This is a genomic window from Streptomyces sp. NPDC059452 (genome assembly GCF_042750035.1).
Lineage (GTDB): Bacteria > Actinomycetota > Actinomycetes > Streptomycetales > Streptomycetaceae > Streptomyces.
In genome coordinates, this window is sequence record NZ_JBHYVE010000003.1 from 222984 (window position 1) to 279479 (window position 56496).

Here is a 56496-nt window from a genome sequence, read left to right on the forward strand (position 1 = left end):
CGAGCGGCAGCACGGCCCGGGGGTGCGGCTTCACCAGCACCGGGTTCCCGGTGGCGAGCGAGGCGAACAGGCCCGGGTAGCCGTTCCACGTGGGGAAGGTGTTGCAGCCGATGAGCAGCGCGATCCCGCGCCCGGACGTGGTGAACGACTTGGTCAGCTTCAGCGGATCGCGCTTGCCCTGCGGCTTGGACCAGTCGGCGGTCTGCGGCGTGCGGGTCTGCTCCTGATAGGCGTACGCGACGGCTTCCACGCCACGGTCCTGCGCGTGCGGGCCGCCCGCCTGGAACGCCATCATGAAGGCCTGGCCGCTCGTGTGCATCACGGCGTGGGCCAGCTCGTGGGTGCGGGCGCTGATCCGCGACAGGATCTCCAGACAGACCAGGGCCCGGGTCTCGGGACCCGCCGCCCGCCAGGCGGCCGTGCCGGCCTTCATCGCCGGGAGCAGGACGTCGATGTCGGCGTGCGGATACTCGACGCCGAGCTCCGGCCCGTACGGCGAGACCTCGCCGCCCGTCCAGCCGTCGGTGCCCGGCTGTCCGAGGTCGAGCCGGGTGTTGAGCACCGCGTCGAACGCGGCCTTGCCCTCGGCCGCCCCGAGACTGCCCTCGGCGCCTCCTTCGCCGTACGCCTTCGGGTGCTCGGGGTGCGGCGACCAGTACGCGCGGGTACTGATCGCGTCGAGGGCCCGGTCGAGCGTGGGCCGGTGGGTCTCGGACAGCTGCTGGGGGGTGAGCGCGGCGGCCATGGCGGACCAACTCCTCATCGAGCCGGGCGGGGACGTACGGACGGAGTTAGAGTAACCGAACGATCGGTCGGGACAAGGGGGCCCGGCGAACCTGTGGATAACTTCGGTGGTCCCCGCCTGCACGGGGACGGTCCCTCATGGGGGAGGATCGCGGACATGACCACGGCCAAGCGGGACACGTACACCCCGGAGACTCTGCTCACCGTCGCTGTTCGTGTCTTCAACGAGCGCGGCTACGACGGCACCTCCATGGAGCATCTCTCCAGGGCGGCGGGCATTTCGAAGTCCTCCATCTACCACCATGTGGCGGGCAAGGAGGAGCTGCTGCGCCGGGCCGTGAGCCGGGCGCTCGACGGGCTCTTCGCCATCCTCGACGAGCCGGGGGCGGTGCGCGGGCGCGCGATCGAGCGGGTCGAGTACGTCACGCGCCGGACCGTCGAGGTGCTGATGGCGGAGGTCCCGTACGTCACGCTGCTGCTGCGGGTGCGCGGCAACACGAAGACCGAGCGGTGGGCGCTGGAGCGGCGGCGCGAGTTCGACCAGAGGGTGGCGGATCTGCTGAAGGCCGCCGTGGCCGAGGGCGATCTCCGGGCCGATGTGGACATACGGCTGGCCACCCGGCTGCTCTTCGGCATGGTCAACTCGCTGGTCGAGTGGTACCGGCCGCAGCCGGGCGGCTTCCCGGGCGAGGAGCAGCTCGCCGACACGGTCGTCCAGCTCGCCTTCGAGGGGATGCGGGCGACCGGTCACTGAATCTGTTCGGCGTGGTCAGGCCAGCTCCGCCGGGCGGTCCGGGCGCGGGCCGAGGTCCGTCTCCTCGAACACCAGCAGCGTGCGCGTCGACAGCACCTCGGGGATCGACTGGATCCGGGTGAGGACCAGCTCGCGCAGCGCCCGGTTGTCCGGTGTGTGCACCAGCAGCAGGACATCGAAGTCGCCGCTGACCAGCGCGATGTGCGTGGCGCCGGGGAGCGCCTGGAGCTGTTCGCGCACGGTGCGCCACGAGTTCTGCACGATCTTGAGCGTGATGTACGCCGACGCGCCCTGCCCGGCCCGCTCGTGGTCGACCCGCGCGCCGAAGCCACGAATCACGCCGTCCTCCACGAGCCGGTTGATCCGGGCGTAGGCGTTGGCCCGCGAGACATGGACCCGCTCGGCCACCGACCGTATCGAGGCGCGGCCGTCCGTCTGGAGGATGCGCAGGATGTCGCGGTCGATGGAGTCCAGGGGGCGCGCGGGCGGGGGCGCGGGGGAGGCCGGGCCCGGTGGCGGTGGCGACGCCGCGGGCGTGGCGGCGGGCGCCGAGGGGGCGGCGGAGGGAGTGGCGGCGGGTGCGGGCCGGTCGGGGTCCTCGCTCCTGTCGGCCATTTGTTCAGCTGCCATCTGCCCGCGCCTCCCTGTTGTGGACGACCTGCCTCTATCCCAGGCTGTGGAGAACCGTTTGTCCACAGGCTGAAGGCGCCTGTAGCCAAAATGCGCTCGCGACCGAACAATCGGTAGGTGAGGCACACCACACAGGTGCCTCGCCCGCTCCGCGACACCCTCGCGACATCTCTTGCCATCACCACCCATATCGACACCCTCGATCTCACGATCGCCACCCTGATCTCCATCGATGCCCGGAGGTGCTTTCCATGACGGTCCAAGAGCTGCCCGGCGCGGCCGCCTACCGGCCCACGCCGCCCCCGGCCTGGAAGCCGATCACCGACCCCGCCCCGCTGCTCCCGGACCCGGAGCCCTACCGGGTGCTCGGTACGGACGCGGTCGCCGATGTGGACCCCGAGCTGCTGCTCCGGCTCCACGCCGAGCTGGTGCGCGGCCGCCGGTACAACACGCAGGCCACCGCGCTCACCAAGCAGGGCCGGCTGGCGGTCTACCCGTCGAGCACCGGCCAGGAGGCGTGCGAGATCGCCGCCGCCCTGGTGCTGGAGGAGCGGGACTGGCTCTTCCCCAGCTACCGGGACACGCTGGCGGCCGTGGCGCGCGGCCTCGACCCGGTCGAGGCGCTGACCCTGCTGCGCGGCGACCGGCACACCGGCTACGACCCGCGTGAGCACCGCATCGCCCCGCTCTGCACCCCGCTCGCCACCCAGCTGCCGCACGCGGTGGGCCTGGCGCACGCGGCCCGGCTCAAGGGCGACGACGTGGTGGCGCTCGCCATGGTCGGCGACGGCGGCACCAGCGAGGGCGACTTCCACGAGGCGCTGAACTTCGCGGCCGTCTGGAAGGCCCCGGTGGTCTTCCTCGTGCAGAACAACGGCTTCGCCATCTCCGTACCGCTGGCCAAGCAGACGGCCGCCCCCTCCCTCGCGCACAAGGCCGTGGGGTACGGGATGCCCGGCCGCCTGGTCGACGGGAACGACGCGGCCGCCGTGCACCAGGTGCTGAGCGAGGCCGTGGCGCGGGCCCGGCGGGGCGGAGGGCCGACGCTGATCGAGGCCGTCACCTACCGCATGGAAGCCCACACCAACGCCGACGACGCCACCCGCTACCGGGTCGACAGCGAGGTCGAGGCCTGGCGGGCGCACGACCCGGTCCAGCTTCTGGAGCGCGAGCTGACCGGACGCGGGCTGCTCGACGACGAGGGCATCGAGCGGGCGAAGGAGGCCGCCGAACGCATGGCCGCCGCCCTGCGCGACCGCATGAACGCCGATCCGGAGCTGGCGCCGATGGACCTCTTCACCCATGTCTACGCCGAGCAGACCAGCCAGCTCCGGGAGCAGGCCGCCGCCCTGCGCGCCGAGCTGGACGCGGAGCAGGACCACGAGCACAGCGCGGAGGCAGGCCGATGACCACGGCGGTGACGAAAGCCGGCGGACGTACGGCGAAGGCGAAACCGGCCACCATGGCGCAGGCCCTCGGGCGCGCGCTGCGCGACTCGATGGCCGAGGACCCGACCGTGCACGTGCTCGGTGAGGACGTCGGCACCCTGGGCGGGGTCTTCCGGATCACCGACGGGCTGGCCAAGGAGTTCGGCGACGACCGGTGCACCGACACCCCGCTGGCCGAGGCAGGCATTCTCGGGGCGGCCGTCGGCATGGCGATGTACGGGCTGCGGCCCGTGGTGGAGATGCAGTTCGACGCGTTCGCCTACCCGGCGTTCGAGCAGCTGATGAGCCATGTCGCCAAGATGCGCAACCGCACCGGGGGAGCCATGCCGCTCCCCATCACCGTGCGCGTTCCGTACGGCGGTGGGATCGGCGGGGTCGAGCACCACAGCGACTCCTCCGAGGCCTACTACATGGCCACGCCCGGCCTGCACGTCGTCACACCCGCCACGGTCGACGACGCGTACGGCCTGCTGCGGGCCGCCATCGCCTCGGACGACCCGGTGGTCTTCCTGGAGCCCAAGCGGCTCTACTGGTCCAAGGCCGACTGGTCGCCCGAGGCCCCGGCCACGGTCGAGCCGATCGGCAAGTCCGTGGTCCGCCGGACCGGGCGCAGCGCCACGCTGATCACGTACGGCCCCTCCCTGCCGGTCTGTATGGAGGCCGCCGAGGCGGCCGTCGCGGAGGGCTGGGACCTCGAAGTCGTGGACCTGCGCTCGCTGGTGCCGTTCGACGACGAGACGGTCGCGGCCTCGGTGCGGCGCACCGGCCGTGCGGTCGTCGTCCACGAGTCCCCCGGTTTCGGGGGCCCCGGCGGCGAGATCGCGGCCCGGATCACCGAGCGGTGCTTCCACCACCTGGAGGCTCCGGTGCTGCGGGTGGCCGGGTTCGACATCCCGTATCCGCCGCCCATGCTGGAGCGGCACCATCTGCCGGGGGTCGACCGGGTGCTCGACGCGGTGGCGCGGTTGCAGTGGGAGGCGAACAGCTGATGGCCCAGGTGCTCGAATTCAAGCTGCCGGACCTCGGTGAGGGCCTGACCGAGGCGGAGATCGTGCGCTGGCTGGTGGAGGTCGGCGATGTGGTCGCCATCGACCAGCCCGTGGTGGAGGTCGAGACGGCCAAGGCGATGGTGGAGGTCCCCTGCCCCTACGGGGGTGTGGTGACCGCACGCTTCGGCGAGGAGGGGACGGAACTCCCGGTCGGGGCGCCGCTGCTGACGGTCGCGGTGGGGGCGACGGAGGCCCCCGCTTCTTCCCCGGCGAATGGCGGGCCCGCCGCCGATGAGCCTTCCGCCGGTTCCGGGAACGTGCTCGTGGGGTACGGGACCGGCGCGCCGGCCGCCCGGCGTCGGCGCATCCGGCCGGAGCGGGTCGGTGCCAACGCGGCTTCCGCACCTGCCGTTCCTGTGGCTGCCTCCGCCTCTGCCCCTGCGCCCGCATCCGCGCCCGCCGTAGCCCCTGCGTCCGTGCCCGTGTCCGGTCGTGCGCCGGTCGCGGTCGGTGGGGTGAATGGCCGGCAGGGGCCCGTGGCCGTGGTCTCCCCGCTCGTACGCCGGCTGGCCCGGGAGCACGAGATCGATCTGCGGGAGCTGACGGGCTCGGGGCCCGACGGGCTGATCCTGCGGGCCGACGTCGATTCCGCGATCCGGCGGGCGGGGGAGGCCATGGAGGCCGAGGCCCGTACGGTCGCCGAGCCCGTCGCGGTTCAGGCGTCCACGGCTCTCGCGGGCGCGGTGGCTCCGGCCGCCGAGCGGATTCCGCTGCGCGGGGTGCGCGGGGCGGTCGCCGACAAGCTGTCGCGCAGCCGGACCGAGATCCCGGACGCCACCTGCTGGGTCGACGCGGACGCCACCGAGCTGATGGCCGCCCGCGCCGCGATGAACGCGGCATCGGGCCCCTCCGGCGGGCCCAAGGTGTCGGTCCTGGCCCTGCTGGCGAGGATCTGCACGGCGGCGCTGGCCCGGTATCCGGAGCTCAACTCCACCGTGGACACGGCCGCGCGGGAGATCGTGCGGCTGCCCGGCGTGCACCTCGGGTTCGCGGCGCAGACGGAACGGGGCCTCGTCGTCCCGGTCGTCCGGGACGCGCACACCCGCAACGCCGAGTCGATCGGGGCGGAGATCGCCCGGCTGACCGAGCTGGCGCGGACCGGGAAGCTCAGCCCGGCCCAGCTCACCGGAGGCACGTTCACGCTGAACAACTACGGGGTGTTCGGGGTCGACGGTTCGACGCCGATCATCAACCACCCCGAAGCGGCCATGCTCGGCGTCGGCCGGATCATGCCCAAGCCCTGGGTGCACAACGGTGAGCTGGCCGTACGTCAGGTGGTCCAGCTCTCGCTCACCTTCGACCACCGGGTGTGCGACGGCGGAACGGCCGGGGGGTTCCTCCGGTACGTGGCCGACTGCGTGGAGCAGCCTGCGGTACTGCTGCGCACCCTGTAGGCAGTCGGCGGCGATGCGGTACGCCCCGTAGAGCCCGTCACCGCGCGGACGCCCCCTCCGGGCCCGGCCCTCCGGCCCACCCCGGAGGGGGCGTCCGCCAAGTGCGCCGCCCATACTCGACGTATGACCGCCTATGACGTGATCGTTCTTGCCGGCGGGGCCGCCAAGCGGCTCGGCGGCGCCGACAAGCCGACGGTGCGCGTCGGCGGCCGTACGCTGCTCGACCGGGTCCTCGCGGCCTGCCCCGATGCGGGCGCCACCGTCGTGGTGGGCGGTCGCAGGCCCACCGCCCGGCCGGTCACCTGGACGCGCGAAGTACCGCAGGGCGGCGGCCCGTTGGCGGCCCTCGGGGCGGGGGTGCGGCTGACGACGGCGGAGTACGTTCTCGTCCTCTCCGCCGACCTGCCGTTCCTGGGCCCGGCCACGGTCGGCGCGCTGCTCGCCGCCGCCGGGGAGGGCGGCCGGGAGGGCGCGCTCTGCACCGATCCCGACGGCCGCGATCAGCCGCTCGTCGCCGTCTACCGCGCCGAGCCGCTCCGCCGGGAGCTGGCCCTGCTCGCCACCGAGCACGGCTCCCTCGCCGGGCTGCCGCTCCGGCTGCTGACCGGGGAGCTGGATCTCGCCCGGGTCGACGCCGGGCCCCATGCCGCGTTCGACTGCGACACTTGGGACGACATCGCCGCCGCCCGCGCCCGGATCAGGGAGCATGGGGCCGTGCTGGACGAATGGATCACCTCGGTCAAGAACGAACTGGGAATCGAACTCGACGTCGACACCGATGTCCTGCTCGACCTCGCCCGCGACGCCGCGCACGGGGTCGCCCGGCCCGCCGCCCCGCTCACGACCTTCCTGGTCGGGTACGCGGCGGCCAGGGCGAGCGCCGGGGCCGGACCGGAGGAAGCGGCGGCGGCGGTCGCCGAGGCCGCGCGCAAGGCCACCGCGCTCGCCCTGCGCTGGGAGGCCGAGGCGGCGGAGCAGGAGCCTCGGGCGGAGCCGAGCGGCGAAGGGGCCGAGACACCGTGACCGCCGACGCCCGGCCCGACCGGAACGGCACGAGCGGCTTGAGCGGTACGAGCGGCACCAGCGGCTTGAACAGTTTGAACAGTGCGAGCGGCACCAGCGGCACCAGCGGCACCAGCGGCACCAGCGGCACCAGCGGCACGAACGGCGCGAGCGGCTTGAGTGGCTTGAGCGGTACGAGTGACACGTCCGGCCCCGACAGCGCCGCCGCGCGTGCCGCAGCCGAAGAGCTCGCCGTCGAGCAGGCCCTGGCGCTGGTCGGCGGTCGCAACCACGCGAGCAGTCGCAACCACGAGGGCGGCCGGGCGCCGCTCGACGGGCCCCGGGACCACGTGCCCGACGCGGCACAGGGCCAGAACCGCGACCACGCCGGGGGTCAAGCGCCCGGCCTGGCATCGGGCTGGGCCCGTAACCAGCCACGCACCGAGGCCCCCGGCGAACCCCCCGCCGCAGCGGACGACCCGCCGTCCCCTTCCCCGTACTCCCCGTCCGGCACCCCCGCACCCGCCCCCGCACCGTCCTCCGCCGCTCCGGATCTCCCCTGGGACCGGGCGCGGGGCATCGCCGGGCGGGCCGGGCGGGGCGGGGCGCTCGCCGTGATCCGGTTGCCGCTCGACCGCGCGCTGGGCCATGTACTCGCCGAGCCGCTCGGGGCGCTCACCGATCTGCCGTCCTTCGACACCTCGGCCATGGACGGCTGGGCCGTCGCCGGACCCGGCCCCTGGGCCATCGAGGAGGGCGCCGGGCTGCTCGCGGGAGACGGCCCCGCCACCCTCCTCCCCGACGGCACCGCCGTACGCATCGCCACCGGAGCCCGTACCCCCGCCGACACCACCGCGGTCATCCGCAGCGAACACGCCCACGTCGACGAGGCCAAGGGGCTGCTCTCCGCCCGGCGCCCCGTCGTCACCGGCCAGGACATCCGGCCCCGGGGCCAGGAGTGCCGGACCGGCGACCACCTCGTACCGGCGGGAGCGGTCGTCACCCCGGCGGTGCTCGGGCTCGCCGCGGCCGCCGGGTACGACGCCCTGCCCGCCGTGCCCCGCCCCCGCATCGACGTCCTCGTACTCGGTGACGAACTCCTCGCCGCGGGTCTCCCGCACGACGGCCTGATCCGCGACGCCCTCGGCCCCATGCTCGGCCCCTGGCTGCGGGCCCTGGGCGCCGAGGTCTCCGCCCCCCGCCGCCTCGGGGACGACGCCGGGGCCCTGCGTAAGGCCCTCACCGCCTCCGACGCCGACGTGATCATCACCACCGGAGGCACCGCGTCCGGCCCGGTCGACCATGTCCACCCGGTCCTGGCCGCCCTTGGCGCCGAGCTGCTGGTGGACGGAGTCGCCGTACGCCCCGGCCACCCCATGCTCCTGGCACGGCTCTCCCCCGATGGGCCGTATCTGGTGGGGCTGCCCGGCAATCCGCTCGCGGCCGTATCGGGGCTCCTGACCCTCGCCGAACCGCTCCTCGCGGGGCTCGCGGGCCGCCCGGCCCAGGACGCGTACCGGGCCCTCGTCTACGCCGATGTACCGGGCCATCCGCACGACACCCGCCTCGTCCCCGTGGTCCACCGCGCGGGCCGGGCGGGCGGCCGGGACCATGTGGCGCCCCTGCGCTACAACGGTCCCGCCATGCTGCGCGGGATCGCGGCGGCGGACGGGCTGGCCGTCGTACCGGCGGGCGGGGTACGGTCCGGCACCGAGGTGGAGATCCTCGATCTCCCATGGGCCCCGGCGGCGCCGTGGACGGAAGGGTGTTTCACGTGAAACTTCCCGACCACGAGAAGGGGTGTTTCACGTGAAACTTCCCGGCCAGGACGCGATGGCCAGGCGGGCCGACGAGCATGTCGTACCGACACGGGTGATGCTCCCCCGCCGGGTCGTCGACGGTCCGGCGCGGCAGGTCGGCAAGCGGCTGCTGATGGCGCTGCTCGTGCTGACCGCGACGGTGCTGATCGTCTGGCTCGACCGCGACGGGTACAACGACACCGCCGATGGCCAGGTCGATCTGCTCGACGCGATCTACTACGCGACGGTCACCCTCTCCACCACCGGGTACGGCGACATCACCCCGTACAGCTCCGGTGCCCGGCTGATCAACGTGGTGCTCGTGACGCCGCTGCGTGTGATGTTCCTGATCATCCTGGTCGGTACCACTCTCGAAGTCCTCACGGAACGGACCCGCGAGGACTTCCGGCTGAAGCGTTGGAGATCCCACTTGCGTGACCACACCGTCGTCGTCGGCTTCGGCACCAAGGGCCGTTCGGCTATCCAGACCCTCTGCGCCACCGGCCTGCGGAAGGAGCAGATCGTCATCGTCGATCCGGCTTCCAAGGTGATCGAGGCCGCCAACGCCGAGGGCTTCACCGGAGTGCTCGGCGATGCCACCCGCAGCGATGTGCTGTTGCGTGCCGAGCTCCAGAAGGCGCGCCAGGTCATCATCGCCACCCAGCGCGACGACACCGCCGTCCTGGTGGCGCTGACCGCGCGTCAGCTGAACCGGGGGGCGAAGATCGTGGCGGCGGTCCGCGAGGAGGAGAACGCGCCCCTGCTGCGGCAGTCGGGCGCCGACGCGGTGATCACCAGTGCCAGCGCCGCCGGACGGCTGCTCGGCCTCTCCGTGCTCAGTCCGAGCGCGGGCACGGTGATGGAGGACCTGATCCAGCAGGGCAGCGGCCTCGATCTCGTCGAACGGCCGGTGATAAAGGCCGAGGTGGGCAAGAGCGTCCGGGAGACCGACGACCTGGTGGTGAGCGTGTTGCGCGGGCACCGGCTGCTCGGTTACGACGACCCGGCGGCCAGTCCGTTGCAGCTGACGGACCGGGTCATCACCATCGTGCGCGCCACCCCGCCCCCCGGTTCCGGCCCGTCGGGCCCGTCCGGCCCCTCCCTGCCCCATCTGCCGCTGCCGCCGCACCGCTCCTGACGCCGAACCCCGGGGCGCCGACCCCGGGGGCAGCGGTGTGCGAAGAGCGTGCGGGCAGTGGCGGGAGTAGCCTCGCGGCCATGCATGCGATCACGATCCCCGAACCCGGTGGCCCCGAGGCGCTCGTCTGGGCCGAGGTGCCCGATCCCGTACCCGGCGACGGCGAAGTCCTCGTCGAGGTCGTCTCCAGTGCCGTCAACCGTGCCGATGTGCTCCAGCGGCAGGGCTTCTACGACCCGCCGCCCGGGGCCTCCCCCTACCCCGGTCTGGAGTGCGCGGGCCGGATCGCGGCGCTCGGTCCGGGGGTGACCGGCTGGGCGGTCGGCGACGCGGTGTGCGCGCTGCTGTCGGGCGGCGGTTACGCGGAGAAGGTCGCCGTACCGGTGGGCCAGCTCCTCCCCGTACCGGACGGAGTGGAGCTGACGACGGCGGCCGCACTGCCCGAGGTGACCGCGACCGTCTGGTCCAACGTGTTCATGATTTCCCACCTGCGCCCCGGTGAGACCCTGCTCGTCCACGGCGGCTCCAGCGGGATCGGCACGATGGCGATCCAGCTGGCGAAGGCGGTCGGCGCCCGGGTCGCGGTCACGGCGGGCAGCCCGCAGAAGCTCGCCGCGTGCGCGGAGCTCGGCGCGGACATCCTCATCGACTACCGCGAGCAGGACTTCGTCGAGGAGCTGGCGAAGGCGACCGACGGGGCCGGGGCCGACGTCATCCTGGACATCGTCGGCGCCAAGTACCTGGAGCGGAACGTGAAGGCGCTCGCCGTCAACGGCCGCCTCGCGATCATCGGCCTCCAGGGCGGGGTGAAGGGCGAGCTGAACCTCGGCGCCCTGCTGACCAAGCGGGCCGCCGTCACCGCGACCTCGCTGCGGGGCCGCCCGCTCGGCGAGAAGGCCGCCATCGTCGCCGCTGTACGCGAGCACGTGTGGCCGCTGATCGCCGACGGGGTGGTCCGGCCCGTCGTGGACCGTACGGTTCCGATGGCGGACGCCGCCGAGGCGCACCGGGTTCTCGAATCCAGCGCCCACATCGGCAAGGTGCTGCTGCTCGCGCCGAACGCCTAGGACGCGGTCGACGAACGCGTAAAACGCGTAGGGGCCCGGCACACACCGCGGTGTGTGCCGGGCCCCACCGGTTCGTCGTGGACAGGAGGACTACAGGTACGGGCCCGAACGGATCGGGCCGTGCGGGTCCCCGCCGCCCTCCTCGTCCTCGTGGGCCATCCCGGGCGGCAGCGCGCGGCGCATCTGCTCCAACTGGGCGCGGGCCGCCATCTGCTGGGCGAACAGTGCCGTCTGGATGCCGTGGAAGAGGCCCTCCAGCCAGCCCACCAGCTGGGCCTGCGCGATCCGCAGTTCGGCCTCGGAGGGCACCGACTCCTCGGTGAACGGCAGGGAGAGCCGCTCCAGCTCCTCCACCAGCTCCGGCGCGAGGCCGTCCTCCAGCTCCTTGACGGAGCTTGCGTGGATCTCCTTGAGCCGAACCCGGCTCGCCTCGTCGAGAGGAGCCGCCCTGACCTCCTCCAGAAGCTGCTTGATCATGCTGCCGATGCGCATGACTTTCGCGGGCTGTTCGACCATTTCCGTCACCGGGACCTCGCGCGACTCGTCGTCACTGGCACCGCCGCCGACAGCCATTCCGTCCTGGCCCACGACAAGGACCTGCGGATGCTCCTGCGACCGGTCATTCCTCGGCATTTCCATGCCGCCATTGTCTCGCACACATGCCGTACACCACATTGGTGCCCCCGGAAACGGATGATCCACCGTCTCCGGGGGCACCGGAAGTGTCCCCGAGTACCCGCAGTGCCGGTCAGCCCGCCCGGCGGGCCAGCTTCAGCCGGGAGCTGGTGAGGGCGGCGGCCAGCAGTCCGGCCAGCACCGGGACGACCAGGGCCAGCAGCGCGATGGTCCCCCAGGGCATCACGATCGGGGTGTACGCCGACTCCATCGGGTTCATCCGCATGTCCGCCAGGGCCTCGCGCAGGTCGGTCAGGCGCAGCGCGACCGCGGGCACGATGCCCGCCGCCGTCCCCAGCAGCACCCCGGTCAACGCGACGACCAGGCACTGGAATCCGGAGAGCGAGCGCCGTACGCCCGGGGGCGCGCCCACCGCGCTGAGCGTGGTGAGGTCGGCCTCCGCGTCGGCCTTGGACAGGCCGGTCGTGATGGCCGCCGCGCCCAGGGTCACCACGCCGGCGAAGAGGGCGAGGACCAGCAGGACCAGCGCGTCGTCCCCCTGCTCCATGGAGTTCGCGGTCATCACGAACGCCTGGTTGCCGGCCTGCGCCATCGCCGCGTCGGCCGCCTGCCGCTCGGCGTCCGTGGGCTCGCGGGTGAGCGTGTAGACGGAGCCGAGCTCCCCGGAGTGCAGGCCGAGCCGGTCGGCCGTCTGCTGCGGCATGATCATCCGGATGCTCGGCGTCGACGCGAAGCGGTCCGGTGCCACGTACACCTTCAGCTGTTCCGTGGTGGTGCGGGCCTTGCCGGGGTGGCGGGCGTGGTTCTCCTTGTCGCGCTCGTTGTAGTGGTGGGCGATCTTGAGGGTGACCTCGCCGTCCTGCGCGTACGCCGAGTTCAGCAGCACCGGGACCCCTGCCGCCAGGGCCTTCGCCGCCGCCGGGTCGTCGAGCTTCACGTACGAGGTGAGCAGGGCGGCGTCCCCGATGACGATCTTGTTGCTGTCGGTGCCGAACGAGATCACCGTGTAGTTCTCGTCCATGCAGGCGGGGGAGTTCATCAGCCGCTTGTGCTCGTCGGCCGAGATGCGCAGGGCCAACTCCTTGGCGCCCTTGCCCCGGAGCGGGCAGGAGTGGGCCTTCCCGGCGGGCTTGACGAGTTCGAGGGATCCGCAGCCGTCCTCCTCGTCCTCGTAGTACACGGAGCAGTCGCTGCCCGCCCAGACCCGCCCGAGGTGGGCGGGTGCCCCGTTGACGGGGAAGGTCTGCTCGACGGCGGTCCGGGCGCGGGGCAGGTCGTTCTTCTCGGCGGTGTCGACGGCGATCAGGGCGGCGGTGCCCGCGGTGAGGTTGGGCTGGTGGTTGTACTCCTGCTCGGCGGCGCTGCTGCTGGTGTACGTGGCGATGGCGACGCTGCCCGCGACGGCCGCCATGACGGCGGCGACGGCGGGGGCGGTACGGCCCCGGTTGCGGGCCGCGTCGCGCAGGGCGATCCGGGGCGTCAGCGGCAGCCGACGGCCGAGCCGGCCGAGGAAGCCGACGATCACCGGGATACAGCCGAGGAGCCCCAGTTCGGCGAGGACGGAACCGCCCGCGACCAGCTCGGTGCTGCCGCTGACGCCTCCGAAGACCGCGATGGCGATGCCGCCCGCGAGCACGGTGGAGCCGACGATCGGCAGCACCCGGGAGCTGCGTCGGGTGCCACGGTGCCCGGTGAGCGATTCGAGGACCGACTGACGGCCCGCCACGATCGCCGGGGCGAGCGCGGCGAGGACACCGGTGACCAGGCCGAGTACGGCGATGGCGAGGATCTCCCAGGGCCGGACGGTCAGTTCGCCGAAGCGGCTGCCCGCGAACTCCTCGATCATCGGGCGGAACAGGACGGTGAGGGCGAACCCGGCGCCGACGCCGACGACGGCCCCGACCCCGCCGAGCACCACACCGCCCGCGAGCACCACGGCCCGGACCTGGCTGCGGGTGCCGCCGCACGAACCGACCAGACCCAGCTGCCGGCGCGAGCGGCGGGCGCCCACGGCGAACGCCGGACCGGCCAGCAGCACGATCTCCAGCATGGCCATGGCCGCCACGGTGAGGGCCGCCGCCGTCAGCTCCGCGTTGCTGGTACTCCAGCCCCGCATCTGCGCGGCCATGGGGACTTCGGAGTCGGGCGGCGGGTTCAGGGCGATCTGGCGGGCCCGTACCACCACGCCCTTCTCATTGGCGGCGAGCACGTCCGGCCAGGTCACCCCCACTCCGGGCGGGCCCTTGACCAGCCACTCCACCTCGCGGGTCTGGGGCGGCAGGATCCCCTCGTCCTCGCCCCTGTCCGTACTTCCGTCCGTACTCCTGCCCGCGCTCCTGTCCGCGGTCTTCTGCCACGGGGCGATGACCGCGCCGGGGACGGCGAACAGGGACTTCCCGGCCAGGTCGGCGGGGAGCTCCACCGCACCGGTCAGGGTGTAGACCTGCTCGGGGCCGCGCACGGTGACGCGGTCGCCGACGGAGAGCCCGGACGTCTTGATGAAGGCATCGGTCGCCGCCATCTCGTTCTTCGCCCGTGGGTAGGCGCCGTCGGTCAGCTCGATCCGGCCGCGCAGCAGCGGGTCCGCGATGTCCAGTTCGGTGATCTGGGTGTCGGCGATGCCGTGGCGGGTCGTCACGGACGCGGGCACGGACTGCTGGGTGAGGTACCGCGAGCCCTTGGGGAAGGTGGCCGGTACGTCGACGGGCTTTCGCTCGTCCTCGGGAAGGGTCTCCGGGGCGTCCTCGGGGGTCCCCCACATGATGCCGTCGGGCATCTGCTCCAGCCGGACCGGGCCCATGCCCTGATCCATGAAGAGGGCGTCGGCTCCTCCCAGATCCGCCGTCAGTTCCTCTGCCAGGGTGGGCTTGGCGCTGCGGTACGTCACATCGGCGGCGGTCACACCGAGGACCGGCAGGGCGATCATCGCGACGACGAGGGCGCTGCGGCCCTTGGCCCGCAGGGCGTCGCGTCTGGCTATGCGGAAGGCGGCGCGCCATCCGGAAAAGAGGTTCACTTGGCGGCCTCGGAAGCTCCGGCTGTTCCGCCGGTTTCCGCGAGCAGCGAGTCTGCCCCGTTGGTCACCGTCTGGTCGACGATCGAGCCGTCCCGGAGGAAGACGACCCGGTCGGCCCAGGCCGCGTACCGGGGCTCATGGGTCACCATCACCCCGGCCGCGCCCTGGTCGCAGCGGGTGCGCAGGAGGGCGAGGACGGTCTCGCCGGTCTCGGAGTCGAGTGCGCCGGTCGGCTCGTCGGCGAGCACCAGGCGCCGGTCGCCGACCAGGGCGCGGGCGATGGCGACGCGCTGCTGCTGGCCGCCGGACATCTCGTCGGGGAAGCGGTCGGCTATCTCGGTCAGCTTCACCTCGGCCAGTGCGGCGAGGGCCTCCTTGCGGGCCTTGCGCACGGAGACGCCGTCGAGTTCGCGGGGCAGCGCGATGTTCTCGGCGGCGGTCAGGGCGGGGATGAGGTTGTAGTCCTGGAAGACGTACCCGACGCTGCGGCGGCGCAGGGCGGCGATGCCCTTGAGGCCGAGGGCGGTGATGTCCTGGCCCTCGATGATCACCTGGCCGCTGGTCGCGGTGTCGAGCCCGCCTGCCAGGGTCAGCAGGGTGGACTTGCCGGAGCCGGACGGCCCCATGACGGCGACCAGCTCGCCCGGGTACACGGAGAGGCTGATGCCGCGCAGGGCGTGCACCTCGGCGATACCGGAGCCGTGGGTACGGGTCAGCGCCCGCAGTTCGAGTACGGGGTCGCCCGCGGGTGTCCCGGGGGACGGCGGCGGCGTCGTGGTGACGGGCAAGGACATGGTGGGTGGTTCCCCCTGGGATGAGACGCGCTGATCACGGAGTACGAGGAAGAGGAAGGCACAGTTCAGCGCCGGGTGGCCGGGTGGCTGAGCGGCCGGGTGGCTGAGTGACCGTGCGGTCGTGCGGTCGTGCGGTCGTGTGGTTGTGCGGTCGGCGGGAAGGCCTCCGCTCAGGGCCGGGCCTTCGCGCGCCCGGTCAGGGACCGGGCCGGGCCACGGGTGGGTGCGGGGCCGGGATCGGCCGTGGGCTCGGTGGCGGCGGCTTCGGCGAGGCGGACGAGCCGCGCTTCGCAGTGGTCGAGCCAGCGGGCCTCGGCCTCCGCCTGGAAGATTAGCTGCTCCACCACGAGGAGCCAGGCGACCTCGTCCCGGTTGGCCGGGACATCGGCCAGGGCCTGGGCCTTGAGCCGGGTGTAGTCCTGCATGGCCTTGAGGGTGTGGTGGCGCTGGGACTGGATGACATCACGGATGTCGACCCCCGGGGCTCCCACCGCCATGGCGAGCTTGATGGCCAGTTCGTCGCGGGGCGGGCTGGTGCGGTCCACCGGGGTCCCGAACCAGCTCCGCAGCTCGGCCCGGCCGTCGTCGGTGATCGCGTAGAGGTCGTGCCCGGCGTCGTCGGCCCCTTCCTGGACGACCAGGCCGTCGCGCTCCAGGCGGCTGAGCGTCGTATAGACCTGGCCGACGTTCAGGGGCCAGGTGGAGCCGGTGCGCGACTCGAACTCGGTGCGGAGCTGGGAGCCGTAGCGAGGGCCCCGCTCCAGGAGGGCCAGCAGCCCGTGGCGGATCGACATACTGAGTATGTATACCGAGTATGTTGGTCCTGGCAAGTGGCTGCGGCGGTACGGAGACGGGGTGGAGCGTTCAGTTCGAGCGGCGCAAGCGGAGGGCGAGGAAGCTGAGGCCGATGCCCACCAGAGCGATGCCCGCGCCCAGCGAGACCTGCTGCACCCGCTGGACGGCGGCCGCGTCCAGGGCGCGCGCGGCCGGAGGCCCGGGCTCGCTGAACCCCTCGGACGGCGGGGCGGATACCGGCAGGTCGACGGCGACTTCCTCCGGCTCGTCGGACGGCTCCGGCTGCACCGGCGTCTCGGCCCACGCCGGCTCCAGCGGGGACAGCGAACGCCCGGGGCGCGCCTTCCCGGCCCCCGCCTCACGCCCGGCGAGCGGTGCGGTCGACCCCGAGACCTCGACCGAACCGGAACCGGAATGGGTCGGGGAGGGCGAGGGCGAGTCCTCCGGGGCCGGTGCGCCGTCCACGTACTCGGGATCGGCGGGGAGGGTGCTGCCGGGCTCCGGGGCGGCCGAGCCGAGGACACCGGACGGCAGGGGCACCGGCATGCCGGACGGAAGCGCCGAGGAAGAGGAAGAAGAGGAAGAGGGGGCCGAGGAAGAGGAAGAAGAGGAGGAAGGTGCCGCGTCCGAGGAAGGCGGCGGGGCGGCGGGGCTCGGCGCCCCGGAAGGCGTCGCGCTGACGGACGGCCCGTCGGCCACCGTCGTCGACGAAGAGCCGTGGGCGGTCCCGCTCAGCGGCCCCGACGGCCCCAGCGCCGCGCCGACCGCCACCAGCAGACAGACCGCGCACCTCGACGACCACACGGCCGGAAGTCCTGGAGCCATGAGATCAGCGTCACACGTGCTCTTTCATCCGGCATCCCGGACGGCCGAGGAGGAGAAATCCGGACATCCGTAGCCGCCGGACGGTCCCGAACGGCGATCAAGCGGTGATCAACGCCCCCGTAACGATCAGAAAAGAACGCCCGCAGGGCTCAGGAAAAGAACGCCCGTGACGCTCAGGAACCCCAGCAGGGAACGCGTGTGACGCTCAGGAAGCCCACCAGAGAGCGCCCGTGACGCTCAGGAAGAGAGCGCCCGCGGAGAGCTCAGGAAGCCCGCCCCGTGGAGATCTTCAGCTCGAAGTGGGCGTTGCGCTCGGAGACGGCCGCCCCGGAGGACGGGAACTGCCCGACGACCTGGCCCTCCGCGTACGTATTGCCCGGCTCCTCGATCTCCTTGATCGTCCAGCCCGCGGCGGCCGCGCACTCCTTCGCCGAGAGGATGTCCTTGTAGACGAAGTTGGGCGCCTGGACCTTCTGCGGGTCGTTGGAGTCCTCCGTGGCGTCCGTGCAGGCCGTGGTCTTCATCGTCCGGTTGCGCTCCGGCGGCCGGTAGCCCTCGTCCGTCGAGGTCTCGCTGGTCCCCGGGTCGCCGCCCTTGCCCGCCTCGTCGTCCTTGTTCTGGAGGGCGATCGCGGTGATCAGCCCGCCGACGGCGAGGAGTGCGACGACGATCGAGCCGACGATGACCGGCATGTTCCGCTTGGCGGAGCCGCCGCCCGCGGAGCCGCCGCCCGTGGAGCCGACGGCCGTCTGGTGCTGCGGGTTGATCGCGTACGGCGGCGGGGTCTGGTGGGCCAGCGGGCCCGGCGTCGGGTAGCTCTGGCCCGCCTGCGGGTAGCCGTAGCCCTGCGCCGGGGTCGGCTGGTTGTACGGCCCCGGCTGGTGCGGCTGCTGGTGCTGGGGCTGGTGGGCCTGCTGGTGTTGCTGGTGCTGGGACGGCTGGTGGGACTGCTGCTGCGGATGCGGCTGGTACGGCGTCTGGAGGCCCTGCGGGGCGGGGGTGGCCTGGTCGACGGGCGGGAACACCGCCGAACCGACACCCGCACCGCTGTTGGCGGGGCCGCCCCCGGCGACGATCACCGGGGCACCGCTCTGACCGCCGGAGGCGCCCAGCACCCGGGCGATCTCGTCCCGCATCGCGGCGGCGCTGGGGAAGCGCTCGTTCGGGTTCTTCTTCAGGGCGCGGGCGACGAGCGCGTCCACCGCCGGGGTCACCGACCGGTTGATGGTGGACGGCGCGACCGGCTCCTCCTGCACATGCGCGTACGCGATGGCGAGCGGCGAGTCCGCGTCGAACGGGATGCGGCCGGTGAGCAGCTGGAAGAGCATGATGCCGACCGAGTACAGGTCGGAGCGGGCGTCGACACCGCGGCCGAGGGCCTGTTCGGGGGAGAGGTACTGCGGGGTGCCGACGACCATGCCGGTCTGGGTCATCGAGGTGACACCGGACTGCATGGCGCGGGCGATGCCGAAGTCCATGACCTTCACGACGCCGCGCTTGGTCATCATTACGTTGCCGGGCTTGATGTCGCGGTGGACCAGCCCCATCTCGTGGCTGGTCTCCAGCGCGGCGAGCACGTCCGCCGTCACCTTGAGGGCCTTGTCGGCGGGCATCGCGCCGTACTGCTGGATGTCGGCGGCCAGCACCGAGCCGAGCGGCTGCCCCTCGACGTACTCCATGACGATGTACGGCATCAGCGCGCCGCCGAGCTCGTCCTCGCCGGTGTCGAAGACCGTGACGATATTGGTGTGCTGGAGCTTGGCGACGGCCTGCGCCTCGCGCCGGAACCGCTCACGGAACGACTGCTCGCGCCCCAGCTCGGTGTGGAGGGTCTTGATCGCGACCTGGCGGTCCAGGGCGGAGTCGTAGGCCAGGTAGACGGAGGCCATCCCGCCCTCGCCGAGCAGGTCGCGCAGCTGGTAGCGGCCGCCTGCCACCGCGCCGCCCGCGTAGCGGCCCTGTGCGCCGTCCTGGCTCATGACTTGCATCCCCCTCGGCGCGCGGCTCCGGCACGCGATGTGCTGCACACGCGATGTTTCTGTAGGACGTGGTCGCGTACGACGCGGTTCCGTTTGACGCGATTACGCGCCAAGTCTGCCCGAGGGGTCCGACACGTCAAGCCGGGTGCCCGTTCCGTGACCCTACGCACAAGAAGCGTCTCGGAAGCGTTACAGGAAACGCATCGAATCCGGGGGTGAGGCGCGCCGGGCGATCGGATGATCGGTCCGGTGCGGAACCTGGGTGTCCGGCGGAGGCTGTAGCGTGACGGGGCAATGCAGCAAGGCACCGTGAGAACCCGCGGACGCGCGGACAGATACGACGGCGAGGACTGATGGCACCCGATTCCGAAGCAAACGGCGGCGGAGTCTCGGATGGCTCCGACGCCTGGGGTGTCGGCGGCGTCGTCGGCGACGGACGCTACCGGATGACCTACCGGCTCGGCCGGGGCGGCATGGCAGAGGTGTACGCGGCGGAGGACGTCCGGCTCGGACGTACGGTCGCGGTGAAACTGCTCCGCTCCGACCTGGCCGAGGACCCGGTCTCCAAGGCCCGCTTCACGCGTGAGGCACAGTCCGTGGCCGGGCTCAACCACCACGCGATCGTCGCCGTGTACGACTCCGGCGAGGACACCGTGGGCGGCCAGACCGTCCCGTACATCGTGATGGAGCTGGTCGAGGGCCGCACCATCCGCGACCTTCTGCTGACCGCCGAGGCGCCCCCGCCCGAGCAGGCGCTGATCATCGTCTCGGGGGTGCTGGAGGCGCTGGCCTACTCGCACCAGCACGGCATCGTGCACCGCGACATCAAGCCCGCCAACGTGATCATCACGGACTCCGGCGCGGTCAAGGTGATGGACTTCGGCATCGCGCGGGCGCTGCACGGCGCCCAGTCCACGATGACCCAGACCGGCATGGTCATGGGCACGCCGCAGTACCTCTCCCCCGAGCAGGCGCTCGGCAAGGCCGTCGACCACCGCTCCGACCTGTACGCCACCGGCTGCCTGCTCTACGAACTGCTCGCGCTGCGGCCCCCGTTCACCGGTGAGACCCCGCTCTCGGTGGTCTACCAGCATGTCCAGGACATTCCGGTGCAGCCGTCCGAGGTCTCGGACGTGGTGCCGCCGGAGCTGGACGGGATGGTGATGCGCTCGCTGGCGAAGGACCCGGACGACCGGTTCCAGAGCGCGGAGGAGATGCGGGGGCTGATCCAGTACAGCCTCCAGATGCTCCAGGTGCAGGGCGGCCACACCGGTACGTGGAACACCGGCCCGGTCACGCTCCACGAGGGCGGCCAGACCCCGCCGCACGGAATGACGGGCTCCACCCGTGCGATGGGTCACCCGGTGCACGGGGACACCTCGCAGGGCCCGATCCTGCCCCCGCTCAACCCGGACGACGGCGGCTACAACGGCTACGACGGCGGTCAGCGCGCCGGCGGCAGGCGCGGCAAGATGTGGCTGTTCGTGGTGCTGGCCCTGGTTGCGATCGGCGCCGGAGTGGCCTTCGCCATCAGCGCGTCGAAGGGCACCGACAACGAGAAGAAGCCGGTCGCGCCGTCCACCTCGGCGAGCCCTTCCTCCGAGGAGCCCTCGCCGGAGCCCTCCGAGGAGGAGGAGCCGGAGGAGGAGCCGCAGCAGCCGAGCAACCCCACGGGCGGCCAGACGCAGCCCAACCGGCCGCCGTACACCCCGCCCCCGACCCAGACCCAGCCCACGTTCACCCCGCCCCCGACCCCGACCGAACCGGACCCGGGAACGGTGGACGGCAACACCAACGAGGGCACCACCGGCGAACCGACCGGCGACCCCGTCGACCCGACCACCGACCCGGGCACCCCGGGCGGCGGCAACGGCGGCGAGCCCGGGGCCTCCGAGGGCGCGAACGCGGGCAACGCGGGCAACAGCGGTACGGGCGACGCGGCCGGCCCCGTAACAGGGGGCACCACTCCCTGAGGGCCCACTTCCTGAGGGTCCACTCCCTGAGGGCACCACTTCCTGAGGGCTCAATCCCTGAGGGCTCCCTCAGAGGGAGGAGCCCCCTGAAGGTCCCCCCTCACTCCGTGAAGGCCGCGCACACCGCGTCGTACTCACGGGTCCACCACACCGCCAGGGCCGACACCGCGGGGAACTGCGGGTCGGCCCTTCGGTCGTCCAGGCGGTAGCGCCAGCGGAGTATCCAGAAGTCGTTGAGCCGCTCCCACCACACCCGGTGCACGGCGGCGGCCAGTTCACCCGCGCCCGCGCCCGCCGCCCGCCGGTAAGCGCGGGCGTACGCCCGTACCTTCGGCAGATCCAGCTCCCCGCCCGGCTGTACGAAGAAGATCGCCGCCGCCCGGACCGCCTCCTCGGCGCGCGGCTGCACGCCCAGCCGGTCCCAGTCCACGATCGCGACCGGATCGGCGCCCCGGTAGAGCAGGTTGAGCGGGTGGAAGTCCCCGTGCACCCACCCGGTGGCGGGCCCGTCCGGCGTCGGCGGCCGCCGGTGGGCATGCCGCTCCAGCAGCGCCCGGCGCTCCACGAGCCGGTGCACGGCGAGCTCGTCGAAGGCGTCGCGCGGGGCGTCCCGGGGCCGCTGCCCCCGCGCCATGGCCAGCAGTTCGTCGATCAGCGCGAAGGTGTCGGCGGCATGCGGACTGCCGTACCCGGCGGGTAACGGCCCGTCGGACGGCCCGGGTTCACCATCCGTCGGCATGACCTGCTCAAGAGCGGTGTGTACGGCTCCGAGGAGCGTCCCGAGACGCCGGGACTGGTGGGGGGTGAGCTGGGACCCGACCCGGTGCAGTCCGTCGACCCAGGGGTGCAGCGCGTAGCAGCGGCCGCCGATCACGGTGACCGTGGTGCCGTCCGCATCGGTCAGCGGCGGGACGACGGGCACGCCCAGCGACTGGAGACGCTGGGTGGCCCGGTGCTGGCGCACGATCGTGGCGCGCTCACCGGTGGCGTCGTCGATGTGCTTCTTGTCCAGGTGGTGCTTGAGGAAGTAGGAGCCGCGGGTGGTGGACACGCGGTATCCGTGGTTCAGCAGGCCCTTGGTGATCGGCTCGCAGGCGAGCGGTTCTCCCACGTCCGGGTAGCGGCGCAGCACCTCGCCGACCGGAGGAACTGGTGGGCGGGTTACATATGAGCGCGGCACTTACCAAATGGTAGATCACGCTGCGTGGCGGACAAGCTGACTTGCGCCGAAGTCCAGAGTGTGCTCGGTGACGAAGTGCGGGTCGACCCGGAGGTAGGCCGGAGCGAAAGGTTCACCGTTGGCGCGGGCGGGGGCGGCGCCGAAGAGTTCTGCCTGCTCGGGGCAGGGATGGACGATCTCGGCGGGCCCGGTGAACTGCACCGACCACAGGTCCCCGCCACCGCCCGGTGCGGCCGCGTTGTAGTTGTCCGCCCCGTAGGCGACGACGCTCCCGTCGCACGCCTCGTGGTAGCCGAAGCCGCTGTGCATCCGCAGCAGGATGCGGCCGTCGCTCACGATGTGCCGGGCCACCGCGAGGAACGGCAGCGCCCGCATGCTGGTGGCGAGGCGGCCGTACGGGACCCGGCGGAGCAGCTCGATCGCCGTGGGCACGGGAGACTCGATCGCCGTGGACACGGGGGATTCTTCGGAGGGCATACGGTCCACTGTCCGGCACGCGTAGGGACCGGGTAAGAGTCCCCGGCCCCGGGTGGCCCGGGACCAAAGTCCTCCTGAAGGCTGCCGGGCGGCTTCAGCGCCGCTCGGCCTGGAGCCGGGCGACGTACGCGGCCGCCTGCGAGCGGCGTTCCATGCCCAGCTTGGACAGCAGGCTGGAGACGTAATTCTTGATCGTCTTCTCGGCGAGGTGCAGCCGCTCCCCGATGACCCGGTTGGTCAGCCCCTCCCCGATCAGGTCCAGGATCTTGCGCTCCTGCTCGGTGAGGTTCGCGAGCCGGTCGTCGCCCTTGGCGGTGCCGCCGTCACGCAGCCGCTCCAGCACCCGGGCGGTCGCCACGGGATCCAGCAGGGATTTTCCGGCGGCGACATCCCGTACGGCATTGAGCAGCTCATTGCCTCGGATCGCTTTCAGTACATATCCCGACGCGCCGGCCATGATCGCGTCGAAAAGGGCCTCGTCATCGGCGTACGAGGTGAGCATCAGGCATTTGATGTTCTCATCCAGCGAACGGACCTCCCGGCACACCTCGACCCCGCTGCCGTCGGGCAGCCGGACGTCGAGGACCGCCACATCGGGACGCGTCGCCGGAATCCTGACCAGGGCGTCAGCAGCCGTTCCCGCTTCCCCGACCACCTCGATGTCCGGTTCGGAAGCGAGCAGCTCATGGACGCCACGCCGGACGACCTCGTGATCGTCGAGCAGAAATACCGTGATTTTTCCATCTTCGCGCACGGTCGCAGTCTCACATACTCACCCCTCCTCCGCTCTTCCCAGCCGCTGATCCGCGGGATAACGTGCCGTTGTTCCGGCGGCCTGCAAGGCTGTTACCAGTGCTGTGACCAGCAGAGCTTCGCGATTTTTTCGATTTACTTGGAAATCCAAGCAAAATCGCAGGTCAGATAGGGTTTCGCAGTTATGCGATGCACTGGGTAACGTGCCTATGACAGGGCGCTCGCCGGGGCACCTGTCACGCCTGTATCCCGGCCGAGAAGCACCCACCCCGTGCACGGGTCCGGACACAGGCGAGCCGCACTGGTCTCCCGGCAGACCCCGGGGGCCGGACCGACGGAGGAGCACGCACGTGACCGTGGAGAGCACTGCCGCCGCGCGTAAACCGCGACGCGCCAGTAAGCGGACCAGCGCCGCGAAGAAGCCGCAGAGTTCCGAGACCCAGCTCGTGCAGCTGCTGACGCCCGAGGGCGAACGGGTCGAGCACCCGGACTACAGCATCGACCTGAGCGCCGACGAGCTGCGCGCCCTGTACCGGGACATGGTCCTGACCCGCCGCTTCGACGCCGAGGCGACCGCCCTCCAGAGGCAAGGGGAGCTGGGCCTGTGGGCCTCGCTGCTGGGCCAGGAGGCCGCGCAGATCGGCAGCGGCCGGGCGCTGCGCGACGACGACTACGTCTTCCCGACCTACCGTGAGCACGGTGTGGCCTGGTGCCGCGGGGTCGACCCCACCAACCTGCTGGGCATGTTCCGCGGGGTGAACCACGGTGGCTGGGACCCGACCACCAACAACTTCCACCTGTACACGATCGTCATCGGCTCGCAGACCCTGCACGCCACCGGCTACGCCATGGGCGTCGCCAAGGACGGCGCGGACTCCGCGGTGGTCGCGTACTTCGGTGACGGCGCCTCCAGCCAGGGCGATGTGGCCGAGGCCTTCACCTTCTCAGCGGTCTACAACGCCCCGGTCGTCTTCTTCTGCCAGAACAACCAGTGGGCCATCTCCGAGCCCACCGAGCGCCAGATGCGCGTGCCGCTCTACCAGCGCGCGCAGGGTTACGGCTTCCCCGGCGTCCGGGTCGACGGCAACGACGTACTCGCGTGTCTGGCCGTGACCCGTTCCGCACTGGAGCGTGCGCGCCGTGGTGAGGGCCCGACCCTGGTCGAGGCGTTCACGTACCGCATGGGCGCCCACACCACCTCCGACGACCCGACGAAGTACCGGGCGGACGAGGAGCGGGCCGCGTGGGAGGCCAAGGACCCGATCCTGCGGCTGCGCACGTACCTGGAGAACTCCGGCCACGCCGACGAGGCGTTCTTCACCGAGCTGGAGACGGAGAGCGAGACCCTCGGCAAGCGCGTACGCGAGGTGGTGCGGGCGATGCCCGACCCGGAGCCGCTGGCCCTGTTCGAGCACGCCTACGCCGACGGCAACTCCCTCGTCGACGAGGAGCGCGCCCAGTTCGCCGCCTACCAGGCATCGTTCGCAGACTCCGCCGAGGAGGGCAAGTAGCCATGGCCGTGGAAAAGATGTCCATCGCGAAAGCGCTCAACGAGTCGCTGCGTCTGGCCCTCGACACCGATCCCAAGGTCCTGATCATGGGTGAGGACGTCGGCAAGCTCGGCGGGGTCTTCCGGATCACCGACGGGCTCCAGAAGGACTTCGGCGAGGACCGGGTGATCGACACCCCGCTCGCGGAGTCCGGCATCGTCGGCACCGCGATCGGCCTGGCCCTGCGCGGCTACCGCCCGATCGTGGAGATCCAGTTCGACGGGTTCGTCTTCCCCGCGTACGACCAGATCGTCACGCAGCTCGCGAAGATGCACGCCCGCGCGCTCGGCAAGATCAAGCTCCCGGTCGTCGTCCGTATCCCGTACGGCGGTGGCATCGGCGCGGTCGAGCACCACTCCGAGTCTCCCGAGGCACTGTTCGCGCACGTCGCCGGGCTGAAGGTGGTCTCTCCGGCCAACGCGAGTGACGCCTACTGGATGATGCAGCAGGCCGTCCAGAGCGATGACCCGGTCATCTTCTTCGAGCCCAAGCGGCGCTACTGGGACAAGAGCGAGGTCGACACCGAGTCCATCCCCGGTCCGCTGCACAAGGCCGTGACGGTCCGCGAGGGCAGCGACCTGACGCTCGTCGCGTACGGGCCGATGGTCAAGGTCTGCCTGGAAGCGGCCGCGGCCGCACAGGAGGAGGGCAAGTCGATCGAGGTCCTGGACCTGCGCTCGATGTCCCCGATCGACTTCGACACCATCCAGGCGTCGGTGGAGAAGACCGGCCGGCTCGTGGTGGTCCACGAGGCGCCCGTCTTCTACGGCTCCGGCGCGGAGATCGCCGCCCGCATCACCGAGCGCAGCTTCTACCACCTGGAGGCACCCGTCCTGCGGGTCGGCGGCTACCACGCGCCCTACCCGCCCGCCCGGCTGGAGGACGAGTACCTGCCCGGCCTGGACCGGGTGCTCGACGCCGTCGACCGCTCGCTTGCGTACTGAGGGATTGGGGTCGTGACGACGATGACACAGACGTCCGCTCGCTTCCGCGAGTTCAAGATGCCCGATGTGGGCGAGGGGCTCACCGAGGCCGAGATCCTCAAGTGGTTCGTCCAGCCCGGTGACACGGTCACCGACGGCCAGGTCGTGTGCGAGGTCGAGACGGCGAAGGCGGCGGTGGAGCTGCCGATCCCGTTCGACGGCGTGGTGCACGAGCTGCGCTTCGGCGAGGGTACGACGGTCGATGTCGGCCAGGTGATCATCACGGTGGACGTGGCGCCGGGGAGCGAGGAGGAAGCTCCGGCTCCGGCTCCCGTGCAGGAGCCGGTGGAGGCCACCGCTCCCGCTCCCGAGGAGCCGAAGGGCCGTACGCCGGTCCTGGTGGGCTACGGGGTCGCGGAGTCCTCCACGAAGCGCCGCCCGCGCAAGGGGGCGGCCGCTCCTGAGGCGGCGGCCGTGGCGGCGGCGGTCCAGGCGGAACTGAACGGCCACGGTTCCGCTGCTCCTGCTCCTGCTCCTGCGCCTGCTCCTGAGCCTGACGTGGTGGCCCGCCCGCTGGCCAAGCCGCCGGTACGCAAGCTCGCCAAGGACCTCGGCATCGACCTGGCCACGGTGGTGCCGACCGGCAAGGACGGCATCATCACCCGCGAGGATGTCCACGCGGCGGCGGCCCCGGCGGCTTCCGAGGCTGAGTCTGTGGCGCCTTCGGCCGCTGAGCCGGTCGCGGTGTCCGCCCCCGAGGCCCCGGCAACGGTCGACTCGGCTCGCGAGACCCGCATCCCGGTCAAGGGAGTCCGCAAGGCGATCGCACAGGCGATGGTCGGATCGGCCTTCACCGCGCCGCACGTCACCGAGTTCGTGACGGTCGACGTGACGCGCACGATGAAGCTGGTGGCGGAGCTCAAGGAGGACAAGGAGATGGCGGGGGTGCGGGTCAACCCGCTCCTGATCATCGCCAAGGCCCTCCTGGTCGCGATCAAGCGGAACCCTGAGGTCAACGCGGCCTGGGACGAGGCCAACCAGGAGATCGTGCAGAAGCACTACGTCAACCTGGGCATCGCGGCGGCCACCCCGCGCGGTCTGATCGTGCCGAACATCAAGGACGCGCACGACAAGACGCTGCCGCAGCTCGCGGCGGCGCTGGGCGAGCTGGTCAGCACGGCGAGGGACGGCAAGACGTCCCCGGCGGCGATGGCGGGCGGCACGGTGACGATCACCAACGTCGGCGTCTTCGGCGTCGACACGGGCACCCCGATCCTGAACCCGGGCGAGTCCGCGATCCTGGCGGTCGGCGCGATCAAGCTCCAGCCGTGGGTCCACAAGGGCAAGGTGAAGCCGCGTCAGGTCACCACACTGGCCCTGTCGTTCGACCACCGCCTGGTCGACGGCGAGCTGGGCTCCAAGGTGCTGGCCGATGTGGCGGCGATCCTGGAACAGCCGAAGCGCCTGATCACCTGGGCGTAGCGTTCTGCCGGTGGGCCCGTACGTCTTCGAGACGTACGGGCCCACCGTCATGTCTGCCGCCGCCGTTCACCGTACGGAGAGCTCGGCGAAGACGGACTTGCCGACGGTACGGGGCTCGACGCCCCAGCGGTCGGCGAGCTGAGCGACGATCAGGAGCCCGCGCCCGTAGCAGTCGCCGGAGCCGGGCTCACGGAGGCGGGGCAGCCGCTCCCCGCGCGGATCGCTGACGGCGACGCGGAGGGCGGAGGCGGTGAGGGTGAGGTCGACCCGGAGGAGCCGCCCACGGACGGCCCCGTGCAGCAGGGCGTTGGTGGCCAGCTCACTGACGAGCAGGGCCGCGTCCCCGGCCATCCCCGGCCGCCCCCACTGAAGGACGAGCCGAGCGGTCCGGTGCCGGCTGAGGGAGACGCTGCGAGCGGTGGGCGCGTAGTCGACCCGGTCCTTACGGAGGACGGGCTCGGGGGCGGGGGTGGAGATCTCCTGCGCTGCGGTCATGGTCGCGTGCCTCCGGGGTGGGGTGGGCGGTGCCGGGTTCAAGTCCGCTGTGTGATCGGCGATGGGCTGAACGTAGCGGCATAAAGCTCTCGCACTCAAGTAGTTCGGGGAATATCTTCCCCAAACGAGGGAATGAAGCGCGCGCCCGATGTGCTTGCTGGCACACTGGGCGCGATCAGCGGGAGGGCAAGATGCGGAATTCCGGAGTCACTGCGCGCGGCAATCGGACGTCCACCGTGCTCGGGCGACGCCTTGGTGGGGAGCTGCAACGCCTGCGGCTCGACGCAGGCATGACGCAACAGCAGGCTGCCGGATACCTGAGCGCCACGGCGACCAAGGTGGTGAAGATGGAGAGCGGGTGGGTTCCGATCCGTGATCCGGACATCCGGGCGCTGTGCCAGTTGTACGGGGTGACGGAGGACCAGGTCGTCGACGGGCTGTTGGACATCGCGAAGACGGATCGCGAGCGCCGCAAGGTGAAGGGCTGGTGGGACGACGGCCTTGTCCCGGGTGCTGTGGACTACATCGCCATGGAAGACGGCGCGCTGCGCAACAGACAATGGCAGGTTGCCCTGATCCCGGGGCTGTTCCAGACGGCCGAGTACATCAGGGCGATGTGCGTGGCGGATCTGCCCTGGGACGATATCGACCAGCTCGAAGCGGTGGTGGAGAGCCGAGCGCGGCGCCAGCGACGGCTGCACGGCGACAACCCGCTGCTGATGCACGCCGTCATCTGGGAGGCTGCCTTGCGCCAGCTCATGGGTGGGCCGGACGTGATGCGGCGCCAGCTCGATTACCTGTGTGAGCTGTCGGATTTTCCCAACATCCATATCCAGGTGCTGCCGTTCCGGGCAGGTGGACACAGCGGTGTCGGCGGACCGTTCAATATCCTGTCGTTCGGCGAGGACAAGGCCATCGACGTGGTCCACATGGATGCGTCGCGCTCCGAGATCTGGATCGAGGACGCGGAACGGAGCGCGGTGTTCATCGGCATGTTCAACAGCCTGGTGACGTCGAGCCTGTCGCCGCACGATTCCGTACAGCTCATGCAGAGCATCGCCAAGGGGATGAGGGAATGAGAACGTTCCGGTTCACCAAGTCCAGCTACAGCACCAAGGACCACGACTGCGTCGAAGTGGCCCGCAACATCCCCCGCACCGTCGCCGTTCGCGACTCCAAGCACCCCAACGGCCCCGTCGTCACCCTCGCGCCCGCTGCCTGGGGCGCCTTCACGGCCGACCTGTGTCGGCCGCAGCAGCCGTAGGCCCGTACGCCGTCACGTAAACGGCGAAGGGGCCCGGCCCGCACACACCGTGCGGGCCGGGCCCCTTGCTCGTACGCGCGGGTCGGTTACTTCTTGAACCCGTAGTCCATGAGCTTCTTCGCGTCGGCGGTGCGGTTCGCCTCGGAGGACGACGTGAGCACCGTGCCGATGACGGTCTTGCCCTTGCGCGTCGCCGCGAAGACCAGGCAGTACTTGGCGGTCGGGCCGGAGCCCGTCTTCACGCCGATCGCGCCGCTGTAGCTGCTGAGCATCTTGTTGGTGTTGGCCCACGACATGGTGCGCTTGCCACCGTTCTTCGTGGTGACCGACTGCTTCGTCGACTTCGTCTTGACGATCGTGCGGAACGTGGAGTTCTTCATCGCCTGGCTGGCGATCTTCGTCAGGTCGCGGGGGGTCGAGTAGTTCTTCCCGCTGCTTATACCGTCGAACGAGTCAAAGTGCGTGTTCTTCAGCTTCAGGCTCTTCGCCGTGGCGTTCATCTTGCCGATGAACGACTTCACGCGGGCCGCACGGGTCTTGCCGGTGCCGAACTTGTCGGCCAGGGCGTACGCCGCGTCGCAGCCGGACGGGAGCATCAGGCCGTAGAGGAGCTGGTTGACCGTCACCTTGTCGCCGACGATGAGCCGGGCGGACGAGGCGTTCTTGGAGACGATGTAGTCGCTGTACGCCTTCTGGATCGTGACCTTGGACTTCAGGTTCACGTTCTTCTGCTGGAGCACCACGAGGGCGGTCATGATCTTCGTGGTGGAGCCGGTGGAGCGGCGGGTGTCCGCGGACTTGCTGAAGAGGGCCTTACCGGTGCCGTTGTTCATCACGAAGCCGCCCTTGGCGACGATCTTCGGAGCCGGCGGCGGAGTGGCGGCGTGCGCCGACGAGGCGAGGGCGCCGCTCGCGAGCACCGCACCCGCGGTGAGCGCCACCGTGCTCGTTACGGTGACGCGATTGATGCGTTTGATCCCGATTTTCAACTGAACGCTCCAAATGCCCCTGAAATGCGGCCACATATGGGTGCCGCTCGGTGAATGAGACTGCTGGGGCGGGTGAATGGATGCGCTCCCGAACGGGTGAATTTACGCGGGCTTGACCTCGGGCGCCCGAGCATGGGTGACGGCTGCTCAGCTCACGTGTAGGAGGAGAGAAGTTCGTCGAGCGTCCAGATCGTGGCCCGTACCCCGGACGTCCGGGCGAGGTACCGGTCCCGCTCGATGAGGATGTTGAGGTCGCCGCAGCCGAGCCGGTTGCAGGCGTGCTCGATCAGGCTGCTGCCCGTGCTGCCGCCGTCCACGAGGGCCTGGAGGTGGGCGGCGTCCCATTCGACCTCGTTGAGGGCCCAGGGGGCCTTTCCCTCGATGACGGTGGTCAGGACGCCGGCCAGCCGTTCCGCGCAGGACCGGCGGGCCCGGCCGTCCTGGACCTGCGCGATGTGATTGCCCGTTTCGATGATCGCGGTGACCGGCGGCAGAAGGTCGGTCTCCCGGCGTGCCCGCTTGGTCTTCAGCTCGTCGATCACCTGCTTGCGGTCCTGGCACTTGCCGGGGACCTCCAGCAGATTGCACAGGATCGACGTGTCGACGAATTCCACCCCCCGAGCCACGGAATCACCCGATCCCGAGGAGCCGGTCGAACTCGGCGTAGTCCTGTTCGCCGCGATCCTCCCGGATCAGCCGGCCATGGGTCACCACGTCACCCAGCGGGCCCGCTCCCATCGCCGTGGCGTAGCCGTCCAGCTCGGTGAGCCTCGTCAGGAGACTGGTGCCTGTGGTGCGGTCGCGCGAGCAGACGATGACCCCTTGGTGGTCGTCACCGCTGAGGGCGGAGAGCAGGGCGGGGCTGTGGGTGGTGATGAGGACCCGGGTCGCGCTCTCGGTGGCCGCTCCTCGAACGAGCCGCAGGACTTCTGCCGCCTGGGAGGGGTGCAACCCGTTCTCCAACTCCTCGATGACGAGGGTCAGGGAGCGGTCCAGGTCACCGTCGGGCGACGGGCCCAGGTCGAGCCCTTCGCCGCCCGTGAGCAGTGAGGTGGTGATCGCGAGGAACCTGAGCATGCCGTCGCTCATCTCGCGGGCGGGTGTGAGACCCAGGGCGCCTTCGTCCAGGGCGAGCATGACGTCCCCCAGCTCCGACCTGGTGACGGCGAGCCGCTCGATGTCGTGATCGGCCAGACCGCGCAGCAGATCGAGGAGGCGGGCGAAGAGGCGGGGGTCGCGGCGCTGGATGTTGCCGACGGCTGCCGAGAGGTTCTCCGCCGTTCTGCGGAGGCGGACGTCGCGGGCCGGTACGTACTGCCGCATCAGGTGGGGTACGGGATCGAGATGGAACGCCCCCGTGAGCGCGGTCAGCAGTGCCTCGGCGGCCCAGATCGTGTCGGTCTCGCCCTCGCTGTCACCGGGGACGCGGAGCGGGAGCTGGGAGGTCAGCAGCCGAGTGCCGCGGAAGAGGGAGCGAGGGTTGCGCCCAGGCTTGCCGTTGTGCCAGGAGGCTTCGATGTCGGGGCGTTGGACGTGGGACTTCCCGCTGGTGAGGAGCGCCTTGGTGCCGTTCGAGGTCGGGCCGGTGAGCCGCTCCTCGATGATCCGCACCCCCGAATCCACCTTGATCGTGACGTCGAACTCGATGGGGCCGCGCTCTGTGCCGACCGTGCAGCCCAGCGAGAACCGGTCCGAGCCGTGCGGTACGCACCCGGTCAGCCCGCCCCGTACCGGCCCCGCCGCGCTGCGTCGGCTCTCCAGCGCCTCGCTGATGTGGTCGCCGTGTGCCAGCCGGGAGAGGACTTCGAGCCCGTCCAGCGCGTTCGACTTGCCGCTGCTGTTGCGTCCGATCAGGACGGTCAGAGGCGCCAAGGGAAGCGCCGCGCCGTGGAAGCTCTTGAACGCGGTGAGACGTACCTCTTCGATGGCGTGACCTGTCACTCGCCCAACGTAGCGCACGCCCCAGGGCGCGTCCTCGGCGCGGGAATCCCGCCACGGTCCAGAATCCGGACGCCCCTCCTCCATGCGTGCATGTTGTATCTATGCTGTGCGCATGCCTGCCGCAGCCCCCGCTCCCGCCCCCGTACAGCCGACGCCCGCCTCCCTCAAGCAGCCCCCCGCCGCCGAGCGCGTCTACGCGCACATCAAGGAAGCGGTCCTGGACCGTCGCTACGAGGGCGGGACGCTGCTCACCGAAGGGGGGCTCGCGGATGCGGTAGGGGTGTCGCGTACGCCTGTGCGGGAGGCGTTGCTGCGGCTGGAGGTCGAGGGGCTGATCAAGCTCTACCCGAAGAAGGGCGCCCTCGTGCTCGCCGTCTCCGCGCAGGAGATCAAGGACGTGGTGGAGACGCGGCTGCTGGTCGAGGAGTTCGCGGCGCGTAAAGCTGTTCCCGCGTCACCTCAGTTGATCGCGCGGCTCGAACAGCTTCTGGAGGAGCAGCGGCAGTTGGCGGAGGCCGGGGATCTGGCGGCGGTGGCCGTCAAGGACCGGTGTTTCCATGCCGAGATCGTCAAGAACGCGGGCAACGACATCCTCTCGCGCCTCTACGACCAGCTGCGCGACCGTCAGCTGCGGATGGGCGTTGCGGTGATGGAGGCGCACCCCGGCAGGATCGAGGCCAACATCACCGAGCACGGTGAGTTGCTGGACGCGATCCGGGGCGGGAACGCCGAGGAGGCCGCGCAGGTCGTGCGGCGCCATGTCGGGCGGGTCCGGGTGCTGGTCCGGGGTGAGGACCGGTGAGTTCGGCCGCCGCCCCCACGCTCTCCCTGCCCGGTGATCCGCCCGGGGGCCGGCGGGCCGCCTGGGTCTGGGGCATCGGCGTCGCCGTCTACTTCGTCGCCATCATCTTCCGTACGAGCCTGGGCGTGGCCGGTCTCGACGCCGCCGACCGGTTCGACGTCAACGCCTCCGCCCTGTCGACGTTCTCCATCCTCCAGCTCCTCGTCTACGCGGGCATGCAGATACCCGTGGGGCTGATGGTCGACCGGCTCGGCACCAAGCGGGTCCTCACCATCGGGGCCGTCCTGTTCACGGTCGGACAGCTCGGGTTCGCGCTCTCCCCCTCGTACGGGATGGCGCTGGCCGCCCGCGTCCTGCTCGGCTGCGGTGACGCGATGACGTTCATCAGTGTGCTGCGGCTCGGCAGCCGCTGGTTCCCCGCCCGGCGCGGGCCGCTGATCGCCCAGGTCGCCGCGTTGTTCGGGATGGCGGGCAACCTCGTCTCGACGCTCTTCATCGCGCGGGCGCTGCACAGCTTCGGGTGGACCACGACCTTCGTCGGCAGCGCCTTGGCGGGCGTCGTGGTGCTGATCCCCCTCCTGCTGTTCCTGAAGGACCACCCCGAGGGGCACGAGCCGCCGCCCGCCGAGCACACGGGCGCCGCGTACGTCCGCAGGCAGATCGCCGCCGCCTGGCGGGAACCGGGCACCCGGCTCGGGATGTGGGTGCACTTCACCACGCAGTTCCCGGCGATGGTGTTCCTGCTGCTCTGGGGGATGCCGTTCCTCGTGGAGGCGCAGGGGCTGAGCCGGGCGACGGCGGGCACGCTGCTCACCCTGGTGGTGGTCTCCAACATGGTGGTGGGGCTCGTCTTCGGGCAGATCATCGCCCGCCACCACGAGGCGCGGGCCCCGATCGCCCTGGGCACGGTCGCGACGACCGCCTTCCTTTGGGCCTGCGCGATCTTCTATCCCGCCGATCAGACGCCGATGTGGCTGCTGACGGTCCTGTGTGTGGTGCTGGGCGCCTGCGGACCCGCCTCCATGGTCGGCTTCGACTTCGCGCGGCCCGCGAATCCGCCGGAGCGTCAGGGGACGGCGTCGGGGATCGTCAACATGGGCGGGTTCATCGCCTCGATGACGACGCTGTTCGCCGTGGGGGTGCTGCTGGACGCGACGGGCGGCAACTACCGGGTCGCCTTCGCCTCGGTCTTCGTCCTGGAGGCGCTCGGTGTCGCCCAGATCCTGCGGCTGCGCCGCCGGGCGGCGGTGCGGGAACGCGACCACCATGTGGTGAGCCGGGTGGAGGCCGTGCACGTGCCCGCGTAGAGCCCTGGAGTACGTGCTCGGCGGCGCGCCCGCCCAGCCGTGCGTGAGGGTTCGGGGCGGGCGTCGCCGAGAGGGTGACGGTGTTACGGAGTGACCGCGAAGTGGTCCAGGATCGCCGTGGCCAGCTCCTGATCGCCCTCGGCCTTGATCCGGTCGGCCACGGCCGCGGGACGGACCCGGCCGCAGGCGAGGCGTACGTACGTCTCCCAGTCCATGGAGAGGGTCACGGCCGGGCCCAGCGAAGGGGAACCGTCTATCGAGCCGCGGCCCTCCGCGTCGACCCGTACCGTCCGCAGGAACTCCACCGGACCGTGCACATCCAGCACCACCGCCGAGTTGGCCGGTGCGCCCGCGTCCTTGGCGACCACCTTCGGCAGCGCGGAGAGCAGCACGTCCCGGGTGATGTGCGCGCCGGGGGAGTCCAGGTTGCCCGGCTGGCCGAGCGTCGTCCGCAGGTCCTGCTCGTGGACCCAGACGTCGAAGGCCCGCATGTTGTACGCCACTTCGAGGGACTGCTCGGCGCCCAGAGGGGCGCGGACCATCGTCTCGGGGGCGCGGGACTCGTTGCGGAGCTGCCGGGCGCGGCGGATGAGGACGTACTCCAGCTCGGACGTCATCTCAGGAGCGGTGTGGTGACGCCGGACGTCGACCTGCATCTCCATGTAGCGGGTGAAGTCGTTCTGTACGTGGTAGAGGTCGCGCGGCAGCGTATGGATGGGCCGCGGGTCGCCGAGCATCTCGCACTCCATACCGATGACGTGCGACACGATGTCCCGCACCGACCATCCGGGGCAGGGCGTACGGCGGTTCCACTCCCCCTCGGCGAGCGGCTTCACCAGCTCGGCTATCGCTTCGATGGAGTGGGTCGCGGCGTCGGCGTAGGGCTGGAGGCTGGGATGGACGGTCACGGGACCCCTCGGCGGTTCTTCGGTGCATGGGCTGGAGAGCAGGGAGTGCCGGCGGGCGGGCCGGCACGGACGACGCTGTCGTGGGCTGCGGGCTGCGGGCTACGTGGAGGTTCAGTCGCTTGGGACCGACCGGAACATGGGGGGCGGCGTCGCGGGGCTGGTCACGCGCATCTGCGGCGTTGTCGTCAATCACCATGGCTCCGCCATGCCTCAATCCTCCGCCTTGCAGCTGCACGCGTCCAGCCCCGCTCCTTCTCCCGCCCCCCATGTTCCGGTCGGTCCAAGTTACGCTGCGAGCAGGCACCCCGGCAGTGCTTTCGTGTGACGATCGTAGGCCCGTGTTGACGGCTCGAATGCCAGGACGGTGGTAGTGTGCGCGCCTCCCTCATCCAGATCGCAGTAGACCCGGACGAATCCGTCGAGGCCCGCCGCGAACGCGCGGCCTCCCTGGTGGTCGCTCAGCGCGGCTCCGACCTGGTGGTCCTGCCCGAGCTCTGGCCGGTCGGGGCGTTCGCCTACACCGTCTTCGAGCAGGAGGCCGAGCCGCTTCAGGGGCCCACCCACACGGCCATGGCGAAGGCGGCGGCCGAGGCGGGGGTCTGGCTGCACGCGGGCTCCTTCGTGGAGCGCGCGCCGGACGGCACCCTCTACAACACCTCGCTGGTCTTCACGCCGGACGGTGAGCGTTCGGCGGTCTACCGCAAGATCCACCGCTTCGGCTTCGACAAGGGCGAGGCGGTGATGATGGGCGCGGGCGAGGAGCTGGTGACCGTCGCCCTGCCGCAGACCACGCTGGGCCTGGCCACCTGCTACGACCTGCGCTTCCCCGAGCAGTTCCGCGGGCTCGTCGACGCGGGTGCCGAGACGCTTGTCGTGGCGGCGGGCTGGCCGGAGCGCCGCCGCGCGCACTGGACGCTCCTTGCCCGGGCCCGAGCCGTCGAGAACCAGGCGTACGTCCTCGCCCTCGGCACGGCGGGCACCCACGCCGACGTCCCGCAGGCCGGGTACAGCATCGTCATCGACCCCTGGGGCGAGGTGCTTGCCGAGGCCGGGGCGGACGAGGAGATCCTGACCGTGGAGTTCGACCCGGCGAAGGTGGGTGCGACGAGGGAGCAGTTCCCGGCCCTGAAGGACCGCCGCCTGGGACTCGCGCCGCCGAGCTGAGGGCTGCCCCGCACGGGGCTGGGGCGCGCCTGTTTACAGTGAGCGCCATGGCTGAACCGGGCAGTACCGAATCGACGTTGCTCCGTGGCACGGCGATTTTCGCCGCCGCTGTCACGGTCGTCCTTTACCTCTTCGGCCTCCTGCTCGTCGGTCTCGCGGTCAGCCAGGTCGGATCGGGAGCGGACTCCACACCCATGAGCCAGTGCCGCTACGCGCTCGACCGGCCGGAGAGCGTCCAGGTGGACGCCCACCAGGTGCAGTTCATGCCGCCGCGCGTCCTGTGCCGCACCACCGACGGCAGGGAGTTCACCAGTGAGGTCGTCCCGTTCTGGCTCAACCCCACCCTCGCGGTGACCTTCGCGGCCACCGTCGTCCTCACGGCAGCCGCCTTCGTACAGGCGGACCGGCGAGCGGCAGCGCGCTGGGCAACGACCCGCTCCTGAGCCCCGCGTTGTTTCACGTGAAACAACGAGCTCCCGCGCACGGGAGCGTACTCAGCCCCCGCTCTCCTTGTCCGCCAGCACGATCACGCACATCGATACGGCGATGAGCAGCGCGATGTCCGCGTCCTCCCGGACCACGTCGATGCCGTACGTGTCCCGGATCGTCAGCCAGCGCCGCGAGATCTGGGCCAGCAGTTCACCGTCGTACTCGATGGCGAACTCGCGGTCCAGGATCTTGCCGCTGACGTCAAGCTCCGTACCGTCCACCAGGGTCACCCGGTAGTGGTTGCGGAGCAGCGAGAGCCGCTTGCGCTTGACCTTGGCCAGCTCCTCGCCGCCGCGCTCGATGAGCATCGTGTCGCGCAGGCTGACCAGCTTCTGCCGCAGCTCGACGAGGACCCGGCCGTCGGCGTCCTTCAGCTCGAAGGTGTCGCGCAGCCGCATGGCCTTGCCGTCGACCAGGAAGACCTTGCGGCCCTCGGTGTCCTCGATCCAGTAGTCGTCACCGATGGCGAAGAGCCGTTCACGCACTTGAAGTCTCATGCGACACAGGTTCCCCCGGGCCCCTGCGGAATGCGTGCAGGCGGCGGCGGTGTTGACTTGTGGCATGGCAACACGTGCACGCGTCCGCGCCCCCGAACTCATCGGCAAGGGCGGCTGGCTCAACACAGGCGACCGGCAGTACACCCTCTCCGAACTGCGAGGACGCATCGTCATCCTCGATTTCTGGACGTTCTGCTGTGTGAACTGCCTGCATGTCCTGGATGAGCTGCGGGAGCTGGAGGAGAAGCACCGCGACACCGTGGTGATCATCGGGGTCCACTCGCCGAAGTTCGTCCACGAGGCCGACCACCAGGCCGTCATCGACGCCGTCGAGCGGTACGAGGTCCACCACCCCGTGCTGGACGACCCCGAGCTGGCCACCTGGAAGCAGTACGCCGTACGGGCCTGGCCCACGCTCGTCGTCATCGACCCGGAGGGCTATGTCGTCGCCCAGCACGCGGGCGAGGGTCACGCCCACGCCATCGAGAAGCTGGTCGAGGAGCTGGAGGCCGAGCACGGGGCCAAGGGCACGCTCCGCCGGGGCGACGGCCCGTACGTGGCGCCCGAGCCCGTCGCCACGCATCTGCGCTTCCCGGGCAAGGCGCTGCTCCTGCCGGACGGGGGCTTCCTGGTCTCCGACACCACCCGCCACCGCCTCGTGGAGCTGGACGCGGACGGCGAGACCGTACGGCGCCGCTTCGGCACGGGCGAGCGGGGGTTCGAGGACGGCGGTGCGGACGAGGCCCGGTTCAGCGAACCGCAGGGGCTCGCCGTGCTCCCCGACGGCCGCATCGCCGTCGCGGACACCGTCAACCACGCGATCCGCGCCCTGGACCTCACGACCGGGGCGGTCACCACCCTCGCCGGGACCGGCCGCCAGTGGTGGCAGGGGAACCCGGTCAGCGGCCCGGCGCGCGAGGTGGACCTCTCCTCGCCGTGGGACCTGGCCTGGTTCGGTGACCGGCTGTGGATCGCCATGGCGGGCGTGCACCAGCTGTGGACGTACGACCCCGAGAGCGGGACCGTACGGGTCGCTGCCGGGACCACCAACGAGGGCCTGGTCGACGGGCCCGCCGCCGAGGCCTGGTTCGCCCAGCCGTCCGGGCTCGCGGTCTCCGCCGACGGCGAGCGGCTCTGGGTCGCCGACTCCGAGACCTCCGCCCTGCGCTGGGTCGACCGGGACGGACACGTGCGCACCGCCGTCGGCACCGGCCTCTTCGACTTCGGCCACCGCGACGGGGCGGCCGCCCAGGCGCTCCTCCAGCACCCGATCGGCGTCACCGCGCTGCCCGACGGGTCGGTCGCGGTCTCGGACACGTACAACCACGCGCTGCGCCGGTACGACCCCGCCTCCGACGAGGTCACCACGCTGGCCACCGACATCCGCGAGCCCAGCGACGCGGTGCTGGTCGACGGCGACCTGGTCGTCGTCGAGTCCGCCCGCCACCGGCTGACCCGCCTCCGCCTGCCCGAGGAGGCCGTACGCGTCCCGGAGCAGGCGCACCGCACCCAGCGCGCCGCCACCGAGATCGCCCCGGGCACCCTCCGCCTGGACGTGGTCTTCCAGGCGCCCGCGGGCCAGAAGCTGGACACCCGGTACGGGCCCTCCACCCGGCTGCTGGTCTCCGCCACCCCGCCCGAGCTGCTGGCCGAGGGGTCAGGCCCGGGCACGGACCTCGGGCGGGACCTGGTCCTCGCGGACGGGGTCACCGAGGGCGTGCTGCACGTCTCCGCGATGGCGGCGTCCTGCGACGACGACCCGGCCAACGAGTACCCGGCCTGCCATGTCCACCAACAGGACTGGGGCGTCCCCGTCCGCGTGACGGCGGAGGGAACGCCCCGGCTGCCGCTGGTGCTGGCAGGGATGGACAGCCCGTCCTGACGGCGGGCGGCGGGCGGTCGACGTACGGAGGCCCCGGGGCTCCGCGGCCTCCGTACTACGCGCTGTCTAGAAGTCGTCGGCGCCGTTGCGGAGCTCGTACGTCCAGTAGCCGGTCGCCCACTTCGCCGGGTTGACGGCGATGCCGCCCTTGCCCGGGGCCTTCACGGTCGCCAGACCGTTGGAACCCTCCAGCATCACGGAGAAGGCCGACACCGGCTCGTTCTCCTCGTTCACCCCGCCGTTCGACAGCCGCACCAGCGCGTAGGCGGGGGCGCCGGGGGCGAGGACGACGGGCGCCGCCGGCTTGCTTTTGGCGACGGGGGGCACGTTCTCCCGGTGGCTCTCGAGGAACTGGATCTGCGGGAAGCCGCCCATCCGGCAGGACTTCGACGAGGTGTTCTTCGCGGTCAGGACGATGTGGGTGTAGGGCGGGCCGTCCTGCCGCTCGGCAGTGATGGCGACGTCCTTGGTGGTGCAGAGGGCGGCGGCCTTGGAGGTGCTGCCGGTGGACCCGGAGGCGCCTGTCCTGGCGGAGCTCTCGGTCGATGCGGCGGCCTGCTTGGTGCCGGCGGACCCCGTGGTCCCGGTCTCCTGCTCGGTGCCGGCGGACCCCGTGGTCCCGGTCTCCTGCGCGCCGTCCGTGGTCTTCTCGGACTCGGGGGCCTGCGCGGCGACCGTCGCGCCGGTGCTCGCGGCCGGACCGGCGGACTTGGTGCCGGTCTCGCTGTCACCGCAGGCGGTGAGGGCGAGGGCCAGGACGGCCGTGGTCGTGGCGGCCAGGACGGTGCTGCGGTTGCGGAACGTACGCACGGAGGCTCCCCCGGAGTGGTGGTGAGAGGCGGACGCCCGGTCAAGACGGCCGCCCGGAGTTGCTGACAGGGATGACTCTGCCCGCCGCCGCTCACGTATCGCTGCTGTGCCGCTGACGTCCGGCTGACGTCCTGCCTCAGCGCGGGCGCGGGCCGGTCGGCGGGCGCCGTAAAGCCGGGAGGACGTGTCGTCTGAGCCCGTGCGTCGGCCGGTCAGCCCGTGTCGGAGAGCCGCCGGAGCGCCTCTTCGTGGCGTCGCCGGTAGTCCGCCCGCGCCGTCACGCGCAGCAGCGCTGCCAGCGCTCGTACGGCCCCCTCGTCGTACCCGGCGCGTTCCGCCTCCGCCGCGGCCCGGTCCAGCAGCCGGATGCCCTCGTCCTCCTCGCCGAGCGCGAGGCGGGCCTCGCCGCTGACGGCCAGCAACAGCGTCCGGCGGGCCGCCTCCTCGTGCTCGGGGCCCAGGTCGAGCGCCGTTCGGGCGGATACGAGGGCGTCCTCGGGGTGCCCTGCGGTGAGCTGCATCCGGGCGAGGTGCTGGAGGGCGAGCATCTCGGTGTGCCGGTCCTCCTCCGTACGGGCCAGTTCGACGGCCCGTACGCACCCGTCCTGTGCCGGGTCCAGTTCACCCAGCTCGGCCTGGACCACCGCCAGGTTGATCAGCGCGGTCGCCTCGCCCAGCGGGTCACCGGCCTGCCGGGCGAGGTGGGGCGAACGCTCCAGCAGGGCGGCGGCCTCGGCGGTCCGGCCCTCTTCCGTCAGCACCCAGCCCAGCAGGGTGAGGACCCGCGATTCGGCGTACGTGTCCTTCCCGGCGCGGGCCGAGTCGAGCGCCAGCTCCAGCAGCGGTGCCCAGTTGTCCCGCACCCGCCACACCACCTGCGGCCACTGGAGCAGGATGATCCGCCAGGCCCGGTCGTCGAGCCCCGCCTCCCGGGCGGCCACCGCGGCCAGCGTCAGATCCTCGCGCTCGGCGGCCAGCCAGCGCATCGCCGCCGCACGGTCGGCGAAGTCCCTTACGGCGGCAGGCCTGCGGTGGTCGTCCGGCAGGACGAAGCAGGGCTCACCGCCGGGCTCGGCCGTGTCGGCGGCGGCCAGGGCGGTGGCGATGTAGTGGTCGAGCACGCCGACCAGTGCCCCGGGCCCGGCGGCCGGGTCGATCCCCCGCGCGTACAGGCGTACCAGGTCGTGCAGCACCCAGCGTCCGGGGGCGGTCTCGGTGACGAGGTGGGCCGCGCCGAGCCGTTCCAGCGCGGCACCGGCCGTGACCGGGTCCGTCCCCGCCAGCGCGGCGGCCGTGTACGGGTCGAAGTGGCCGCCCGGATGGTGGCCGAGCCGGGCGAACTGGTGGACCGCCCCGGACGGCAGGTGCTGGACGGTCAGCCGGAGTGCGGCGGCGACCCCGGTGTCGTCCACGTCCAGACAGGCCAGCCTGCCGCGCTCGTCGGCCAGTTCGCCGGCCAGCGCGGCGAGTGTCCAGTGCGGCCGCCCGGCCAGCCGGGCGGCGGTGACCCGCAGGGCGAGCGGCAGCCCGCCGCAGAGTTCGGCGAGCCGCCGGGCCGCCACCGGTTCGGCGCGGACCCGTTCCTCGCCGAGCACCCCGGCGAGCAGGGCCGTTCCGTCGTCGGGTTCCAGCGTGCCGAGCGGGACGGGCCGGGCGGCGTCCGAGGCGATGAGCCCCTCCAGCCGGTGGCGGCTGGTGACCAGCGTGACGCAGTCGCTGCCGCCCGGGAGGAGCGGCCGGACGGTGGCGGAGTCGCGGGCGTTGTCGAGGATCACCAGCAGCCTGCGCCGGTCGGTCAGCGACCGGAAGAGCGCGGCCGCCGCGGGGGCGGACTCCGGGACGCGGCGCGGTGCGACGCCGAGTGCGAGCAGGAACTCCCGCAGTACGTCGATGAGTGCGGGCTCCCCGGCCTCGCTGAACCCGCGCAGATCGGCGAAGAGCCGCCCGTCCGGGAAGAGCGCGGGGCTGCGGTGGGCCCACTGGAGGGCGAGCGCGGTCTTGCCCACCCCGGCCGGTCCGGTGACCAGACAGACGGGCGCCTCCCCCGCCGCCGCCCGCGTGAGCGCGGCCAGCTCGGCCCCGCGCCCGTGAAAGCCACGGGGAGCGCGGGGGAGGAGGTCGGCGGGGGCGGCGGTGTCCGTAGGGGTGACAGCGCGTAGGGGCGGGGTGCCTGCGGGGGCTGTATCGCGGATGCGGGTGGTGTCCACGGGGGGTGTATCGCGTACGCGGGTGGAGTCCACGGCGGCCGCATCGCGCACGCGCATGGAGTCCAGGGGACTCGCATCGCTCACGTGCGTGGTGTCCGCAGGAGCTGTAGCGCCCACGCGGGCTGTATCGCGTATGCCGGTGGTGCCTGCGGGGGCTGTATCGCGTATGCCGGTGGTGTCCACAGGGGCCGTACCGCGCACGCGGTTGGCGCCCACGGCGGCGATCACGTGTGCGGGTGGGGTGTCCACGGCGGCCGCATCGCGCACGGGCATGCCGTTCCCGCCGGTCCCACCGTGCACAGGCACGGTGCTGGTCTCCGGAACAGGGACGCCCACGTGCTCGGGGACGGGGACGGGGTCGCCCGAATGCCCCGGGACGGGCGAGCCCACGTGCCCCGGGACGGTGGCGGCGGCCGTCCCCGGCCTCGTCTTCACGTCCGGCGGCCGACTGCCACCCCCCGGCTCCCCGCGCAGGATCAGCGCGTACGCGTCGGCGAGTTCGTGGCCCGGGTCGACGCCCAGCTCGTCCGCGAGCAGCCGCCGCGTACGGTGGAAGCGGTCCAGCGCCTCCGACTGACGGCCCGCCCGGTACAGCGCCAGCATCAGCTCCGCCGCCAGGGACTCCCGCAGCGGGTGCGCCGCCGTCTCCGCCGCCAGGAGGGCCGCCGCACGGTGGTGCTCGCCCAACGCCCCGTATGTGCGGGCGAGAAGCTCGACCGTCGCCAGCCGCGACTCCTCCAGCGAGTGCGCGGCCGCCCTCAGCGGCGGCCCGGCGAGAGCTCCGCTGAGCGCCGGGCCCTGCCACAGGGAGAGGGCCTCCTTGAGCATCAGGACGGTGTCGGCGGGGGAGCGCTGCTCCCGCGCCAGCATCAGCAGTTCCTCGAACCGCTGGGAGTCCAGCAGGGTTTCCGGCGTCCGCAGGACGTACGCGTCGCCGAGGGTGGCCAGCTCCACCCCGTACGCCTCCGCTTCCGCGTCCACCAGCAGCGCGCGGAGCCGGGAGACATGCCCCTGGATGACGCTACGGGCGTGCAGCGGGGGCTCGTCGTCCCACAGGAAGTCCGTCAGCCTGCCCACGGAGACCGGGGTGTTGGCGGAGAGCAGGAGCGCGGCCAGCAGGCTGCGCCGTTTGGCGGGCCCGAGCGGCAGCGGCCCGGCGAGCGTTTCGACGGAGACCGTGCCGAGCAGCCGGAACTCCACGAACGGCTCCCCTTCCGGGCGGGACGCGCCCGCGGCGGGGGCGCGGGATCCGTCCCAGAATATCGGGGCCGCCGGGCGTCCTGCGCCGGGTCATGCCTGGTCGGTGCCGGATTTCGGCCGCAGGGCGGGCCGGGGCGTCGTCACTGTCGCCCGTTACCGGCCCCGGGTCACCCGTAGCGCCGCTCGTCGTCCTGGACGACCGTGGTGGTGGGCGGCATGATCATGCGCCGACGGCGCGCGATGCTCATGTAGACGAAGACCCCGATGAGGCCGACGAGCATCATGATCCAGCCGACCAGGTCAAGGTTGACGGTGTCCACCTTCCAGTCGGTCGCGAACGCCAGAATCGCGCCACCGGCGATCAGGAGAATGCATCCTCCGAGTCCCATGAATTCCGCCTCCTCGTCGGCCCGGTGAATCCGGACCGGTGTACGGGTCGCGTACCCGGCCCGGCAACAACCATGTGCGGGGCGGACGTTGAGAGGGCGTGCGGGGGCGCCGGGTCAGTCCGTCAGGAACGCCGTGAGCGCGTTGGCCAGCAGGTACGGGTCGTCGGCGCCGCACAGTTCACGGGCACTGTGCATGGAGAGGATGGCGACCCCGATGTCCACGGTCTGGATGCCGTGCCGGGCGGCGGTGATCGGGCCGATCGTCGTGCCGCAGGGCATCGAGTTGTTGGAGACGAAGGTCTGCCACGGCACGCCCGCCTTCTCGCAGGCGGCGGCGAACACCGCGCGGCCGCTGCCGTCGGTGGCGTACCGCATGTTGACGTTGACCTTGAGGATCGGCCCGCCGTTGGCGACCGGGTGGTGCGTCGGGTCGTGCCGCTCGGCGTAGTTGGGGTGCACGGCGTGGCCGGTGTCGGAGGAGAGGCAGACCGTTCCGGCGAAGGCGCGTGCGCGGTCCTCGTACGTACCGCCCCGGGCGAAGACCGAGCGTTCCAGCACCGTGCCCAGGAGCGGCCCGTCGGCCCCGGTGTCGGACTGGGAGCCGTTCTCCTCGTGGTCGAAGGCGGCCAGTACGGGGATGTACGGAAGCTCCTCGTCCGGCTGTCCGGCGACGGCGGCCAGGGCGGCGGTCGCGGCGTGCACGGAGAGGAGGTTGTCCATGCGCGGCCCGGCGAGCAGCTCGCGGTCCCGGCCCAGGTAGGACGGCGGCTCGATGGCGTGCGGCATGAGGTCCCAGCCGGTGACGTCCTCCGCGTCGACGCCCGTCTCCTCGGCGACGAAGCGGATCAGGTCGCCCTCGGCCACCTCGCCGAGCCCCCAGATCGGCTGCATGTGGCGTTGCCGGTCGAGCTTGAGGCCGTCGGTGTTGGCGGACCGGTCCAGGTGGACGGCCAGCTGGGGCACCCGCAGCAGCGCCCGGTCGATGTTGACCAGCCGGTCGGTACCGTCCCGCAGCGAGATCCGGCCGGCCAGGCCCAGGTCCCGGTCCAGCCAGGTGTTCAGCAGCGTGCCTCCGTAGACCTCCACCGCGATCTGCCGCCAGCCGTGGGACCCGGTGTCGGGCAGCGGCTTCACCCGCAGGTTCGGGGAGTCGGTGTGCGCGCCGACGATCCGGAACGGGGTGTGCGCGGACGCGCCCTCCGGCACGTACCAGGCGATGATGGCCCCGCCCCGGAGCACGTACTTCCCGCCGGTGGTCGCGTCCCAGGCGGCGGTCTCCTCGACCTGTCGGAATCCGGCCTCCTCCAGCCGGGCGGCCGCGTTGGCCACAGCGTGGTACGGGGACGGGCTCGCCGCCAGGAAGGACATCAGATCATCGGTGTGCGCACGGTCGAACCGGTGGCGAGAACTCATGGTCTTCACTGTATCGAGGGACCTGAGTCCGGAATCCGGTGACCGGCGGACCGGCGCGACCGCACGGGCGGCCGCGGCGGGGCACTGGACGGGAGGCGCTACAGCTCGTCGATCGCGGTCAGGTCGATGTCGATGTCGTACGGGGCGGAGAGCTTGAGGCGGTCGTGGTGGACGCCGGTGGAGACGTACGTCTTGTTGACCGGATCGAGCTCATAGGTGATGACCATGGGGCGGTCGTTCTCACCGGTCATCTCGACGAGCCAGAAGTGCTTGATGCCCGCCGCCGCGTACTTGTGCGGCTTCGTGTCCCGGTCGCGGTCCTCGGAGTCGGGGGAGACGACTTCCACGGCGAGCAGGACGTCGGCGGCCTGGTAGCGGGTGGTGCGCTGGTCGCCGTCGGCAGCGGCGGTCACCACGAGAAGGTCGGGCTCCGGGGCATTGCGCTTGCTGAGCACGACGGCCATTTCGCGACGCACGCGCAGCTCGTTCGGGACGTGCTGCCGCAGCCCCTGCTCCAGCAGATACATGGCCAGCGTGTGGAACTTGCGCTGCGGACTCACGAAAACCAGGCTCCCGTCGATCAGCTCTGTGTGCGGCGGGAGGTCGTCAAGCGTGAAGAAATCGTCCACGGTGTAGCCGTCCGGTGGCGGGACCGGCCACCCGGGGTTGGCGCGCCGCAGCTGCGACGCTTCGGACTGTGCCTCGGCGGTCATGGTTCCTCCCATGGAAGGGATTCTGGTCCGTGCACTCAGCGTACCCAGCTGATACGACAGCGCCGCCACCCGAACGAATTCCGGGTGGCGGCACTGGTTGACGAAACGGGCGAGCGATTCCTTGGAAGCGGTTCCTTAGAAGGACGCCTCGTCCAGCTCCATCAGGGAGTTGTCGACCGTCTCGGCGAGCGCGCGCTCGGTCGAGACGCCCGGGAGGATGTTCGCGGCGAAGAACTTCGCGGCGGCGATCTTGCCCTGGTAGAAGGCCACGTCCTTGGCGGAGGCGGTCGGCAGCTTCTCGGCTGCCACGGCCGCGCCCTTGAGGAGGAGGTAGCCGACGACGACGTCGCCGGAGGCCATCAGGAGGCGGGTCGTGTTGAGGCCGACCTTGTAGATGTTCTTGACGTCCTCGCCGGTCGCGGTGAGGTCGGTGATCATCGTGCCGACGATCGCCTCCAGGTCCACGGCCGCCTTGGCGAGCGAGTCCAGCGCGGGGGCCAGCTCCTCGTTGCCCTGGGCGCCCGCGAGGAACTTCTTGATCTCCTCGGAGAGCGTGTTGAGCGAGACGCCCTGGTCGCGGACGATCTTCCGGAAGAAGAAGTCCTGGCCCTGGATGGCCGTGGTGCCCTCGTAGAGGGTGTCGATCTTGGCGTCCCGGATGTACTGCTCGACCGGGTACTCCTGGAGGTAGCCGGAGCCGCCGAAGGTCTGGAGCGACTGCGCAAGCTGCTCGTAGGACTTCTCGGAGCCGTAGCCCTTCACGATCGGGAGCAGCAGGTCGTTGAGGCCGTTCAGCGCCTTGGCGTCCTCGCCCGCGGCCTCCTTCTCCTGGATCGCGTCCTGGACGGAGGCCGTGTACAGCACGAGGGAGCGCATGCCCTCGGCGTACGCCTTCTGCGTCATGAGCGAGCGGCGCACGTCGGGGTGGTGCGTGATGGTGACCTTGGGCGCGGTCTTGTCCATGAACTGCGACAGGTCGGTGCCCTGGACGCGCTCCTTCGCGTACTCCAGCGCGTTCAGGTAGCCCGTGGAGAGCGTGGCGATGGCCTTCGTGCCGACCATCATGCGGGCGAACTCGATGATGCGGAACATCTGCCGGATGCCGTCGTGCTTGTCGCCGATCAGCCAGCCCTTGGCGGGGTGGCGGTCGCCGAAGGTCATCTCGCAGGTGTTGGAGGCCTTGAGGCCCATCTTGTGCTCGACGTTCGTCGCGTACGCGCCGTTGCGCTCGCCCAGCTCGCCGGTGGTCCAGTCGAAGTGGTACTTGGGGACCAAGAAGAGGGAGAGGCCCTTGGTGCCGGGGCCGGCGCCCTCGGGGCGGGCCAGCACGTAGTGGAGGATGTTCTCGGACATGTCGTGCTCGCCCGAGGTGATGAAGCGCTTCACACCCTCGATGTGCCAGGAGCCGTCCTCCTGCTGCACGGCCTTCGTCCGGCCGGCGCCGACGTCCGAGCCGGCGTCCGGCTCGGTCAGCACCATCGTCGAGCCCCACTGCTTCTCGACGGCGATCTCCGCGACCTTCTTCTGCTCCTCCGTGCCCTCCTCGAAGAGGATGCCCGCGAAGGCGGGACCGGAGGAGTACATCCACACGGCCGGGTTCGAGCCGAGCAGCAGCTCCGCGTAGCCCCAGATCAGGGAGCGGGGGGAGGTGGTGCCGCCGATCTCCTCGGGCAGGCCCAGACGCCAGTACTCGGAGTCCATGAAGGACTGGTACGACTTCTTGAAGCTCTCCGGGACCGGCGCGGTGTTGGTCTCCGGGTCGAAGACCGGCGGGTTGCGGTCGGCGTCGGCGAAGGAGTCGGCGAGCTCGTTCTCCGCGAGGCGGGCGATCTCCTCCAGGATGCTCTTCGCGGTGTCGACGTCCATCTCCGCGAACGGGCCGGTGCCGTACAGCTTGTCGCGCCCGAGCACCTCGAAGAGGTTGAACTCGATGTCGCGGAGATTCGACTTGTAGTGCCCCATGGGAAGGCTCCGTAATCAATAGCAGTGGCGCGCAGCGCCCCGGGGAGTGATGCGGGTCGGGCGACAGGCAGGCGTTCGGAACAGGCCAGACGTGGGTGTATCAGCTGACCTCTACGATGATGCTACCCGTCAGTAATAAGGCGCAACCCCTCAAGCCGTAGATGTGTCCGATTACTCTTTGCAGCATGTACGGCTACGACCAGAACCCTGGTGCTCAGCAGCAGATGGGTCAGATGGGCCAGATGGGGCAGATGGGTGGCGGCTACGGCGAGCAGCCGCTGTATCCCGAGCCCTCCCCGCCCTCCCTGGCCGACGCGGTACGGGCCTTCACCACCGGCTCCCTCTCCGCCGAGGACTTCCAGCAGATCTTCGCCACGTCGAAGGTCTACTGCCCGCGCGGCGACAACCCCGGCTTCCTGGCGCTGCACAACACGCAGCAGCCCGTGATCCCGATGTTCACCACCCTGAAGGAGCTGCGGCTCTACGCGGGCAAGGAGTCCAAGTACTTCGTGATCACCGGCGCCGAGGTGATCGACCTGCTCCCCACGGGGTACGGCTTCGTCCTCGACATGGAGGGCGACCACCGGATGGTCTTCGACGCCAAGGCGGTCGAGCAGATGGTCGACTTCGCGATGCGCCGTATGTACGGGTAGGTGTCGAGGTCCGGCGCGTCTCTGACCTGCTGGTTCATCTTTCGGGCGAGGGCCCGCGCCGGGAGTGGCGCGGGCCCTTTCGGCTGCCGGGGCGCATACGGGGAGCGCACCCGGGGAGCGCCGGGAATGCCGCACGCCTTGCGGGATGTTCATCATTCAACTAAATTCGTTCCAGAAGACTCGCCCGGAGGTGGCTCCCATGCCCGCAGTGACCGTCGACAACCCGCTGACCCTGCCCAAGGTGGCCGCTTCGGGTGACGCCGTGGCCCGGCCCGTGCTCGCCGTCACCACGGCGCCGAGCGGATTCGAGGGCGAGGGCTTCCCGGTCCGCCGCGCGTTCGCGGGGATCAACTACCAGCACCTCGACCCGTTCATCATGATGGACCAGATGGGTGAGGTGGAGTACGCCGCAGGCGAGCCGAAGGGCACGCCCTGGCACCCGCACCGCGGCTTCGAGACCGTCACGTACCTGATCGACGGCACCTTCGTCCACCAGGACTCCAACGGTGGCGGCGGCACCATCGAGAACGGCGACACCCAGTGGATGACCGCCGGATCGGGGCTGCTGCACATCGAGGCGCCGCCGGAGTCGCTCGTCCTGTCCGGCGGGCTCTTCCACGGGCTCCAGCTCTGGGTGAACCTGCCCAAGGCCGACAAGATGATGAACCCGCGCTACCAGGACATCCGCGGCGGCGAGGTCCAGCTCCTCGCCTCCCCGGACGGCGGCGCGCTGCTCCGGGTCATCGCCGGTGAGCTCGACGGGCACCAGGGGCCGGGCATCACCCATACCCCGATCACGATGATCCACGCCACCGTCCGGCCCGGCGCCGAGGTGACCCTGCCGTGGCGCGAGGACTTCAACGGTCTCGCGTACGTCATGGCCGGGCGCGGCACGGTCGGCGAGGAGCGCCGCCCGATCCGCCTCGGGCAGACCGCGGTGTTCGGCAGCGGCGGTTCGCTCACCGTCCGCGCGGACGAGAAGCAGGACGGGAACACCCCGGACCTGGAGATCGTCCTGCTCGGCGGGCGCCCGATCCGGGAGCCGATGGCCCACTACGGACCGTTCGTGATGAACAGTCAGGCCGAGCTCAAGCAGGCCTTCGAGGACTTCCAGGCGGGCCGCCTGGGCAGGGTCCCGGCGGTCCACGGCATGGGCGAGGGCGGGCGGTAGGGCTCGCCGGGGGCGGTGCTCGGCCGCCGACGGCGGTGTCGGCGTAGGCGTCGGCCAGGCCTTGCCGGAGGCAGGCCTTCCCGAGCGGGGCCTTGGCGCGCGGGGCTTCCCCGAGACAGGGTCTCCCGCTCGCGCGAGGCTGGAGGGTGCCCCTCAGCGGCTGAGGGGCACCCTCAGCCGTGCCTCACGGCGTTCGCCCCGCGCGCCGACTGGAACAGGCCCAGCGCGAGAAGCACCCCGCCCACGCACATCAGGGCCACGCCGACCTTCGTCAGCGTGAAGACAGAGATCTCCACCCCCTCCGTGAACAGCCACAGGACCAGGCCCACGGCGAAGGTGACGACACCTTCCAGCAGATTCTTCGACGCCTGCTTCATGAGGGGCCACTCTCCTTCGGGACCGTGCGCCCGTGTGCCGCGCACCGTTGACGGGTCCTGATCAGCCTAGGAACGGAGCGTGCGGGTGTCCTCACCCCGCAGAACGAACCGGGGTACATCGTTCGATCGACTCGGTCGACCCGAATACGGTCGCCCCGGACCCGAGGCCCGCCCGGGCGCCCCTCAGAGCGCTCCCGGCTCCGCCGACTCCCCCGACCCCGCCCCCTCGTTCAGCTCGAACCAGATCGACTTGCCCTCACCCCGCGGGTCCACCCCCCACGCGTCCGCCAGCATCTCCATCAGCACCAGCCCCCGCCCGCTGGACGCCATCTCCCCCGGCCGCCGCTTGTGCGGCAGTTCGTCGCTCGCGTCGGCCACCTCCACGCGCAGCCGCCGCTCCCCCCGGTCCCCGGAGACCTCCGCCGCCATCAGCGCGTCGCCGTCCGTGTGGACCAGCACGTTGGTGGCCATCTCCGAGACCATCAGGACCGCCGAGTCGACCTGCTCCAGGTCCTTCCAGTCGTGCAGCAGCTCCCGTACGAGCTGGCGGGCCACCGAGATCCGCTCCGGCTCGGCCTGCGCGATGGTCAGGACGCTGCGGCGGGCCGGCGTCTCCGGCTCCCGTACGCTCTCGCGCCGCAGCACCACCACCGCGATGTCGTCCTCGCGGCGGTCCGCGAGCGGCCCCGTCGTGTAGTGCGAGGTCGGCCCGTGCACGGCCTGGACCAGGGCGTCGGCCATCTGCTCCAGGTCCTCGGTGGGCTCCTCCAGGACCGGGCGCAGCCGGGTCCAGCCGGTGGCCATGTCGTGGCCGCCGGTCTCGATGAGGCCGTCCGTGCAGAGCATGATCGTCTCGCCGGGCTCCAGGACCACCCGGGTGGTGGGGTAGTCGGAGTCCGTCTCGATGCCGAGCGGCAGCCCGCCCGCCGTCTGCCGGATCACCGCCGTGCCGTCCGCGCTCACCACCACCGGGTCGGGATGGCCCGCACGGGCGATGTCCAGGGTCCCGGTCTCCGGGTCCACCTCCGCGTACAGGCAGGTCGCGAAGCGCGGCGCGGACGGCTCGTCGTCGCCCGCCACGCCCTCGTACGCGTCGGTCAGCCCGGAGAGGAAGCGCGAGGCCCGGGAGAGCACGGCGTCCGGGCGGTGCCCCTCGGAGGCGTACGCGCGCAGGGCGATGCGGAGCTGGCCCATCAGCCCGGCCGCCCGTACGTCATGGCCCTGGACGTCCCCGATGATCAGGGCGATCCGGCCGTTGGGCAGCGGGATCATGTCGTACCAGTCGCCGCCGACCTGGAGCCCGCCGCCGGTCGGCACGTACCGCGCCGCCACCGTCATACCGGGGATGTCCGGCCCCAGCGTCGGCATCATCGAGCGCTGGAGCCCGAGCGACAGCTCCCGTTCGGTCTCCGCGACCCCGGCCCGGGCCAGTGCCTGGGCGAGCATCCGGGCGACCGTCGTGAGCACCGCGCGCTCGTCGGGCGAGAACCCCACCCGGTGCTGGAACCCGGCCATCCAGGCGCCCATCGTGCGGCCGGAGGCGATGAGCGGCAGGTACGCCCAGGACTGCCGGCCGAAGCGGCGGGCGAGGGGCCAGGTGGCGGGGTAGCGGCGGCGGTACTCCTCGGGGGAGGGGAGGTAGATCGCGCGGCCGGTGCGGACCACCTCGGCGGCCGGGTAGTCGGTGTCCAGGGGCATGTCGGTGAAGGGGTCCTCGTCCTCCGAGCTCTGCCCGTGGTGGCCGATGATCGTCAGCCGCTCCCCGGCCGAGCCGAAGACCGCGAGCCCGTCCGGGGAGAAGCCGGGCATGGAGAGGGAGGAGGCGACCCGCAGCACCTCCTCCGTGGACCGGGCCTCCGCCAGCGCCCGCCCGGCGTCCAGCAGGAACGCCTCCCGGGACCGGCGCCAGTCCCCGGTGATCGGTGTGTGGGGGCCGGACGAGCCCAGCTGCGGTTCGGCGACCTCCTGGAGCGTGCCGATGAGGACGTAGTTCACGGAGCCCGGGTCCTCCGGGACGACCGGCTTGGAGCGGCTGCGTACGGTACGCAGCACCCGGCCCCGCTCGTCGACGATCCGCAGCCGCGCCTCGGCCAGGGTGCCCTCGGCGACGGCCAGGTTCACGACCCCGTAGATCTCGTTCCAGTCGACCGGATGGAAGCGGGAGCGCACCGCCGCCTCCCGGTAGCTGCCGGGCTCGGCGGGCAGGCCGAGCAGCCGGGCCGCCTCCGCGTCGAGCGTGACCGTGCCGGCTGCGTTGTCCCAGCGCCACAGGCCGGTCGCGATCGCGGCCAGGACTTCCTCGGTGCGCATTGCCCCACTTTAGGAAGATGTGCTCTCCATACGCCACCGAGGAGACGCCGAGCGCGGACCCGGGCCGGGAGCGGGGGACAAAGGGAAATGAAGAGGCCCGGCACCGAGCGGTAGCCTGGGGTGGCTCATTCCACCCCAACCGCGAAGACTGGATGAACGACGATGCATCGGTACAGGTCCCACACCTGCGGCGAGCTCCGCGCCTCTGACGTCGGCACCGACGTCCGGCTGAGCGGCTGGCTGCACAATCGCCGAGACCTGGGTGGCATCCTCTTCATCGATCTGCGCGACCACTACGGTCTGGTGCAGCTCGTCGCCCGCCCCGGCACCCCCGGCAACGAGGCCCTGTCGAAGCTGACCAAGGAGACCGTCGTCCGGATCGACGGCAAGGTCTCCGCGCGCGGCGCCGACAACGTCAACCCGGAGCTGCCGACCGGTGAGATCGAGATCGAGGTCACCGAGGTCGAGGTGCTCGGCGAGGCGGGCCCGCTGCCCTTCACGATCAACACCGAGGACGGCGTCAACGAGGAGCGGCGTCTGGAGTACCGCTTCCTCGACCTGCGCCGCGAGCGCATGCACCGCAACATCATGCTGCGCTCGGCCGTGATCGCCGCCATCCGCTCCAAGATGGTGGCGCTCGGCTTCAACGAGATGGCGACCCCGATCCTCACCGCGACCTCCCCCGAGGGCGCCCGTGACTTCGTCGTCCCGTCTCGGCTGAACCCCGGCAAGTTCTACGCGCTGCCGCAGGCCCCGCAGCAGTTCAAGCAGCTGCTGATGATCTCGGGCTTCGACCGCTACTTCCAGATCGCGCCCTGCTTCCGCGACGAGGACGCCCGCGCCGACCGTTCGCCGGGCGAGTTCTACCAGCTCGACGTGGAGATGTCCTTCGTCGAGCAGGAGGACGTCTTCCAGCCGATCGAGAAGCTGATGACCGAGCTCTTCACCGAGTTCGGCAACGGCCGCGAGGTCACCTCGCCGTTCCCGCGCATCCCGTTCCGCGAGTCGATGCTGAAGTACGGCAACGACAAGCCGGACCTGCGCGCCAAGCTGGAGCTCGTCGACATCTCGGACGTCTTCGCCGACTCCGGGTTCAAGGCGTTCGCCGGGAAGCACGTCCGCGCGCTGCCCGTCCCGGACACCGCGGGCCAGTCCCGCAAGTTCTTCGACGGCCTCGGTGAGTACGCCGTCGAGCACGGCGCCAAGGGCCTGGCCTGGGTGCGCGTGGGCGAGGACGGCACGCTGGCCGGTCCGATCGCCAAGTTCCTCACCGAGACCGACGTCAAGACGCTCACCGAGCGCCTCTCGCTGGTCCCGGGCCACGCGGTCTTCTTCGGCGCGGGCGAGTTCGACGAGGTCTCCAAGATCATGTCGGCCGTCCGGGTCGAGGCCGCCAAGCGCGCCGGCCACTTCGAGGAGGGCGTCTTCCGGTTCTGCTGGATCGTCGACTTCCCGATGTACGAGCGGGACGAGGAGACCGGCAAGATCGACTTCTCGCACAACCCCTTCTCGATGCCCCAGGGCGGCCTGGCCGACCTGGAGGAGAAGGACCCGCTGGACATCCTCGCCTGGCAGTACGACATCGTCTGCAACGGCATCGAGCTGTCCTCGGGCGCCATCCGTAACCACGAGCCCGAGCTGATGCTCAAGGCCTTCGAGATCGCCGGTTACGACCGCGAGACCGTCGAGCACGAGTTCGCGGGCATGCTCCGCGCGTTCCGCCTCGGCGCCCCGCCGCACGGTGGCATCGCCCCGGGCGTCGACCGCATCGTGATGCTGCTCGCCGACGAGCCGAACATCCGCGAGACGATCGCCTTCCCGCTCAACGGCAACGCCCAGGACCTGATGATGGGCGCCCCGACCACGCTGGACGAGACCCGGCTGCGCGAGCTGAACATCCAGCTCCGCAAGCCGGTCGCCGCGAAGGGCGCGGCCGCGTCGGAGAAGCCCGCCGCCGACAAGTAGGCCGTACGCGTACGGTCCCGCTCTGCGGATGTTTCACGTGAAACAGCCCCCGATCACCTGATCGGGGGCTGTTCCGTTGCGTCGGCGACTGCGTTGGCCGGGCGACGCCGTACAGCCGGATGGCCCCGGTTCGGGTTCGGCCGCGCCGGGTGCGGCAAAGACTGGCACCGAGACACCCCTCTCGCCCCCCGCGCCGCCCTGCCGCGCTGCCCGCCCTCACCCGAGGAGTCCGCCACCGTGTCCGTCCCGCGCCGCCCGCCCGCCCTGCTCGCCGTACCTCTCCTCGTCCTGGCCCTGCTGCTCACCGGCTGCGCCTTCTCCACCTCCACCACCCCCGCCACCTCCGCCACCGCTCCGGCCGCCGCCCCGGGGCAGGGTGCCGCGGGCCCGGAGTCCGACGCCGCCTCCGTACTCCGGGAAGCGGCCGAAGCGGAGCCCGCGCCCAGCCCCGCGGAGATCCCGGGGCTGGGGCCCGAGACCCGGGCGCAGATCCCCGACGAGGCCCGGCAGGCGTTCGTCGTCACCGGGGACGGTGAGGACTCCAACCGGTCCAGCGCGATGCTGTACAGCCGCGAGGACCCGGAGGAGGGGTGGAAGTCGTCCGCCGGTCCGTGGGACGCCCACAACGGGATGAAGGGCTGGACCGACCACCATGTGGCGGGCGACCTGAAATCCCCCAAGGGCGTCTACTCGCTCACCGACGCGGGCGGCCGGCTCCCGGACCCGGGGGCTCTGCTCCCGTACGACGAACATCCCCGGTTCGCGGTGGACGGCGTGGGGTTCTTCGGGGAGCCGCTGGAAGGCTCCTTCGACTACGTCGTCGCGATCAACTACAACCGCACGGAGGGCGTCAGCCCGCTGGACCGCACCCGCCCCCTCGGCCTCGGACGCGGCGGCGGCATCTGGATCCACGTCGACCACGGAGGCCCCACCCAGGGCTGCGTCTCCATCCCGGAGGAGCGGATGGAGCGGCTCCTGCGCACCCTGGACCCGGAGCTGAACCCGGTGATCGTGATGGGCGATGCGGCGTCGCTGAGCCTCTGACCGGTGGTTGCGCGGGGGCTTCCACGGCCCGAACGTGCGGTGATCTCCGTCCGCAGGGGCCGGGCACTCTGCCCGCCAGTACCTGGCCCCCCGCCGTACGCCCGGGTATACCGGGAAGAGACGTACATCGGCGCCGGAAGGAACTTCCTTGTACCACCACGCGAGCAGCCGAGCACCTGGGCGGCCGGAAGCCGCGACGGCCCGCAGGTCCGGAGCGCGGACGGGGCCGCCGTCCGAGGCCCTGCTCGCCCTCCAGAGCTCGGTCGGGAACGCGGCCGTGGTGCAGATGGTGCGTCGGGCCGGAGCCTCCCGTACGGAGGACCAGCACCGGCACGGCGCCGACTGCGGCCACACCGAGGGGCAACAGCCGTCCGTGCGACAGCCGTCGGTGCAGCGCTCGGCGGTCCACGATGTCCTGCGCAGCACCGGGCGGCCGCTCGACGAGCGGAACCGCACCGACATGGAAGCGCGCTTCAACGCCGACTTCTCCGACGTACGCATCCACACCGACGCCGCCGCCAGGGCGTCCGCCGCCGAGGTCGGCGCGGTCGCCTACACCTCCGGCAGCCACATCGTCGCCGGGGGCTCCGGCATCGACCGGCACACCCTCGCCCACGAGCTGACCCACGTCCTCCAGCAGCGCTCCGGCCCCGTGGCGGGGACCGACCGGGGCGACGGACTGCGCGTCAGCGACCCCTCGGACCGGTACGAGCGCGAGGCCGAGGCCACCGCGCGGCGCGTGCTGAACGGCCCGGCGGCGGCCGGACCGGCGGTCGCCGACTCGCGCTCGGCGGAGGCGGCACCGGCCTCCGGGCACGCCGGTGACATCCAGCGGGTGGCGTATCCGGGCAAGATCGACGAAGAGGTCCAGCGGCTGTTCGACCAGCTGGAGGGCGGCCTCGACGGCTATATCTCGGACTATGACAAGTGGCAGCAGCAGAACCTCAAGTGGATCATGAACAACGCGGACCTCAACGACACCATCGAGGCCATCGACGCCTACCTGGGTGAGCCCGCCGGGCGGAGCAGGGCTGAGCTGGAGACGGCCCTCCGCGACGGCATCCGCGCCGACCTGACGCAGACGACGTCCGAAACGATGCAGGACGCCCGGACGAAGGCGGGCCAGGCGAAGAACA

General features: G+C 71.4%; 50 protein-coding genes (2 of these 50 running past the window's edge). 25 read left to right on the plus strand and 25 right to left on the minus strand.

The annotated features are described in order from the left end of the window. Nucleotides 1–745, minus strand: the 5' end (the start) of a protein-coding gene (paaN, locus tag ACFW9Z_RS06385; protein WP_384635190.1) for a phenylacetic acid degradation protein PaaN. It extends 956 nt beyond the left edge of the window; only the first 745 of its 1701 coding nucleotides appear in the window; it begins with the start codon at nt 743–745; its stop codon lies off the left edge, out of view. A 156-nt stretch (nt 746–901) separates the two neighbouring features. Here paaN and ACFW9Z_RS06390 point away from each other — a divergent pair, with 156 nt between their 5' ends. Then, nucleotides 902–1498: a TetR/AcrR family transcriptional regulator gene (locus ACFW9Z_RS06390; RefSeq protein ID WP_384635193.1), complete on the plus strand. Its 597-nt coding sequence runs from the start codon at nt 902–904 to the stop codon at nt 1496–1498. A gap of 15 nt (nt 1499–1513) precedes the next feature. Here ACFW9Z_RS06390 and ACFW9Z_RS06395 read toward each other — a convergent pair whose 3' ends face one another. Beyond that, nucleotides 1514–2128, minus strand: a complete 615-nt coding sequence (locus tag ACFW9Z_RS06395) for an Lrp/AsnC family transcriptional regulator (RefSeq protein ID WP_384635195.1) — start codon at nt 2126–2128, stop codon at nt 1514–1516. Between the two features lie 251 nt (nt 2129–2379). Here ACFW9Z_RS06395 and pdhA (ACFW9Z_RS06400) point away from each other — a divergent pair, with 251 nt between their 5' ends. The 7 genes from pdhA (ACFW9Z_RS06400) (at nt 2380) to ACFW9Z_RS06430 (ending at nt 11025) form a co-directional block, all read left to right on the plus strand. Beyond that, nucleotides 2380–3537, plus strand: a complete 1158-nt coding sequence (pdhA, locus tag ACFW9Z_RS06400) for a pyruvate dehydrogenase (acetyl-transferring) E1 component subunit alpha (protein ID WP_384635198.1) — start codon at nt 2380–2382, stop codon at nt 3535–3537. Beyond that, on the plus strand, nt 3534–4565 hold the full coding sequence (locus ACFW9Z_RS06405) for an alpha-ketoacid dehydrogenase subunit beta (RefSeq protein ID WP_384635200.1): 1032 nt from the start codon (nt 3534–3536) through the stop codon (nt 4563–4565). The genes pdhA (ACFW9Z_RS06400) and ACFW9Z_RS06405 overlap by 4 nt, the downstream gene beginning before the upstream one ends. Beyond that, on the plus strand, nt 4565–6019 hold the full coding sequence (locus tag ACFW9Z_RS06410; RefSeq protein WP_384635767.1) for a dihydrolipoamide acetyltransferase family protein: 1455 nt from the start codon (nt 4565–4567) through the stop codon (nt 6017–6019). The genes ACFW9Z_RS06405 and ACFW9Z_RS06410 overlap by 1 nt, the downstream gene beginning before the upstream one ends. A gap of 123 nt (nt 6020–6142) precedes the next feature. Beyond that, nucleotides 6143–7042 carry an NTP transferase domain-containing protein gene (locus ACFW9Z_RS06415; RefSeq protein ID WP_384635203.1) on the plus strand — a complete coding sequence of 300 codons (900 nt, stop codon included), beginning with the start codon at nt 6143–6145 and terminating at the stop codon, nt 7040–7042. A gap of 164 nt (nt 7043–7206) precedes the next feature. After that, nucleotides 7207–8799 carry a molybdopterin molybdotransferase MoeA gene (locus ACFW9Z_RS06420; protein ID WP_384635770.1) on the plus strand — a complete coding sequence of 531 codons (1593 nt, stop codon included), beginning with the start codon at nt 7207–7209 and terminating at the stop codon, nt 8797–8799. A 31-nt stretch (nt 8800–8830) separates the two neighbouring features. After that, entirely contained in the window at nt 8831–9958 is a 1128-nt protein-coding gene (locus ACFW9Z_RS06425) for a potassium channel family protein (RefSeq protein WP_384635206.1), read from the plus strand. An 80-nt stretch (nt 9959–10038) separates the two neighbouring features. After that, a complete protein-coding gene (locus tag ACFW9Z_RS06430) occupies nt 10039–11025 on the plus strand; it encodes an NAD(P)H-quinone oxidoreductase (protein WP_384635209.1) in 987 nt (328 codons plus the stop codon). 90 nt (nt 11026–11115) lie between these two features. On the opposite strand, the gene ACFW9Z_RS06435 is transcribed toward ACFW9Z_RS06430, so the two are convergent. The 5 genes from ACFW9Z_RS06435 to ACFW9Z_RS06455 form a co-directional block, all read right to left on the minus strand. Further along, nucleotides 11116–11664 (minus strand): bacterial proteasome activator family protein, encoded by a 549-nt coding sequence (locus tag ACFW9Z_RS06435; protein ID WP_076967631.1) that lies wholly within the window; start codon nt 11662–11664, stop codon nt 11116–11118. A 109-nt stretch (nt 11665–11773) separates the two neighbouring features. Next, the gene (locus ACFW9Z_RS06440; RefSeq protein WP_384635212.1) at nt 11774–14677 is read right to left on the minus strand and encodes an FtsX-like permease family protein; all 2904 of its coding nucleotides are present in this window, start codon (nt 14675–14677) and stop codon (nt 11774–11776) included. Continuing rightward, on the minus strand, nt 14674–15471 hold the full coding sequence (locus ACFW9Z_RS06445; protein ID WP_384635215.1) for an ABC transporter ATP-binding protein: 798 nt from the start codon (nt 15469–15471) through the stop codon (nt 14674–14676). Before ACFW9Z_RS06445 ends, ACFW9Z_RS06440 begins: the two co-directional genes overlap by 4 nt. A 170-nt stretch (nt 15472–15641) precedes the next feature. Further along, nucleotides 15642–16265 (minus strand): PadR family transcriptional regulator, encoded by a 624-nt coding sequence (locus ACFW9Z_RS06450; protein ID WP_384635218.1) that lies wholly within the window; start codon nt 16263–16265, stop codon nt 15642–15644. Between the two features lie 70 nt (nt 16266–16335). Next, nucleotides 16336–16812, minus strand: coding sequence for a hypothetical protein (locus tag ACFW9Z_RS06455; protein WP_384635221.1), 477 nt, complete (start codon nt 16810–16812; stop codon nt 16336–16338). On the opposite strand from ACFW9Z_RS06455, the gene ACFW9Z_RS06460 reads away from it, so the two are divergent. Continuing rightward, nucleotides 16811–17164, plus strand: coding sequence for a hypothetical protein (locus ACFW9Z_RS06460; protein WP_384635224.1), 354 nt, complete (start codon nt 16811–16813; stop codon nt 17162–17164). The genes ACFW9Z_RS06455 and ACFW9Z_RS06460 overlap by 2 nt on opposite strands. A 190-nt stretch (nt 17165–17354) precedes the next feature. On the opposite strand, the gene ACFW9Z_RS06465 is transcribed toward ACFW9Z_RS06460, so the two are convergent. Beyond that, nucleotides 17355–19070 (minus strand): protein kinase, encoded by a 1716-nt coding sequence (locus ACFW9Z_RS06465; RefSeq protein ID WP_384635227.1) that lies wholly within the window; start codon nt 19068–19070, stop codon nt 17355–17357. Between the two features lie 353 nt (nt 19071–19423). On the opposite strand from ACFW9Z_RS06465, the gene ACFW9Z_RS06470 reads away from it, so the two are divergent. Further along, complete coding sequence (locus ACFW9Z_RS06470; RefSeq protein WP_384635230.1) at nt 19424–21043, plus strand: protein kinase; 1620 nt, start codon at nt 19424–19426, stop codon at nt 21041–21043. Between the two features lie 100 nt (nt 21044–21143). Here ACFW9Z_RS06470 and ACFW9Z_RS06475 read toward each other — a convergent pair whose 3' ends face one another. From ACFW9Z_RS06475 to ACFW9Z_RS06485, 3 genes are all read right to left on the minus strand, one after another. Then, nucleotides 21144–22175, minus strand: a complete 1032-nt coding sequence (locus tag ACFW9Z_RS06475; RefSeq protein WP_384635773.1) for a phosphotransferase — start codon at nt 22173–22175, stop codon at nt 21144–21146. Between the two features lie 63 nt (nt 22176–22238). Beyond that, nucleotides 22239–22700 carry a pyridoxamine 5'-phosphate oxidase family protein gene (locus tag ACFW9Z_RS06480; protein WP_384635232.1) on the minus strand — a complete coding sequence of 154 codons (462 nt, stop codon included), beginning with the start codon at nt 22698–22700 and terminating at the stop codon, nt 22239–22241. Between the two features lie 94 nt (nt 22701–22794). Then, nucleotides 22795–23454: a response regulator transcription factor gene (locus tag ACFW9Z_RS06485; protein ID WP_084747486.1), complete on the minus strand. Its 660-nt coding sequence runs from the start codon at nt 23452–23454 to the stop codon at nt 22795–22797. A gap of 349 nt (nt 23455–23803) precedes the next feature. Between ACFW9Z_RS06485 and pdhA (ACFW9Z_RS06490) the strand changes: the two genes are divergently transcribed. The 3 genes from pdhA (ACFW9Z_RS06490) to ACFW9Z_RS06500 are packed head-to-tail and all read left to right on the plus strand — an operon-like array spanning nt 23804 to nt 27408. Further along, a complete protein-coding gene (gene pdhA / locus ACFW9Z_RS06490) occupies nt 23804–24964 on the plus strand; it encodes a pyruvate dehydrogenase (acetyl-transferring) E1 component subunit alpha (RefSeq protein ID WP_384635235.1) in 1161 nt (386 codons plus the stop codon). A gap of 2 nt (nt 24965–24966) precedes the next feature. Beyond that, entirely contained in the window at nt 24967–25947 is a 981-nt protein-coding gene (locus ACFW9Z_RS06495; RefSeq protein WP_384635238.1) for an alpha-ketoacid dehydrogenase subunit beta, read from the plus strand. A gap of 12 nt (nt 25948–25959) precedes the next feature. Continuing rightward, entirely contained in the window at nt 25960–27408 is a 1449-nt protein-coding gene (locus ACFW9Z_RS06500; RefSeq protein ID WP_384635241.1) for a dihydrolipoamide acetyltransferase family protein, read from the plus strand. Between the two features lie 66 nt (nt 27409–27474). On the opposite strand, the gene ACFW9Z_RS06505 is transcribed toward ACFW9Z_RS06500, so the two are convergent. After that, on the minus strand, nt 27475–27903 hold the full coding sequence (locus ACFW9Z_RS06505; protein WP_384635244.1) for an ATP-binding protein: 429 nt from the start codon (nt 27901–27903) through the stop codon (nt 27475–27477). 191 nt (nt 27904–28094) lie between these two features. On the opposite strand from ACFW9Z_RS06505, the gene ACFW9Z_RS06510 reads away from it, so the two are divergent. Next, a complete protein-coding gene (locus tag ACFW9Z_RS06510; RefSeq protein ID WP_384635247.1) occupies nt 28095–28982 on the plus strand; it encodes a helix-turn-helix domain-containing protein in 888 nt (295 codons plus the stop codon). Continuing rightward, nucleotides 28979–29167 carry a DUF397 domain-containing protein gene (locus ACFW9Z_RS06515; RefSeq protein ID WP_384635250.1) on the plus strand — a complete coding sequence of 63 codons (189 nt, stop codon included), beginning with the start codon at nt 28979–28981 and terminating at the stop codon, nt 29165–29167. Before ACFW9Z_RS06510 ends, ACFW9Z_RS06515 begins: the two co-directional genes overlap by 4 nt. Nucleotides 29168–29253: 86 nt before the next feature. On the opposite strand, the gene ACFW9Z_RS06520 is transcribed toward ACFW9Z_RS06515, so the two are convergent. The 3 genes from ACFW9Z_RS06520 to ACFW9Z_RS06530 form a co-directional block, all read right to left on the minus strand. Then, nucleotides 29254–30156 carry a D-alanyl-D-alanine carboxypeptidase family protein gene (locus ACFW9Z_RS06520; protein ID WP_384635252.1) on the minus strand — a complete coding sequence of 301 codons (903 nt, stop codon included), beginning with the start codon at nt 30154–30156 and terminating at the stop codon, nt 29254–29256. 152 nt (nt 30157–30308) lie between these two features. Beyond that, on the minus strand, nt 30309–30770 hold the full coding sequence (locus ACFW9Z_RS06525) for a hypothetical protein (protein WP_384635255.1): 462 nt from the start codon (nt 30768–30770) through the stop codon (nt 30309–30311). Between the two features lie 16 nt (nt 30771–30786). Beyond that, a complete protein-coding gene (locus ACFW9Z_RS06530; protein ID WP_384635258.1) occupies nt 30787–32097 on the minus strand; it encodes an AAA family ATPase in 1311 nt (436 codons plus the stop codon). 112 nt (nt 32098–32209) lie between these two features. Here ACFW9Z_RS06530 and ACFW9Z_RS06535 point away from each other — a divergent pair, with 112 nt between their 5' ends. Together ACFW9Z_RS06535 and ACFW9Z_RS06540 are read left to right on the plus strand one after the other, a co-directional pair. After that, complete coding sequence (locus ACFW9Z_RS06535; RefSeq protein WP_384635261.1) at nt 32210–32899, plus strand: GntR family transcriptional regulator; 690 nt, start codon at nt 32210–32212, stop codon at nt 32897–32899. Beyond that, complete coding sequence (locus ACFW9Z_RS06540; RefSeq protein WP_384635264.1) at nt 32896–34206, plus strand: nitrate/nitrite transporter; 1311 nt, start codon at nt 32896–32898, stop codon at nt 34204–34206. The genes ACFW9Z_RS06535 and ACFW9Z_RS06540 overlap by 4 nt, the downstream gene beginning before the upstream one ends. Nucleotides 34207–34289: 83 nt before the next feature. Here ACFW9Z_RS06540 and ACFW9Z_RS06545 read toward each other — a convergent pair whose 3' ends face one another. Then, the gene (locus ACFW9Z_RS06545; protein ID WP_384635267.1) at nt 34290–35114 is read right to left on the minus strand and encodes a maleylpyruvate isomerase family mycothiol-dependent enzyme; all 825 of its coding nucleotides are present in this window, start codon (nt 35112–35114) and stop codon (nt 34290–34292) included. A 372-nt stretch (nt 35115–35486) separates the two neighbouring features. Here ACFW9Z_RS06545 and ACFW9Z_RS06550 point away from each other — a divergent pair, with 372 nt between their 5' ends. After that, nucleotides 35487–36278: a carbon-nitrogen family hydrolase gene (locus tag ACFW9Z_RS06550; RefSeq protein ID WP_384635270.1), complete on the plus strand. Its 792-nt coding sequence runs from the start codon at nt 35487–35489 to the stop codon at nt 36276–36278. Nucleotides 36279–36325: 47 nt separating this feature from the next. After that, a complete protein-coding gene (locus ACFW9Z_RS06555) occupies nt 36326–36721 on the plus strand; it encodes a hypothetical protein (RefSeq protein WP_384635273.1) in 396 nt (131 codons plus the stop codon). Between the two features lie 51 nt (nt 36722–36772). Here the strand turns inward: ACFW9Z_RS06555 and ACFW9Z_RS06560 are convergent, their stop codons facing one another. Further along, nucleotides 36773–37264, minus strand: a complete 492-nt coding sequence (locus ACFW9Z_RS06560; protein ID WP_384635276.1) for an LURP-one-related/scramblase family protein — start codon at nt 37262–37264, stop codon at nt 36773–36775. Nucleotides 37265–37328: 64 nt separating this feature from the next. Here ACFW9Z_RS06560 and ACFW9Z_RS06565 point away from each other — a divergent pair, with 64 nt between their 5' ends. Continuing rightward, a complete protein-coding gene (locus ACFW9Z_RS06565; RefSeq protein ID WP_384635279.1) occupies nt 37329–39146 on the plus strand; it encodes an NHL domain-containing thioredoxin family protein in 1818 nt (605 codons plus the stop codon). Between the two features lie 66 nt (nt 39147–39212). On the opposite strand, the gene ACFW9Z_RS06570 is transcribed toward ACFW9Z_RS06565, so the two are convergent. From ACFW9Z_RS06570 to ACFW9Z_RS06595, 6 genes are all read right to left on the minus strand, one after another. Then, nucleotides 39213–39956 carry a DUF4232 domain-containing protein gene (locus tag ACFW9Z_RS06570; RefSeq protein WP_384635282.1) on the minus strand — a complete coding sequence of 248 codons (744 nt, stop codon included), beginning with the start codon at nt 39954–39956 and terminating at the stop codon, nt 39213–39215. Nucleotides 39957–40168: 212 nt separating this feature from the next. Beyond that, nucleotides 40169–43363, minus strand: a complete 3195-nt coding sequence (locus tag ACFW9Z_RS06575) for a BTAD domain-containing putative transcriptional regulator (protein ID WP_384635285.1) — start codon at nt 43361–43363, stop codon at nt 40169–40171. A 167-nt stretch (nt 43364–43530) separates the two neighbouring features. After that, nucleotides 43531–43752: a DUF6458 family protein gene (locus ACFW9Z_RS06580; protein WP_384635288.1), complete on the minus strand. Its 222-nt coding sequence runs from the start codon at nt 43750–43752 to the stop codon at nt 43531–43533. A 114-nt stretch (nt 43753–43866) separates the two neighbouring features. Beyond that, a complete protein-coding gene (locus ACFW9Z_RS06585) occupies nt 43867–45165 on the minus strand; it encodes a M18 family aminopeptidase (RefSeq protein ID WP_384635291.1) in 1299 nt (432 codons plus the stop codon). 98 nt (nt 45166–45263) lie between these two features. Then, a complete protein-coding gene (locus tag ACFW9Z_RS06590; protein WP_384635294.1) occupies nt 45264–45890 on the minus strand; it encodes a Uma2 family endonuclease in 627 nt (208 codons plus the stop codon). Nucleotides 45891–46013: 123 nt separating this feature from the next. Further along, the gene (locus ACFW9Z_RS06595) at nt 46014–47840 is read right to left on the minus strand and encodes an acyl-CoA dehydrogenase (RefSeq protein WP_384635297.1); all 1827 of its coding nucleotides are present in this window, start codon (nt 47838–47840) and stop codon (nt 46014–46016) included. A gap of 185 nt (nt 47841–48025) precedes the next feature. Here ACFW9Z_RS06595 and ACFW9Z_RS06600 point away from each other — a divergent pair, with 185 nt between their 5' ends. Both ACFW9Z_RS06600 and ACFW9Z_RS06605 read left to right on the plus strand, forming a co-directional pair. After that, nucleotides 48026–48493, plus strand: a complete 468-nt coding sequence (locus tag ACFW9Z_RS06600) for an SseB family protein (protein ID WP_007447855.1) — start codon at nt 48026–48028, stop codon at nt 48491–48493. Between the two features lie 199 nt (nt 48494–48692). Then, nucleotides 48693–49664, plus strand: coding sequence for a pirin family protein (locus ACFW9Z_RS06605; protein WP_384635300.1), 972 nt, complete (start codon nt 48693–48695; stop codon nt 49662–49664). A gap of 173 nt (nt 49665–49837) precedes the next feature. On the opposite strand, the gene ACFW9Z_RS06610 is transcribed toward ACFW9Z_RS06605, so the two are convergent. After that, nucleotides 49838–50041, minus strand: a complete 204-nt coding sequence (locus ACFW9Z_RS06610; RefSeq protein ID WP_384635303.1) for a DUF5708 family protein — start codon at nt 50039–50041, stop codon at nt 49838–49840. A gap of 183 nt (nt 50042–50224) precedes the next feature. Further along, on the minus strand, nt 50225–52351 hold the full coding sequence (locus tag ACFW9Z_RS06615; protein ID WP_384635306.1) for a SpoIIE family protein phosphatase: 2127 nt from the start codon (nt 52349–52351) through the stop codon (nt 50225–50227). A 162-nt stretch (nt 52352–52513) separates the two neighbouring features. Here ACFW9Z_RS06615 and aspS point away from each other — a divergent pair, with 162 nt between their 5' ends. The 3 genes from aspS to ACFW9Z_RS06630 all read left to right on the plus strand — a co-directional run. Then, nucleotides 52514–54316, plus strand: a complete 1803-nt coding sequence (gene aspS, locus ACFW9Z_RS06620; RefSeq protein WP_384635308.1) for an aspartate--tRNA ligase — start codon at nt 52514–52516, stop codon at nt 54314–54316. A gap of 237 nt (nt 54317–54553) precedes the next feature. Further along, nucleotides 54554–55360, plus strand: coding sequence for a hypothetical protein (locus tag ACFW9Z_RS06625; RefSeq protein ID WP_384635311.1), 807 nt, complete (start codon nt 54554–54556; stop codon nt 55358–55360). Between the two features lie 148 nt (nt 55361–55508). Beyond that, on the plus strand, nt 55509–56496 hold the 5' portion of the coding sequence (locus ACFW9Z_RS06630; protein ID WP_384635314.1) for a DUF4157 domain-containing protein. The gene runs 488 nt beyond the window's last position; 988 of the gene's 1476 nt are visible here — the first part of the coding sequence; the start codon lies at nt 55509–55511; the stop codon falls past the right edge of the window.

Excerpts from the sequence above, each read along its gene's own strand:
- ACFW9Z_RS06390 (WP_384635193.1), top strand. The coding sequence starts at position 902 with ATGACCACGGCCAAGCGGGACACGTACACCCCGGAGACTCTGCTCACC.
- ACFW9Z_RS06395 (WP_384635195.1), bottom strand. The coding sequence starts at position 2,128 with ATGGCAGCTGAACAAATGGCCGACAGGAGCGAGGACCCCGACCGGCCC.
- pdhA (WP_384635198.1), top strand. The coding sequence starts at position 2,380 with ATGACGGTCCAAGAGCTGCCCGGCGCGGCCGCCTACCGGCCCACGCCG.
- ACFW9Z_RS06405 (WP_384635200.1), top strand. The coding sequence starts at position 3,534 with ATGACCACGGCGGTGACGAAAGCCGGCGGACGTACGGCGAAGGCGAAA.
- ACFW9Z_RS06410 (WP_384635767.1), top strand. The coding sequence starts at position 4,565 with ATGGCCCAGGTGCTCGAATTCAAGCTGCCGGACCTCGGTGAGGGCCTG.
- ACFW9Z_RS06415 (WP_384635203.1), top strand. The coding sequence starts at position 6,143 with ATGACCGCCTATGACGTGATCGTTCTTGCCGGCGGGGCCGCCAAGCGG.
- ACFW9Z_RS06430 (WP_384635209.1), top strand. The coding sequence starts at position 10,039 with ATGCATGCGATCACGATCCCCGAACCCGGTGGCCCCGAGGCGCTCGTC.
- ACFW9Z_RS06435 (WP_076967631.1), bottom strand. The coding sequence starts at position 11,664 with ATGGAAATGCCGAGGAATGACCGGTCGCAGGAGCATCCGCAGGTCCTT.
- ACFW9Z_RS06445 (WP_384635215.1), bottom strand. The coding sequence starts at position 15,471 with ATGTCCTTGCCCGTCACCACGACGCCGCCGCCGTCCCCCGGGACACCC.
- ACFW9Z_RS06450 (WP_384635218.1), bottom strand. The coding sequence starts at position 16,265 with ATGTCGATCCGCCACGGGCTGCTGGCCCTCCTGGAGCGGGGCCCTCGC.
- ACFW9Z_RS06460 (WP_384635224.1), top strand. The coding sequence starts at position 16,811 with ATGCCGGACGGAAGCGCCGAGGAAGAGGAAGAAGAGGAAGAGGGGGCC.
- ACFW9Z_RS06455 (WP_384635221.1), bottom strand. The coding sequence starts at position 16,812 with ATGCCGGTGCCCCTGCCGTCCGGTGTCCTCGGCTCGGCCGCCCCGGAG.
- ACFW9Z_RS06465 (WP_384635227.1), bottom strand. The coding sequence starts at position 19,070 with ATGAGCCAGGACGGCGCACAGGGCCGCTACGCGGGCGGCGCGGTGGCA.
- ACFW9Z_RS06470 (WP_384635230.1), top strand. The coding sequence starts at position 19,424 with ATGGCACCCGATTCCGAAGCAAACGGCGGCGGAGTCTCGGATGGCTCC.
- ACFW9Z_RS06480 (WP_384635232.1), bottom strand. The coding sequence starts at position 22,700 with ATGCCCTCCGAAGAATCCCCCGTGTCCACGGCGATCGAGTCTCCCGTG.
- ACFW9Z_RS06495 (WP_384635238.1), top strand. The coding sequence starts at position 24,967 with ATGGCCGTGGAAAAGATGTCCATCGCGAAAGCGCTCAACGAGTCGCTG.
- ACFW9Z_RS06505 (WP_384635244.1), bottom strand. The coding sequence starts at position 27,903 with ATGACCGCAGCGCAGGAGATCTCCACCCCCGCCCCCGAGCCCGTCCTC.
- ACFW9Z_RS06510 (WP_384635247.1), top strand. The coding sequence starts at position 28,095 with ATGCGGAATTCCGGAGTCACTGCGCGCGGCAATCGGACGTCCACCGTG.
- ACFW9Z_RS06515 (WP_384635250.1), top strand. The coding sequence starts at position 28,979 with ATGAGAACGTTCCGGTTCACCAAGTCCAGCTACAGCACCAAGGACCAC.
- ACFW9Z_RS06535 (WP_384635261.1), top strand. The coding sequence starts at position 32,210 with ATGCCTGCCGCAGCCCCCGCTCCCGCCCCCGTACAGCCGACGCCCGCC.
- ACFW9Z_RS06555 (WP_384635273.1), top strand. The coding sequence starts at position 36,326 with ATGGCTGAACCGGGCAGTACCGAATCGACGTTGCTCCGTGGCACGGCG.
- ACFW9Z_RS06560 (WP_384635276.1), bottom strand. The coding sequence starts at position 37,264 with ATGAGACTTCAAGTGCGTGAACGGCTCTTCGCCATCGGTGACGACTAC.
- ACFW9Z_RS06565 (WP_384635279.1), top strand. The coding sequence starts at position 37,329 with ATGGCAACACGTGCACGCGTCCGCGCCCCCGAACTCATCGGCAAGGGC.
- ACFW9Z_RS06580 (WP_384635288.1), bottom strand. The coding sequence starts at position 43,752 with ATGGGACTCGGAGGATGCATTCTCCTGATCGCCGGTGGCGCGATTCTG.
- ACFW9Z_RS06585 (WP_384635291.1), bottom strand. The coding sequence starts at position 45,165 with ATGAGTTCTCGCCACCGGTTCGACCGTGCGCACACCGATGATCTGATG.
- ACFW9Z_RS06590 (WP_384635294.1), bottom strand. The coding sequence starts at position 45,890 with ATGGGAGGAACCATGACCGCCGAGGCACAGTCCGAAGCGTCGCAGCTG.
- ACFW9Z_RS06595 (WP_384635297.1), bottom strand. The coding sequence starts at position 47,840 with ATGGGGCACTACAAGTCGAATCTCCGCGACATCGAGTTCAACCTCTTC.
- ACFW9Z_RS06600 (WP_007447855.1), top strand. The coding sequence starts at position 48,026 with ATGTACGGCTACGACCAGAACCCTGGTGCTCAGCAGCAGATGGGTCAG.
- ACFW9Z_RS06605 (WP_384635300.1), top strand. The coding sequence starts at position 48,693 with ATGCCCGCAGTGACCGTCGACAACCCGCTGACCCTGCCCAAGGTGGCC.
- ACFW9Z_RS06610 (WP_384635303.1), bottom strand. The coding sequence starts at position 50,041 with ATGAAGCAGGCGTCGAAGAATCTGCTGGAAGGTGTCGTCACCTTCGCC.
- ACFW9Z_RS06615 (WP_384635306.1), bottom strand. The coding sequence starts at position 52,351 with ATGCGCACCGAGGAAGTCCTGGCCGCGATCGCGACCGGCCTGTGGCGC.
- aspS (WP_384635308.1), top strand. The coding sequence starts at position 52,514 with ATGCATCGGTACAGGTCCCACACCTGCGGCGAGCTCCGCGCCTCTGAC.